The sequence below is a fragment of the Klebsiella sp. Shm-1 genome (genome assembly GCF_040804525.1).
Classification (GTDB): Bacteria; Pseudomonadota; Gammaproteobacteria; order Enterobacterales; family Enterobacteriaceae; genus Klebsiella; species Klebsiella pneumoniae.
Genome location: NZ_CP161823.1, coordinates 965,153 through 1,022,823, shown reverse-complemented (window position 1 = coordinate 1,022,823; position 57,671 = coordinate 965,153). Strand labels below are relative to the sequence as shown.

At 59.1% G+C, this 57,671-nt stretch carries 48 protein-coding genes (2 of these 48 running past the window's edge); 16 read left to right on the top strand and 32 right to left on the bottom strand.

Annotated features, from left to right (window positions below; translation table 11 throughout):
• On the top strand, positions 1-228 hold the end of the coding sequence (locus AB1E37_RS05040) for an aminopeptidase (RefSeq protein ID WP_004174643.1). Its footprint begins 819 nt before the window's first position; the window shows 228 of its 1,047 coding nt (coding positions 820-1,047); its start codon lies beyond the left edge, outside the window; the stop codon is at positions 226-228.
• 72 nt (positions 229-300) lie between these two features.
• Here AB1E37_RS05040 and cysH read toward each other — a convergent pair whose 3' ends face one another.
• The 3 genes from cysH to cysJ all read right to left on the bottom strand — a co-directional run bounded on the left by cysH (position 301) and on the right by cysJ (position 4,645).
• Positions 301-1,035: a phosphoadenosine phosphosulfate reductase gene (gene cysH / locus AB1E37_RS05035; protein WP_002915177.1), complete on the bottom strand. Its 735-nt coding sequence runs from the start codon at positions 1,033-1,035 to the stop codon at positions 301-303.
• A 98-nt stretch (positions 1,036-1,133) separates the two neighbouring features.
• Positions 1,134-2,846, bottom strand: a complete 1,713-nt coding sequence (gene cysI / locus AB1E37_RS05030) for an assimilatory sulfite reductase (NADPH) hemoprotein subunit (RefSeq protein WP_004142787.1) — start codon at positions 2,844-2,846, stop codon at positions 1,134-1,136.
• Complete coding sequence (cysJ, locus tag AB1E37_RS05025) at positions 2,846-4,645, bottom strand: NADPH-dependent assimilatory sulfite reductase flavoprotein subunit (protein WP_004174642.1); 1,800 nt, start codon at positions 4,643-4,645, stop codon at positions 2,846-2,848. Before cysJ ends, cysI begins: the two co-directional genes overlap by 1 nt.
• 316 nt (positions 4,646-4,961) lie before the next feature.
• On the opposite strand from cysJ, the gene queD reads away from it, so the two are divergent.
• Entirely contained in the window at positions 4,962-5,327 is a 366-nt protein-coding gene (gene queD, locus AB1E37_RS05020; RefSeq protein ID WP_004174641.1) for a 6-carboxytetrahydropterin synthase QueD, read from the top strand.
• A gap of 40 nt (positions 5,328-5,367) precedes the next feature.
• Here queD and queE read toward each other — a convergent pair whose 3' ends face one another.
• Entirely contained in the window at positions 5,368-6,039 is a 672-nt protein-coding gene (gene queE, locus AB1E37_RS05015) for a 7-carboxy-7-deazaguanine synthase QueE (RefSeq protein ID WP_002915210.1), read from the bottom strand.
• Between the two features lie 474 nt (positions 6,040-6,513).
• Between queE and AB1E37_RS05010 the strand changes: the two genes are divergently transcribed.
• Positions 6,514-7,623 carry an SDR family oxidoreductase gene (locus tag AB1E37_RS05010; RefSeq protein WP_004174640.1) on the top strand — a complete coding sequence of 370 codons (1,110 nt, stop codon included), beginning with the start codon at positions 6,514-6,516 and terminating at the stop codon, positions 7,621-7,623.
• A gap of 63 nt (positions 7,624-7,686) precedes the next feature.
• Here AB1E37_RS05010 and eno read toward each other — a convergent pair whose 3' ends face one another.
• The 5 genes from eno to rlmD all read right to left on the bottom strand — a co-directional run bounded on the left by eno (position 7,687) and on the right by rlmD (position 15,551).
• Positions 7,687-8,985, bottom strand: a complete 1,299-nt coding sequence (gene eno / locus AB1E37_RS05005) for a phosphopyruvate hydratase (protein WP_002915213.1) — start codon at positions 8,983-8,985, stop codon at positions 7,687-7,689.
• 81 nt (positions 8,986-9,066) lie between these two features.
• Complete coding sequence (gene pyrG / locus AB1E37_RS05000; RefSeq protein WP_004142808.1) at positions 9,067-10,704, bottom strand: glutamine hydrolyzing CTP synthase; 1,638 nt, start codon at positions 10,702-10,704, stop codon at positions 9,067-9,069.
• Between the two features lie 280 nt (positions 10,705-10,984).
• Positions 10,985-11,776 (bottom strand): nucleoside triphosphate pyrophosphohydrolase, encoded by a 792-nt coding sequence (mazG, locus tag AB1E37_RS04995; protein ID WP_002915215.1) that lies wholly within the window; start codon positions 11,774-11,776, stop codon positions 10,985-10,987.
• 111 nt (positions 11,777-11,887) lie between these two features.
• Complete coding sequence (gene relA, locus AB1E37_RS04990) at positions 11,888-14,125, bottom strand: GTP diphosphokinase (RefSeq protein ID WP_002915217.1); 2,238 nt, start codon at positions 14,123-14,125, stop codon at positions 11,888-11,890.
• Positions 14,126-14,246: 121 nt separating this feature from the next.
• Entirely contained in the window at positions 14,247-15,551 is a 1,305-nt protein-coding gene (rlmD, locus tag AB1E37_RS04985) for a 23S rRNA (uracil(1939)-C(5))-methyltransferase RlmD (protein WP_032448062.1), read from the bottom strand.
• Positions 15,552-15,664: 113 nt separating this feature from the next.
• Between rlmD and barA the strand changes: the two genes are divergently transcribed.
• A complete protein-coding gene (gene barA / locus AB1E37_RS04980) occupies positions 15,665-18,415 on the top strand; it encodes a two-component sensor histidine kinase BarA (protein WP_004151066.1) in 2,751 nt (916 codons plus the stop codon).
• A gap of 157 nt (positions 18,416-18,572) precedes the next feature.
• On the opposite strand, the gene AB1E37_RS04975 is transcribed toward barA, so the two are convergent.
• The 8 genes from AB1E37_RS04975 to syd all read right to left on the bottom strand — a co-directional run bounded on the left by AB1E37_RS04975 (position 18,573) and on the right by syd (position 27,058).
• The gene (locus AB1E37_RS04975) at positions 18,573-19,712 is read right to left on the bottom strand and encodes a glycerate kinase (RefSeq protein ID WP_002915222.1); all 1,140 of its coding nucleotides are present in this window, start codon (positions 19,710-19,712) and stop codon (positions 18,573-18,575) included.
• Positions 19,713-19,784: 72 nt separating this feature from the next.
• Complete coding sequence (gene gudD / locus AB1E37_RS04970) at positions 19,785-21,125, bottom strand: glucarate dehydratase (RefSeq protein WP_002915223.1); 1,341 nt, start codon at positions 21,123-21,125, stop codon at positions 19,785-19,787.
• Positions 21,126-21,142: 17 nt separating this feature from the next.
• Positions 21,143-22,483: an enolase C-terminal domain-like protein gene (locus tag AB1E37_RS04965; RefSeq protein ID WP_004185436.1), complete on the bottom strand. Its 1,341-nt coding sequence runs from the start codon at positions 22,481-22,483 to the stop codon at positions 21,143-21,145.
• Between the two features lie 2 nt (positions 22,484-22,485).
• Positions 22,486-23,838 (bottom strand): MFS transporter, encoded by a 1,353-nt coding sequence (locus tag AB1E37_RS04960; RefSeq protein WP_002915225.1) that lies wholly within the window; start codon positions 23,836-23,838, stop codon positions 22,486-22,488.
• A gap of 471 nt (positions 23,839-24,309) precedes the next feature.
• On the bottom strand, positions 24,310-24,753 hold the full coding sequence (locus AB1E37_RS04955; protein WP_002915235.1) for a flavodoxin: 444 nt from the start codon (positions 24,751-24,753) through the stop codon (positions 24,310-24,312).
• A 4-nt stretch (positions 24,754-24,757) separates the two neighbouring features.
• A complete protein-coding gene (gene truC / locus AB1E37_RS04950) occupies positions 24,758-25,552 on the bottom strand; it encodes a tRNA pseudouridine(65) synthase TruC (protein WP_002915236.1) in 795 nt (264 codons plus the stop codon).
• Positions 25,552-25,881, bottom strand: a complete 330-nt coding sequence (locus AB1E37_RS04945; protein ID WP_002915249.1) for a YqcC family protein — start codon at positions 25,879-25,881, stop codon at positions 25,552-25,554. The genes truC and AB1E37_RS04945 overlap by 1 nt, the downstream gene beginning before the upstream one ends.
• Before the next feature lie 631 nt (positions 25,882-26,512).
• Positions 26,513-27,058, bottom strand: a complete 546-nt coding sequence (gene syd / locus AB1E37_RS04940; RefSeq protein WP_002915253.1) for a SecY-interacting protein — start codon at positions 27,056-27,058, stop codon at positions 26,513-26,515.
• Between the two features lie 68 nt (positions 27,059-27,126).
• On the opposite strand from syd, the gene queF reads away from it, so the two are divergent.
• The 5 genes from queF to AB1E37_RS04915 all read left to right on the top strand — a co-directional run bounded on the left by queF (position 27,127) and on the right by AB1E37_RS04915 (position 33,763).
• Positions 27,127-27,972, top strand: a complete 846-nt coding sequence (queF, locus tag AB1E37_RS04935; protein WP_004900225.1) for an NADPH-dependent 7-cyano-7-deazaguanine reductase QueF — start codon at positions 27,127-27,129, stop codon at positions 27,970-27,972.
• Between the two features lie 111 nt (positions 27,973-28,083).
• Entirely contained in the window at positions 28,084-29,451 is a 1,368-nt protein-coding gene (gene ppnN, locus AB1E37_RS04930; RefSeq protein ID WP_002915258.1) for a nucleotide 5'-monophosphate nucleosidase PpnN, read from the top strand.
• Positions 29,452-29,960: 509 nt separating this feature from the next.
• On the top strand, positions 29,961-31,250 hold the full coding sequence (locus AB1E37_RS04925; protein ID WP_004151070.1) for an HAAAP family serine/threonine permease: 1,290 nt from the start codon (positions 29,961-29,963) through the stop codon (positions 31,248-31,250).
• Between the two features lie 65 nt (positions 31,251-31,315).
• Entirely contained in the window at positions 31,316-32,683 is a 1,368-nt protein-coding gene (locus AB1E37_RS04920; protein ID WP_002915259.1) for an L-serine ammonia-lyase, read from the top strand.
• Positions 32,684-32,821: 138 nt separating this feature from the next.
• Entirely contained in the window at positions 32,822-33,763 is a 942-nt protein-coding gene (locus AB1E37_RS04915; RefSeq protein ID WP_032415458.1) for an aliphatic sulfonate ABC transporter substrate-binding protein, read from the top strand.
• Positions 33,764-33,808: 45 nt separating this feature from the next.
• On the opposite strand, the gene AB1E37_RS04910 is transcribed toward AB1E37_RS04915, so the two are convergent.
• The 9 genes from AB1E37_RS04910 to AB1E37_RS04870 all read right to left on the bottom strand — a co-directional run bounded on the left by AB1E37_RS04910 (position 33,809) and on the right by AB1E37_RS04870 (position 43,537).
• A complete protein-coding gene (locus AB1E37_RS04910) occupies positions 33,809-35,032 on the bottom strand; it encodes an acyl-CoA dehydrogenase family protein (protein ID WP_032415460.1) in 1,224 nt (407 codons plus the stop codon).
• Between the two features lie 10 nt (positions 35,033-35,042).
• Positions 35,043-36,464, bottom strand: coding sequence for an MFS transporter (locus tag AB1E37_RS04905; RefSeq protein ID WP_004151071.1), 1,422 nt, complete (start codon positions 36,462-36,464; stop codon positions 35,043-35,045).
• Positions 36,465-36,657: 193 nt separating this feature from the next.
• A complete protein-coding gene (locus AB1E37_RS04900) occupies positions 36,658-37,536 on the bottom strand; it encodes a MetQ/NlpA family ABC transporter substrate-binding protein (protein ID WP_002915265.1) in 879 nt (292 codons plus the stop codon).
• Positions 37,533-38,231: a methionine ABC transporter permease gene (locus AB1E37_RS04895; RefSeq protein WP_002915267.1), complete on the bottom strand. Its 699-nt coding sequence runs from the start codon at positions 38,229-38,231 to the stop codon at positions 37,533-37,535. Before AB1E37_RS04895 ends, AB1E37_RS04900 begins: the two co-directional genes overlap by 4 nt.
• Positions 38,228-39,250 carry a methionine ABC transporter ATP-binding protein gene (locus AB1E37_RS04890; RefSeq protein ID WP_032448063.1) on the bottom strand — a complete coding sequence of 341 codons (1,023 nt, stop codon included), beginning with the start codon at positions 39,248-39,250 and terminating at the stop codon, positions 38,228-38,230. Before AB1E37_RS04890 ends, AB1E37_RS04895 begins: the two co-directional genes overlap by 4 nt.
• Positions 39,247-40,653, bottom strand: coding sequence for an LLM class flavin-dependent oxidoreductase (locus AB1E37_RS04885; protein WP_002915313.1), 1,407 nt, complete (start codon positions 40,651-40,653; stop codon positions 39,247-39,249). The genes AB1E37_RS04890 and AB1E37_RS04885 overlap by 4 nt, the downstream gene beginning before the upstream one ends.
• Positions 40,654-40,726: 73 nt before the next feature.
• Positions 40,727-42,124, bottom strand: coding sequence for an FAD/NAD(P)-binding protein (locus AB1E37_RS04880; protein WP_032448064.1), 1,398 nt, complete (start codon positions 42,122-42,124; stop codon positions 40,727-40,729).
• Between the two features lie 46 nt (positions 42,125-42,170).
• A complete protein-coding gene (gene ssuD / locus AB1E37_RS04875) occupies positions 42,171-43,343 on the bottom strand; it encodes an FMNH2-dependent alkanesulfonate monooxygenase (RefSeq protein WP_002915347.1) in 1,173 nt (390 codons plus the stop codon).
• 77 nt (positions 43,344-43,420) lie between these two features.
• Positions 43,421-43,537 carry a hypothetical protein gene (locus AB1E37_RS04870; protein ID WP_004219275.1) on the bottom strand — a complete coding sequence of 39 codons (117 nt, stop codon included), beginning with the start codon at positions 43,535-43,537 and terminating at the stop codon, positions 43,421-43,423.
• Positions 43,538-43,614: 77 nt separating this feature from the next.
• Here AB1E37_RS04870 and AB1E37_RS04865 point away from each other — a divergent pair, with 77 nt between their 5' ends.
• Together AB1E37_RS04865 and xni are read left to right on the top strand one after the other, a co-directional pair.
• Entirely contained in the window at positions 43,615-45,558 is a 1,944-nt protein-coding gene (locus AB1E37_RS04865) for a sigma-54-dependent Fis family transcriptional regulator (protein WP_004174618.1), read from the top strand.
• A 96-nt stretch (positions 45,559-45,654) separates the two neighbouring features.
• The gene (gene xni, locus AB1E37_RS04860; protein WP_004142871.1) at positions 45,655-46,410 is read left to right on the top strand and encodes a flap endonuclease Xni; all 756 of its coding nucleotides are present in this window, start codon (positions 45,655-45,657) and stop codon (positions 46,408-46,410) included.
• 58 nt (positions 46,411-46,468) lie between these two features.
• Here the strand turns inward: xni and fucO are convergent, their stop codons facing one another.
• Positions 46,469-47,617, bottom strand: coding sequence for a lactaldehyde reductase (gene fucO / locus AB1E37_RS04855; RefSeq protein ID WP_004149581.1), 1,149 nt, complete (start codon positions 47,615-47,617; stop codon positions 46,469-46,471).
• 27 nt (positions 47,618-47,644) lie between these two features.
• Positions 47,645-48,292 carry an L-fuculose-phosphate aldolase gene (fucA, locus tag AB1E37_RS04850; protein ID WP_002915470.1) on the bottom strand — a complete coding sequence of 216 codons (648 nt, stop codon included), beginning with the start codon at positions 48,290-48,292 and terminating at the stop codon, positions 47,645-47,647.
• A 566-nt stretch (positions 48,293-48,858) separates the two neighbouring features.
• Between fucA and fucP the strand changes: the two genes are divergently transcribed.
• The 5 genes from fucP (at position 48,859) to fucR (ending at position 54,696) form a co-directional block, all read left to right on the top strand.
• A complete protein-coding gene (gene fucP, locus AB1E37_RS04845; RefSeq protein ID WP_032448065.1) occupies positions 48,859-50,169 on the top strand; it encodes an L-fucose:H+ symporter permease in 1,311 nt (436 codons plus the stop codon).
• Positions 50,170-50,201: 32 nt separating this feature from the next.
• Positions 50,202-51,977, top strand: a complete 1,776-nt coding sequence (gene fucI, locus AB1E37_RS04840; RefSeq protein ID WP_002915510.1) for an L-fucose isomerase — start codon at positions 50,202-50,204, stop codon at positions 51,975-51,977.
• Between the two features lie 107 nt (positions 51,978-52,084).
• Positions 52,085-53,503 (top strand): L-fuculokinase, encoded by a 1,419-nt coding sequence (gene fucK / locus AB1E37_RS04835; protein WP_032417562.1) that lies wholly within the window; start codon positions 52,085-52,087, stop codon positions 53,501-53,503.
• A gap of 1 nt (position 53,504) precedes the next feature.
• Positions 53,505-53,927 carry an L-fucose mutarotase gene (gene fucU / locus AB1E37_RS04830; RefSeq protein WP_002915538.1) on the top strand — a complete coding sequence of 141 codons (423 nt, stop codon included), beginning with the start codon at positions 53,505-53,507 and terminating at the stop codon, positions 53,925-53,927.
• A 58-nt stretch (positions 53,928-53,985) separates the two neighbouring features.
• Positions 53,986-54,696, top strand: coding sequence for an L-fucose operon activator (fucR, locus tag AB1E37_RS04825; protein ID WP_004142883.1), 711 nt, complete (start codon positions 53,986-53,988; stop codon positions 54,694-54,696).
• A 48-nt stretch (positions 54,697-54,744) separates the two neighbouring features.
• Here fucR and rlmM read toward each other — a convergent pair whose 3' ends face one another.
• The 4 genes from rlmM to AB1E37_RS04805 all read right to left on the bottom strand — a co-directional run.
• A complete protein-coding gene (gene rlmM / locus AB1E37_RS04820) occupies positions 54,745-55,845 on the bottom strand; it encodes a 23S rRNA (cytidine(2498)-2'-O)-methyltransferase RlmM (RefSeq protein ID WP_002915541.1) in 1,101 nt (366 codons plus the stop codon).
• A complete protein-coding gene (locus AB1E37_RS04815) occupies positions 55,838-56,233 on the bottom strand; it encodes a DUF423 domain-containing protein (RefSeq protein ID WP_002915543.1) in 396 nt (131 codons plus the stop codon). Before AB1E37_RS04815 ends, rlmM begins: the two co-directional genes overlap by 8 nt.
• A gap of 19 nt (positions 56,234-56,252) precedes the next feature.
• Positions 56,253-57,170, bottom strand: coding sequence for a glycine cleavage system transcriptional regulator GcvA (gene gcvA / locus AB1E37_RS04810; protein WP_002915545.1), 918 nt, complete (start codon positions 57,168-57,170; stop codon positions 56,253-56,255).
• Positions 57,171-57,521: 351 nt separating this feature from the next.
• A protein-coding gene (locus tag AB1E37_RS04805; RefSeq protein ID WP_002915549.1) for a YgdI/YgdR family lipoprotein crosses the window boundary here: on the bottom strand, positions 57,522-57,671 show its 3' portion. 75 nt of this gene lie beyond the right edge of the window; only the last 150 of its 225 coding nucleotides appear in the window; its start codon lies beyond the right edge, outside the window; its stop codon occupies positions 57,522-57,524.

Below are 57,671 nucleotides of genomic sequence, written 5' to 3'. Positions count from 1 at the left end.
CTGTCGGTCGAGGCGACTAACTGGTCACTCGGCAAAAAAGATGGCTATCAGCAGCGGAGCAAATCGGCCAGTTTCCCGCAGGGAACCAGTTGGCATGACGTCCAGCTGGATAATCAGCAGTATATCGACCACGCGCTGCCCGGGCGCATCGAACACCGCGGACGCGAGGTAGTGAAAGTCATGCTGCCGCTGGTGAAAGAGCTGGCGAAGGTGGAGAAGAAAAGCTAATACGCACAAAAGAACGCGCGGTATCGCCCGCGTGTTCTTTTTGAATTATCACTCAGAGGAAGAGCTAACAGCTTAACCCTCGTGCAATCCGCACTCGCGTTTAAGCCCGAAGAACCGGGTCTCTTCTTCTGCCATGCCCGGCTCCCATTTGCGGGTGGTGTGGGTATCGCCTACCGAGAGATAGCCCTGATCCCACAGCGGGTGGTACTTCAGCCCGTGCTTTTGCAGGTACTGATACACCGTGCGGTTATCCCAGTCGATAATCGGTAGCACCTTGAACACCCCGCGCTGGACCGCCAGCACCGGAAGCGTAGCCCGGCTGCCCGACTGCTCGCGGCGCAGACCGGCAAACCACGTCTGCGCATTGAGCTCTTTCAGCGCCCGGTTCATCGGCTCAACCTTGTTGATCTCATTGTATTTCTCAATGCCCTCAACGCCCTGCTCCCACAGCTTGCCGTAGCGCGCCTCCTGCCAGGCTGCGCTTTCAGCCGCGCGGTAGACCTTCAGGTTCAGCTTGAGCTTGTCCGTCAGCTCGTCAATAAACTGATAGGTTTCCGGGAACAGGTAGCCGGTATCGGTGAGGATCACCGGAATATCCGGGCGGATCTGATTCACCAGATGCAAACTGACCGCCGCCTGAATGCCAAAGCTCGACGACAGCACATAGTTTCCCGGCAGATTTTCCAGCGCCCACGCCACACGCCCTTCGGCGTCAAGCTTTTCCAGTTGGGCGTTGGTTTCCGCGAGTGCCAGAATGCGTTCCACTTTCGGCAATGCATTAAGCGCGTTTAGATCGAGTACGGACATATGAACCTCGTTTGCCTGTTTTGCCGGACGACACTGCGTTCGTCCGGCCTACGGGTTTCGCTGGCCCGGATCGCTACGCGCCACCGGGCACCAGGATGTTATTCCCAGAAATCGCGGGCTGGGTCGAGCACCGGGCGAATGATGCCCGCACGCACCGTAAAATCGCCGAAGCCTTCACCCGCTTCGCGCTCTTTCGCCCAGCGCCCTACCAGTTCGTCTAGCGAGTCGAGAATTTCCGACTCGGTAATATTCTCACGGTACATCCGCGGGATGCGGGTGCCGTTGCGGTTACCGCCGATGTGCAGGTTATAGCGGCCCGGCGCTTTGCCCACCAGTCCCACTTCCGCCAGCATCGCGCGGCCGCAGCCGTTCGGGCAGCCGGTGACGCGGGTGACGATATGCTCATCGCTCACGCCGTGCTTGCTCATCACTCCTTCCACCTTGTCGATAAACGACGGCAGGAAACGCTCGGCTTCCGCCATCGCCAGCGGACAGGTCGGGAAGGAGACGCAGGCCATCGAGTTTTCGCGCTGCGGGGTGACGGCATTCATCAGGCCATGATCCCGCGCGAGCTTCTCGATCCGCGCCTTCTGATCTTCCGGTACGCTGGCGACAATCAGGTTCTGGTTAGCGGTGATGCGGAATTCGCCTTGATGGACCTTAGCAATCTCCAGCAGGCCAGTCTTCAGCGGACGACCCGGATAATCGAGAATGCGGCCGTTTTCAATAAACAGCGTCAGGTGCCACTTATCATCAATCCCCTTCACCCAGCCGATGCGATCGCCGCGGCCGGTAAATTCGTACGGGCGGATCGGCTCAAACTTAATGCCTGCCCGGCGCTCCACTTCCGCTTTGAAGGTTTCGACACCGACGCGCTCAAGGGTGTACTTGGTTTTCGCATTCTTACGGTCGGTACGGTTGCCCCAGTCGCGCTGGGTGGTCACAACCGCTTCCGCCACCGCCAGAGTATGCTCCAGCGGCAGATAACCGAATTCGCTCGCCGTGCGGGCGTAGGTTTTTTTGTTACCATGTTCGATAGAGAGACCGCCGCCCACCAGCAGGTTAAAGCCCACCAGCTTGCCGTTTTCGGCGATCGCCACGAAGTTCATGTCGTTGGCGTGCAGATCGATATCGTTCTGCGGCGGGATCACCACCGTGGTTTTAAACTTACGCGGCAGATAGGTCTGGCCGAGGATCGGCTCTTCGTCGGTAGTGGCGACCTTTTTCTGATCCAGCCAGATCTCGGCATAAGCGCGGGTACGCGGCAGCAGATGCTCAGAGATCTTTTTCGCCCACTCGTAGGCCTCAGCGTGCAGCTGCGACTCGTAGGGGTTGGAGGTGCACAGCACGTTACGGTTCATATCGTTGGCGGTGGCCAGCGCGTCCAGCCCCACCGAGTGCAGCATCTGATGCACCGGCTTGACGTTCTTTTTCAGAATGCCGTGGAACTGAAAGGTCTGCCGGTTGGTCAGGCGAATACTGCCGTAAATGGTGTTCTCAGCGGCAAACTTATCGATCGCCTTCCACTGGGTGGTGGTGATCACCCCGCCCGGCAGACGGCAGCGGAGCAGCATCGCATGACGCGGCTCCAGCTTCTGGGCGGCGCGCTCCGCGCGGATATCGCGATCGTCCTGCTGGTACATGCCGTGGAAACGGATCAGCAGGAAGTTATCGCCTTTAAAACCGCCGGTCAGACCGTCGTTTAAATCTTCCGCAATGGTGCCGCGCAGGTAATTGCTCTCAAGCTTCATGCGCTCGGCATCGCTCAGTTTACCTTCGACCACTAAAGGCCCCGGATGTTTTTCGCTCATTAGTAGACATCTCGCTGATAACGGCGCTCAACGCGCAGCTCACTTAAAAATTCGTCCGCCGCTTCGGCGTCCATCGCGCCGTATTCGGCAATCACTTCCAGTAAGGTGTTTTCCACGTCCTTCGCCATACGATTGGCGTCGCCGCAGACATAAATGTGGGCGCCGTCATTGATCCAGCGCCACAGCTCGGCCCCCTGCTCGCGCAGTTTGTCCTGCACATAGATTTTTTGTTGTTGATCGCGGGACCAGGCCAGATCGATACGGGTCAGCAGACCTTCCTTCACATAGCTCTGCCACTCCACCTGATAGAGGAAATCTTCGGTGAAGTGCGGGTTGCCGAAGAACAACCAGTTCTTGCCTTGCGCTCCGTCCGCAGCGCGCTGCTGCATAAAGGCGCGGAACGGCGCAATACCGGTGCCCGGGCCAATCATGATCACCGGGGTCTCCGGGTTGGCTGGCAGACGGAAGTTGTCGTTGTGTTCGATAAAGACACGGACTTCGCCATCCTCTTCCACGCGGTCGGCGAGGAAGCTGGAGGCGCCGCCAGCCCGGGCGCGGCCTTCAATTTCATAGCGCACCACGCCCACGGTGACATGCACCTCGCTCTCCACTTCCGCCTGTGAGGAAGCAATAGAATACAGGCGCGGCGTCAGCGGACGCAGCAGACCGATTAACGCCTCAGCGTCCAGCTGCGCCGGAGAGAAACGGACCATATCGACGATCGGCGTCGCGGCGGCATACTGCTGCAACTGAGCTTTGTCGCCCACCAGCGGCAGCAGCGATTCGCTGCGCGTCAGGGTGGCGTAGTTTTCAACGATAGTCGCGGTGTTAACCGTCAGCTCAAAATGCCACTGCAGGGCTTCCGACAGCGGCAGAGTTTTACCCTCAACGGTCACCGGCTCGTCGCCTTTCAGCCACAGCAGCTCCACCAGCTCTTTCACCAGCTGAGGATCGTTCTGGTACCAGACGCCCAGGGCGTCGCCCGGCTGATAGCGCAGACCGGAATCACCGAGGTCTATTTCGATATGGCGCACATCTTTTTCTGAATTGCGGCCGGTGATTTTCTGATTGACCGACAGGGTCGCCGTCAGGGGCGCTTCTTTGGTATATGGGCTGGTGTGAATATCGTTCACCGCGCCGCTGGTGGCCAGCTGAGCGGGCGCAGCGACCGGCGCACGGGCCTTCAGCGCCTCAACCACGCGCGCGCGCCATTCAGCGGCCGCGGCCTGATATTCAACGTCGGCATCAACGCGATCGAGCAGACGTTCCGCGCCGAGCTCGGCCAGCTTGTTGTCGAAATCTTTGCCGGACTGACAGAAAAATTCATAAGAGGTATCGCCGAGACCAAAGACGGCGAACGCCGTCCCGTCCAGCTTCGGCGCTTTCTTAGAGAACAGGAACTTATGCAATGCGACCGCTTCTTCCGGCGGCTCTCCTTCCCCCTGGGTGGACGTTACAACCACCAGCAGTTTTTCCGCAGCAATTTGTTTGAATTTATAATCGCCTGCATTCACCAGCTTCACGTTCAGCTTCGCCGCCAGCAGATCGTCACGCAGCGCTTCGGCGACGCGGCGGGCGTTGCCGGTTTGCGAGGCGGAAATCAGCGTGATCGTCGGTACCTCGGCGGCCGGGGCGGGGGCGGCTACCGCCGTGCCGGACTGCTGATTCAGCACGCCCCAGAAATAGCCAGATACCCAGGCGAGCTGAGTGGGCGTGAAGTCAGTGGTGGCCGCCTGAAGGCGCGCCAGTTGCTCCGGGTTGAGCGGCAGCAAATTGGAAGGTGGGGCCTGTGTCGTCATGCGTCGTTTGTTCCAGTAAGCAAAGCTGTTATTCGCACCCTGTCAGCGCGACAAAAACAGAAGAGAATAGAAGGTTAACGGCGGGCATAGTAACAATTAAAGAAGGGATGGAAATAATAAATAACCAAATGGACTAACCTGTTTTAGTTGTAGTTATTAACAACAAAATCGATTAAATAAGCAATTGAAATATAAGAGATTAAATCAAATAAAGCAGATAGACATGTCCATTTTCTGTTCACGGCCGTTTTAGTTAATGCGAAAAAATGTACTTTCCGGTACCCTACGCCGGTTTTTTTCGTCCTGTTGAGAGTCAATGATGTCCACCACGCTGTTTAAAGATTTCACCTTCGAAGCCGCCCACCACCTGCCGCACGTCCCGGAAGGACACAAATGCGGTCGCCTGCATGGCCACTCCTTTATGGTGCGTCTGGAGATCACCGGTGAAGTCGATCCCCATACCGGGTGGATCATGGATTTTGCCGAGCTGAAGGCCGCCTTTAAGCCGACATACGATCGCCTCGACCACTATTATCTGAACGATATTCCTGGTCTGGAAAACCCCACCAGCGAAGTGCTGGCCAAATGGATCTGGGATGAGATGAAACCGCGGGTGCCGCTGCTTAGCGCCGTGATGGTCAAAGAGACCTGCACCGCCGGCTGCGTCTATCGCGGCGAGTAAGCGATAAAAAGCCCGGTCAGTACGCTGCCGGGCTTTTTTATCAGGCAATATTCAGATACTTGTGCGTCTGCATGGACAGGCGCCAGTTGCGGGCGATGCAGGTGTCGATACACAGGCGCGTCGCATCTTCTTTCTGACTGATCGGCTGCAGGGCGATGATCCGCGGTTTGTCATCGCTCAGCGTTTCCAGCAGTTCGTCCAGCGCTTCTATGTCGCGGACGCGCCCTACCGGATGCTTGATCTCATCCGCACGCTGCAGGGCCTGAGACAGCACGTCATAGCCACCGCGCATATTGACCTTCGGGGAAACCGTCACCCAGGTATTGGGGCTGCAGCGTACTTCATGGGTGCCGCTGGTTTCAATCTGACAGCTAAAGCCGTTTTGTTCCAGAAGCGAGGTTAACGGCGTTAAATCATGAATGCAGGGCTCACCGCCGGTAATGACCACGTGGCGGGCTGTCCACCCCTGCCGCCCAATAATCGCCAGCAGATCCTCGCTGCTTGCCGGGCCCCACTTGTCGCTCTCTTTGGTTTTCGCCAGGATGCTGAACAACGACACTTCCCGATCGGCCAGCTTGTCCCAGGTATGCTTGGTGTCACACCACGCGCATCCTACCGGGCATCCCTGCAGACGAATAAAGATGGCAGGCACGCCGGTGAAGTAACCCTCGCCTTGCAGGGTCTGGAACATCTCGTTAATCGGGTACTGCATAGTCATCTCTGTTTAGGGTGATAAACGTTCATTATCGCAGATTTCGCTGCCCAGGTCTTGTCCTGTGCTGCGATCGCTTTTTTACCCCTCCGTCAATATCCGTGTCGGGAATAATATTATTGATTAAAAAGGCAATCTTTTCTTTTGGCTTAGTTTATTAGCATGATAAGAATTAAAATAAATAGCATTCTGACGCGCGGGGGGAAATATGTAACAAAAAATGTTATTCCTGTCATTCAGGATAAAATAAAAGGTCCAAGAACCAAAATAAAAAACCTTAAAATACAGCAATGTACAAACTGATACATGAAAGAGTGAATTATCTGGCCGATCTGCGAGTCCAATTCTATCCCCCGGTAATAATAACCTTAAACTGGTCTTAATAAAGCCCTGATCGGACCCCTTTTTTATTTAATTGTCGTTTACTTTTGCCCGCCTAGAATCCCGCAGACCAACCATAATGAGATAGCGTTTATGACCACATTATTAATTACCGGCGTTACGGGGTTTCTGGGCGGTGCCGCGTTAGAGAAAATACTCCATCAGGAAACCCGGTTAGATCTGCTGCTGCTGGTACGTGCTGATAGCCCCGAGGCTGGCCTCGAACGGGTCAAAGAGAACATGCGTAAGTTCAACATCGCCGAGGAGAAGCTGGCGATGTTGCGCCAGCAGCATATCCTGCTGGGCGATCTCGCCTCTCCGGAGCATTTTCTTAACGATCCGCGCCTTGAGCAGGTCACCCATGTCCTCAACTGCGCCGCTGTCGCCTCATTTGGCAGCAACCCGCTTATCTGGAAGGTTAACGTTGAGGGCACGCTGCGCCTGGCGCAACGGATGGCGCAGGTGACGGGTCTGCAGCGCTTTCTGCACGTCGGTACGGCGATGTCATGTTCGCCTGAACCGGATTCACTGGTCGCCGAAAGCGCGGAGTTTCGGGAACGCGCTGAGCACCTGGTGGAATATACCCACTCGAAGTCGACCATCGAGCAGCTGATGCAGCAGCAGTGCCCTACGCTACCGCTGGTAATTGCCCGCCCCTCTATCGTGGTGGGTCATACCCATCACGGCTGCCGGCCTTCCAGCAGTATTTTCTGGGTGTTCAGCATGGGGCTGATGCTGCAGAAATTCATGTGCTCCATGGAGGACCGAATTGACGTTATCCCGGTGGACTACTGCGCCGACGCCCTGCTAATGCTGCTTAACCAGCCTCTGGCTCACGGCGAGGTGGTGCATATCTCTGCTGGCGAAGAGAACAGCGTGAAGTTTGCCGAAATCGACCGGGCGATGGCTCAGGCCCTGGAGCAGGCGCCGGTGGGGGATAAGTACGCCCAGGTGAGCTATGAAACGCTGGTCAAAATGAGACGCGAACTGAAAGGGATATTTGGGCCATGCAATGAGCGGCTGATGCTGAAAGCCATGCGCTTATACGGCGCATTCGCCACACTGAACGTGCGCTTTAGTAACGACAAGCTGCTGAGCATGGGGATGCCAAAACCGCCGCGCTTTACCGATTACATCGACCGCTGCGTGGAAACCACCCGCGGGTTGTCGATCCCTCAGCAAATGGCCGTCGACTTTAAATAATGGCCGCAGGCGTAAAAAAAATGCCAGCCCGAAGGCTGGCATGATTATTTCACAAGGACAGGATTAAGCCTGACCTTTGATCTCTTTACGACCGTTGAACGGCGCTTGCTCACCCAGCGCTTCTTCGATACGAATCAGCTGGTTGTATTTAGCAACGCGGTCAGAACGGCTCATAGAACCGGTTTTGATCTGGCCTGCAGCGGTACCAACAGCCAGGTCGGCAATGGTAGCGTCTTCAGTTTCGCCAGAACGGTGAGAGATAACAGCGGTGTAGCCAGCGTCTTTCGCCATCTTGATAGCAGCCAGAGTTTCGGTCAGAGAACCGATCTGGTTGAACTTGATCAGGATGGAGTTAGCGATGCCTTTTTCGATGCCTTCTTTCAGGATCTTGGTGTTGGTTACGAACAGGTCGTCACCAACCAGCTGGATTTTGTCGCCCAGTACTTTGGTCTGGTAAGCGAAACCTTCCCAGTCAGATTCGTCCAGACCATCTTCGATGGAGACGATCGGGTACTGTTTGGTCAGCTCTTCCAGGAAGTGAGTGAACTCTTCAGAGGTGAACGCTTTGTTGCCTTCGCCAGCCAGAACGTATTTACCGTCTTTGTAGAATTCAGACGCCGCGCAGTCCATCGCCAGGGTGATGTCTTTGCCCAGCTCGTAGCCTGCAGCTTTAACCGCTTCAGCGATAACAGCCAGCGCTTCGGCGTTGGAACCCAGGTTCGGCGCGTAGCCGCCTTCGTCACCAACGGCAGTGTTCATGCCTTTGGACTTCAGCACTTTCGCCAGGTGATGGAACACTTCAGAACCCATGCGTACTGCTTCTTTCAGGGTCGGCGCGCCAACCGGCTGAATCATGAATTCCTGGATGTCGACGTTGTTGTCAGCGTGCTCACCGCCGTTGATGATGTTCATCATCGGAACCGGCATGGAGTATTTGCCCGGAGTGCCGTTCAGTTCAGCGATGTGCGCGTACAGCGGCAGGCCTTTGGACGCAGCAGCTGCTTTGGCGTTCGCCAGAGAAACGGCCAGGATAGCGTTCGCACCGAAGTTAGATTTGTTTTCAGTACCGTCCAGGTCGATCATGATCTTGTCGATGCCAGCCTGATCTTTAGCATCTTTGCCCAGGATTGCCTGAGCGATCGGGCCGTTTACCGCAGCAACAGCTTTGGTTACGCCTTTACCCAGGAAACGGGATTTGTCGCCATCGCGCAGTTCCAGCGCTTCGCGGGAACCAGTAGAAGCACCTGACGGAGCAGCTGCCATACCGACGAAACCACCTTCCAGGTGTACTTCGGCTTCAACAGTCGGGTTACCACGGGAGTCGATGATTTCACGACCGATGACTTTAACGATTTTGGACATTAGGTTTTCCTCAGTACAAGTTAAACTAAAACTCCAGACAAACAATGCACCCGGATGGGTGCATTGCCGTTCAAACTCTTTTTACTTCGCCTGGCGTTTCTGGTACTCGCTCGCGGCTTTCACAAAGCCGGCAAACAGCGGGTGTCCATCACGCGGCGTCGAAGTAAACTCCGGGTGGAACTGGCAGGCCACAAACCACGGATGGTTCGGCACTTCGATGATCTCGACCAACTGATCATCCCCGGAACGGCCCGCAACGCGCAGACCGGCAGCTTCAATCGGTTTCAACAACATGTTGTTGACTTCGTAGCGGTGACGATGACGCTCGGTGATGGTCGGCTCGCCGTAAAGCTGGCGTACCAGAGAATCATCACTCAGCTGGCACTGCTGCGCGCCCAGGCGCATGGTGCCGCCCAGATCGCTCTTCTCAGAGCGGACTTCAACGTTGCCATCTTCGTCACGCCATTCGGTAATCAGGGCCACGACCGGGTATTTACAGTCTGGCACAAATTCCGTCGAGTTGGCGTTTTCCATACCCGCTACGTTACGCGCGAACTCAATCAGCGCAACCTGCATACCCAGGCAGATGCCCAGATAAGGAATATTGTTTTCACGCGCATAGCGCGCGGTGGCGATCTTGCCTTCAACGCCGCGGTAGCCGAAGCCGCCCGGGATCAGGATAGCGTCTAAATCCTTGAGGATTTCGACGCCGCGCGTTTCCACATCCTGCGAATCGATCAGCTTGATGTTGACGGTAACGCGATTTTTCAGACCGCCGTGTTTCAGCGCTTCAATCACCGACTTGTAGGCATCCGGCAGTTCAATGTACTTACCGACCATACCGATGGTGACTTCGCCTGCCGGATTAGCTTCTTCATAGATTACCTGTTCCCATTCGGCCAGGTTTGCTTCCGGACAAGTTAAGCTGAATCGTTTACAAATATAATCGTCCAGCCCCTGAGATTTCAACAGGCCCGGAATTTTATAAATGGAATCGACGTCTTTCAGAGAAATCACAGCCTTTTCCGGAACGTTACAGAACAAAGCAATTTTGGCTCGTTCGTTGGCCGGAACCGCGCGATCGGAGCGGCAGATCAGAATATCAGGCTGAATACCGATGGAGAGCAGCTCTTTCACGGAGTGCTGGGTCGGCTTGGTTTTGACTTCGCCCGCGGCGGCCATGTACGGCACCAGAGTCAGGTGCATGAACAGGGTATGCTCGCGGCCGATCTCTACCGCCATCTGACGAATCGCTTCGAGGAACGGCAGGGATTCGATATCGCCTACGGTACCGCCGATTTCCACCAGCACGACGTCATGGCCTTCGCCGCCCGCCAGTACGCGCTCTTTAATAGCGTTGGTGATGTGCGGGATAACCTGAACGGTCGCGCCCAGGTAGTCGCCACGGCGCTCTTTGCGCAGCACGTCGGAGTAGATACGGCCGGTGGTGAAGTTATTGCGGCGCGTCATCTTGGTGCGGATAAAACGCTCATAGTGGCCCAGGTCCAGATCGGTTTCTGCGCCGTCTTCAGTAACGAACACTTCCCCATGCTGGATTGGGCTCATGGTGCCCGGATCGACGTTGATATACGGATCCAGTTTCATGATGGTCACGTTGAGACCACGGGCTTCAAGAATGGCTGCCAGGGAGGCTGCGGCAATGCCTTTACCCAGAGAGGATACGACCCCGCCGGTCACAAAAATATAGTTCGTTGTCATGCTGAACCTGAGAAGTTAGGGTAAAACGATGGAATAACCAGGACGGGAAAGTAGTATACCCGAACATGCGTGACGCCACAAACTTTCATTCTTCCCCTCCCCTTCGTTCTTCAAGTTGCACCTGTGTTGCGACTCGAACAACTCGAAGAGGCAGGCTACATGGTGTTTCAACGACATAACGGAAAGAGAAAATAGACGCTTTTGGCGAAATGTTTTTGACGTAAATCAAGCGCTTGTTATTTATAAAATCACACAAATCGCGCTTGATCACGAAAATCCGTTAGAGATCAGTTTCCTGGCGTTTTACTTCCTGCCACACTTCTTCCATGGTATCGAGGTCGACGCCGGTCATTTCCAGGCCGCGGGCGGCGACAATACGCTCGACCTCGCGGAAGCGACGCTCAAATTTGAGGTTTGCTTTCTGCAGCGCCACCTCGGCTTTGACGCCCAAATGACGGGATAAGTTCACCGTGGCAAACAGCAGATCGCCCACTTCCTCTTCCAGTTTTGCTTCATCCACCACCGCCTGCTGCGCTTCATGCATCACTTCATCAATTTCTTCATGCACTTTGTCGAGCACCGGGCCCAGCGAGGTCCAGTCGAAACCCACTGCCGAGCAGCGGCGCTGGATTTTATGCGCGCGCATTAGCGCCGGCAGGCTATGGGGAATATCGTCCAGTGCCGAATGCTGGGCTTTTTCCGCCCGCTCCGCGCTTTTGATTTGCTCCCAGCGAGCCAGGACTTCCGTGCTATTGCCCGCCGATGCCTCGCCGAAGATATGCGGGTGGCGACGCTCCAGCTTGTCGCTGATGGCGGCGCAGATATCGTCAAAGTTAAAGCGTCCCTCTTCCTGCGCCATTTGCGCATAGAACACCACCTGGAACAGCAGATCGCCCAGTTCACCGCGCAGATCGTCAAAATCTTCCCGCTGGATAGCATCGAGGACCTCGTAGGTCTCCTCAAGGGTGTAAGGGGCGATAGTGGCAAAGGTCTGCTCTTTATCCCATGGGCAGCCGTTTTCCGGGTCGCGCAGGCGGCGCATGATGCCGAGCAAGCGGTCAATTTGAGTCATGTGACAATCCTGGAAATTTAAAAAATAGTCGGCCGGATAAGGCGTTTAGACCTTATCCGACGTTGCGAAATTGCCGGATGGCGGCTTCGCCTTATCCGGCCTGCAGATGAATTAACCGCCGTGCAGACGGCGCGCGTCGATCACATCCGGCACCTGGTTGAGCTTACCGAGCACCCGGCCCAGCACCTGCAGGTTGTAAATCTCGATGGTCATATCGATGGTTGCCAGCTGCTGACGGGTATCGCTGCGGCTGGCGACGCCCAGCACGTTCACCTTCTCATTGGCGAGGATGGTAGTGATATCGCGCAGTAAACCGCTGCGATCGTTCGCCTCCACCCTGACCACCAGCGAGTAGCCCGCCGAGTAGCTTTCGCCCCATACCGCATCGACGATGCGCTCCGGAGCATGCGACTGCAGTTCAGCCAGCTGATCGCAGTCCGCGCGATGCACGGAGATCCCGCGCCCCTGGGTGATAAAGCCGACGATCTCGTCGCCCGGGATTGGCTGGCAGCAGCGGGCAATATGGTGCATCAGGTTGCCTACCCCTTCCACCACTACCCGGCCATTGTCCTTGGTGCGATTTTGCGGCGTGTAGGTTTTCTGCTGCAGTTGCTTCAGCGCGGCCGCATCCTGCTCGGCGGCGCTAGGTTTATTGAACTGCGCCTGCAGGAAGTTGACCATCTGGTTGAGACGGATATCGCCACCGCCGATGGCGGCCAGCAGTTCATCGAGCTCGTTGAAGTTATAGCGCGGCAGCAGGTGCTTTTCCGCATCCTTCAGGCTGATGCCCAAATGCTCCAGCTCGTCGTCGAGGATCTGCCGACCGGCGAGAATGTTCTTGTCGCGATCCTGCTTACGGAACCAGGCGTGGATCTTCGAGCGTCCGCGGCTGGTGGTCACATAGCCGAGGTTAGGGTTCAGCCAGTCACGGCTCGGGTTCGGCTGCTTCTGGGTAATAATTTCGATCTGATCGCCCATCTGCAGCTGGTAGGTGAATGGCACGATGCGGCCGCCAATTTTGGCGCCGATGCAGCGATGGCCGACATCGCTGTGAATATGATAGGCAAAGTCGAGCGGCGTCGACCCCGCAGGCAGGTCCACCACGTCGCCTTTCGGCGTAAAGACATACACCCGGTCGTCGAAGACCTGGCTGCGCACTTCGTCGAGCATCTCGCCGGAGTCGGCCATCTCTTCCTGCCAGGCAATCAGCTTACGCAGCCAGGCGATACGGTCTTCATAGCCGCGGCCGCCGCTGGTACCAGCTCCCGCACCCTCTTTGTACTTCCAGTGTGCGGCCACGCCCAGCTCGGCGTCTTCATGCATCTGCCGGGTGCGGATCTGAATTTCCACCGTCTTGCCGCTCGGCCCCAGCACCACGGTATGGATAGACTGGTAACCGTTGGGTTTCGGGTTGGCCACGTAGTCGTCGAATTCATCCGGCAGATGGCGGTAGTGAGTATGGACGATCCCCAGCGCGGCATAGCAATCCTGCAAACGCTCAGCCACAATACGCACCGCGCGAACGTCAAACAGCTCGTCGAAAGCGAGGTGTTTTTTCTGCATTTTGCGCCAGATACTGTAGATATGCTTCGGCCGGCCATAGACTTCCGCCTTGACGCCTTCGGCTTTCATCTCTGAGCGCAGGTGGCCGACAAACTCTTCGATGTAATGCTCGCGGTCGATACGGCGCTCGTGGAGCAGTTTGGCAATGCGCTTGTATTCCGCCGGGTGCAGATAGCGGAAGCAGTAATCTTCCAGCTCCCACTTCAGCTGGCCGATACCTAAGCGGTTCGCCAGGGGAGCATAGATATTGGTGCACTCTTTCGCCGCAAGAACGCGCTCATCTTCCGGCGCGTCCTTGACCTCGCGCAGATGCGCGATACGCTCAGCAAGTTTGATGACCACGCAGCGGAAATCGTCAACCATCGCCAGCAGCATACGGCGAATGTTATCCACCTGCTCGGAAGAGACCGAGTCGGTATGGGTAGCCTTCAGCTGGCGGATAGCGGCCATGTCCCGCACCCCGTGAATCAGGGTCACGACCGATTTACCTACGCTCTCCTGCATCACCTCTTCGCTGACAACTTCGCCGTCGGCCAGCGGGAACAGCAGCGCCGCGCGCAGCGTATCGATGTCCATACTTAGGGTGGAGAGGATCTCCACCATTTCGACGCCCCGCCACAGCAGCAGGTCCGCCTGCGGGTGTCCTTGCGTTTTTTCGCGACAATAATCCCAGGTTTCGGCTAAGCGCTCACACGACTGCTGGCTGGAAATTCCCAGACTCGCGATCCATTTCTTCGGGTCAAATTCACCAGCTTTATTAAGATGTGCACTTCTTACCGCAACCATTGTCCTCTCCTTAAGGGACCGGCCTGCCGAAGTCGGCAAGCCTCAACTTTCTACATGTCATCCTGCAGGTCGCGTCAGCATTCATGGCCAGGGTGGCTCTTCTGCGACGTTGTGAATGACCTTATGTAAGCCTGCGCTCAAACAACACCATTGATTCCAGATGGCCGGTATGCGGGAACATATCCAGCATCGCCAGGCGTTGAATCTGATATCCAGCCTGCAACAGGGTTTCGCTGTCTCGCGCCAGCGTCGCCGGGTTGCAGGAAACATACACCACCCGCCGCGGTGCCAGTTTTATTATATGCGGCATCACGCCCGGCGCGCCGGCGCGGGCCGGGTCCAGCAGCACTTTATCAAAGCCGTGCTTCGCCCAGGCCTGACGGGTGACGTCTTCTTCCAGATTTTCATGGAAGAAAGTGACATTTGATAAACCATTGCGGGCGGCGTTTTCCCGCCCCTTCTCCACCAGCGCCGGCACCCCTTCCACGCCCACCACATGGGCGGCGCGTGTCGCCAGCGGCAGGGTAAAGTTGCCCATCCCGCAGAACAGATCCAGCACCCGGTCCTCTGGCCGCAGATCCAGCCACTCCAGTGCGGTACGCACCATCTGCTGATTTACGCCGTCGTTGACCTGGATAAAATCCCGCGGGCTGAACACTAAGCGTAGTCCGTCTGAGGTATACCATGGCGCTTCGCCATGAATATGCTCCAGTATCTCGCTTTGTGGCGCGAGGTACAGGGAAAGACCGTAAGTTTGCGAAAAGCGTTCCAGTTTTTCCTTGTCTGTCGCCGGCAGGGCTGCGGTATGGCGCAGCACCATCAGCGGACCGTTGTCCGCCTGCACCAGCTCGACGTGGCCGAGATGGCGTAATGCGCTCAGCGCGCTTAAGCACTCGCGCACAGCGGGCAGCAATGCCTCAAGTTGGGGCACCAAAACAGGGCACTGCACCACATCGACGATCGCTTTGGCGTTGGCCTGGCGAAAACCCATCTGCAATTGTTGGGTCTTCGGCTGATAATTCAAGCTCAAGCGTGCGCGACGGCGGTAGCCCCACGGCGCGCCGGCGATGACGTCATCTACCTCGCGCTTCATCAGTCGCCCCAGCGCGGCGCGTTTACTTTGCTGCTGAAGCGGAACGCTGGCATGTTGTTGTTGGCATCCGCCGCAGACGCCAAAATGGGGGCAGCGCGGCGCCTGGCGCTGCGGGCTGTCGGTCAGTCGGCGTTTCACCTCGGCGCGGGCGTACTGTTTTTTATCTTCCACCAGCACCACCTCGGCCTGCTCGTGGGGCAGCACGCCGCTCACGAACAGCGCCTTCCCCTGGTGGCGGGCAACACCCTGACCAAAGGGATCGAGGTCGTTGACTGTAACGGTTATGATCTGGCGCGTCGTCACACGCCGTTTTGCAGAGTAGAATTGCGCCATCGTAGAGAGTTGTCTCAATCAAATAAAACGAGCTCGTTCAGAGCGGCAGCGCCGCGAGGCGCAGCGACGCTGCACAGAACGATGATGTCTATATTCTCCCATAATGGAACCGCATGACCAACTACAGCCTGCGTGCTCGCATGATGATTCTGATTCTGGCGCCAACCGTCCTGATAGGACTGTTGCTCAGTATTTTCTTTGTCGCTCATCGTTATAACGACCTGCAACGCCAGCTGGAGGACGCTGGCGCCAGTATTATCGAACCGCTGGCGGTCTCCAGCGAATATGGCATGAACTTGCAAAACCGCGAATCCATCGGCCAGCTGATCAGCGTTCTGCATCGTCGCCACTCGGAGATCGTGCGGGCCATCTCGGTGTACGATTCGCATAACCGCTTATTTGTCACCTCCAATTACCAGCTCAATCCCAGCGAACTGCAGATCCCGAAAGGCGAGGCATTCCCCCGTCACCTCAGCGTCATCCGCGATGGCGACATGATGATCCTGCGCACGCCTATTGTCTCGGAAAGCTATTCTCCGGATGAATCACCCGAATCTGACGCTAAAATGCCGGGCAATATGCTGGGCTACGTCGCCCTGGAGCTGGATCTAAAATCGGTTCGCCTCCAGCAGTACAAAGAGATTTTTATCTCCAGCGTAATGATGCTGTTCTGTATCGGCATCGCGTTAATCTTCGGCTGGAGGCTGATGCGCGACGTCACCGGGCCAATCCGCAATATGGTTAACACTGTCGACCGCATCCGCCGCGGACAGCTGGACAGCCGGGTCGAAGGCTTTATGCTCGGCGAACTGGATATGCTGAAAAATGGCATTAACTCGATGGCCATGTCGCTGGCGGCATACCACGAAGAGATGCAACACAACGTCGACCAGGCGACCTCCGATCTACGGGAAACGCTTGAGCAGATGGAGATCCAGAACGTCGAGCTGGACCTGGCGAAAAAGCGCGCCCAGGAGGCGGCGCGCATTAAGTCTGAGTTCCTGGCCAATATGTCTCACGAGCTGCGCACCCCGCTCAATGGGGTGATCGGCTTTACCCGCCTGACGCTGAAAACCGATCTCAACGCTACGCAGCGCGACCACCTGACCACCATCGAACGTTCGGCCAACAATCTGCTGGCGATCATCAATGACGTGCTCGACTTTTCCAAGCTGGAAGCCGGGAAGCTGATCCTGGAGAGTATTCCGTTCCTGCTGCGCACTTCGCTTGATGAAGTGGTCACCCTGCTGGCGCATTCCGCGCACGATAAAGGGCTGGAGCTGACGCTGAATATTAAGAACAATGTACCGGACAACGTTATCGGCGACCCGCTGCGTCTGCAGCAGATTGTGACCAACCTCGTGGGCAACGCCATCAAATTTACCGAGCACGGCAATATCGACGTACTGGTGGAGCAGCGGGCCATCAGTAATTCCCGGGTACAGATCGAAATTCAGATCCACGATACCGGCATCGGCATCCCCGAGCGCGACCAGTCCCGGCTATTCCAGGCCTTCCGTCAGGCCGATGCCAGTATTTCACGCCGCCACGGCGGCACCGGGCTCGGGCTGGTGATCACTCAGCGTCTGGTCAAAGAGATGGGCGGGGATATTTCGTTCCACAGCCAGCCGAACCGCGGCTCCACCTTCTGGTTCCATATCAGCCTCGATCTCAACCCGAACGCCATTCCGGATACGCTGAACACCGACGGGCTTGTCGGCAAACGTCTGGCCTATGTGGAAGCCAACGCGACGGCGGCGCAGTGTACCCTGGAGATGCTGGCCGCTACGCCGCTGGAGGTTATCTACAGCCCTACCTTCTCCTCGCTGGCGGAAGCGCAGTATGACATTCTGCTGGTCGGTATCCCGGTTTCAATGCGCGATTTGTCGCCGCATCGGGAAAAATTAGCCAAAGCCTGCGCGATGTCCGATAACGTACTGCTGGCCCTGCCGTGCCATGCCCAGGTCAGCGCCGAAGCCCTGAAGCGCGACGGCGTTGCCGCCTGCCTGTTAAAGCCGCTCACCACCACCCGTCTGCTACCGGCGCTGGTGGCTACCAGCCACGCGCTTGCCTCCGCGCCGCTGATGCAGATCGACAGTCATAAGTTGCCAATGACGGTAATGGCCGTCGACGACAACCCGGCTAACCTGAAGCTGATTGGCGCCCTGCTGGATGATCTTGTGCAGCAGGTGATCCTCTGCGACAGCGGCCAGCAGGCGGTGGACAAGGCCAAGCAGCTGCAGATGGATCTGATCCTGATGGATATTCAGATGCCGGATATGGACGGCATCCGCGCCTGTGAGCTTATCCATCACCTGTCCCATCATCAGCAAACCCCGGTTATTGCGGTCACCGCGCACGCCCTGGAGGGGCAGCGTGAGAAATTACTGAGCGCCGGCATGAACGACTATCTGGCGAAGCCAATCGAAGAAGAGAAACTGCACGCACTGCTGTTGCGCTATCAGCCCGGCCTGCACAGCGTCGTTCCGGCGTCGCTACCGCCCGCAGAGCCGATCGTCGATCATAATCAAACGCTCGACTGGCAGCTGGCGCTGCGCCAGGCGGCCATGAAGCCGGACCTGGCGCGGGAGATGCTGCAAATGCTGATCGCCTTTATGCCGGAGGTGCGTAACAAAGTTGAGGAGCAGCTGGTGGGCGAGCAGCCGGAAGGGCTGGTGGATCTGATCCATAAACTGCACGGCAGCTGCAGCTATAGCGGCGTGCCGCGGCTGAAAAAGCTGTGCCATACCCTGGAAAGTCAGCTGCGGGCAGGCACCGCCGCCGAGGATCTGGAGCCGGAGCTGCTTGAGCTGTTAGATGAGATGGATAATGTGGCCCGCGAAGCGTGCCGGATGGGGGTGTAAACCCCGGATAGCGGCGCTACGCGCCTCATCCGGGCTACGTCCTACGGTCCGGTATTCGGTTGGTAGCCCCGGTAAGCGTAAGCGCCACCGGGGATGGTTCCCGGATCGCGGTGCTACGCACCTTATCCGGGCTACAAATACCACTGCGCCAGCCGGGTTACCGCCTGTCGCCCATCTGCAAAACCGCGGCTACGTTACGCGCCGTCATTCGCAAGTTGGCGGCGGCATTGGCCAACGCTTCATCAAGGGTACAGATGGTATACAACACGCTGAATACCGCATCCAGCCCGTGCTGATGCACGACGCCAACATCGGCGGTAAGACTGCCGGCAATCCCGATCACCGGGACGTTAAAACGCTTCGCCACCCTCGCCACCCCCACCGGCACTTTGCCGTGGATCGTCTGGCTATCGATACGCCCTTCGCCGGTGATCACTAAATCGGCATCCGCCACCCGCTCAGCCAGCTGTAGCGCATCGGTGACAATCTCAATGCCCGGACGCAACTGAGCACCACAGAACGCATACAGCGCCGCACCCATGCCGCCCGCCGCGCCGCCGCCCTCAAGGCTCAGCACGTCGATATCTAAATCGCGGGCGATAATCCGGGCATAGTGCCGCAGGCCGCTATCGAGCCGGTCGATCATCTGCGCCGTCGCCCCTTTTTGCGGGCCGAACACCGCGCTGGCGCCCTGCGGGCCGGTCAACGGGTTGGTGACGTCGCAGGCAACGTCAATCCGGCAATCTGCCAGCCGCGAATCGAGTTCGCTGAGATCGATTCGCGCCAGCGTCTCCAGCGCGCCGCCCCCGGAGGCAATTTGCTGGCCCTCGGCGGTCAGCAGTTTCGCCCCCAGCGCCTGCGCCATCCCGGCGCCGCCGTCATTGGTCGCACTGCCGCCAATACCAATAATGATCTGTCTTACCCCGGCGTCCAGCGCATGGCGGATAAGCTCCCCGGTACCCCAGGAAGTGGTCAGCAGCGGGTTACGCTGCGCCGGCGGGACGCTCTCCAGGCCGCTGGCCGCCGCCATTTCGATAAAGGCGCACTGGCGATCGCCGGACAGCCCGTAAAATGCCTCAACCGGCTCGCCCAGCGGCCCGGTGACCGTCAGCGGAACCAGAAGCCCGCCGGTCGCCGCCACCATGGCTTCCACCGTCCCTTCCCCACCATCGGCAACCGGCAGCTTGACGTACTCGGCGTCAGGATAAATCTCGCGAAAGCCTTGCTCTATCGCACTGGCCACTTCCAGCGCGCTCAGGCTCTCCTTCCAGGAATCCGGTGCGATCACTATTTTCATCTGCTGTCCTTACTCTGAGCCAACCCCTGGCGCTGTCGCGCAATGCCGGCCCCCGCAGAGGCCGGCGGACTTTTAGCGCACCATGCATGGACGCTTGTTGTCAAAGGTCCAGCCCGGGATCAGATACTGCATCGCCATCGCATCGTCGCGGGCGCCAAGACCATGTTTCTTATATAGCTCATTTGCCTGCATCACGCGGTCCATATCCAGCTCAACCCCCAGGCCCGGGGTACTCGGTACCTGCACCATGCCGCCTTTGATTTCAAAAGGTTGTTTGGTCAGACGCTGGTTGCCCTCCTGCCAGATCCAGTGGGTATCGATAGCGGTGATCTTGCCCGGCGCCGCTGCCGCGACGTGGGTGAACATCGCCAGCGACACGTCGAAGTGATTATTAGAGTGCGAACCCCAGGTCAGACCGAACTCATGGCACATCTGCGCTACGCGCACCGACCCCTGCATGGTCCAGAAGTGCGGGTCCGCCAGCGGGATATCCACCGATTGTAGCGACAGCGTATGGCCCATCTGCCGCCAGTCGGTGGCGATCATATTGGTGGCGGTCGGCAGGCCCGTCGCGCGGCGGAACTCGGCCATCACTTCTCGGCCGGAGAAGCCCTGTTCGGCGCCGCACGGATCTTCCGCATAGGCCAGCACGCCCTTCAGCTGTTTACCAATCTGAATGGCCTCCTCAAGCAGCCAGGCGCCATTCGGGTCGAGAGTGACGCGAGCATTCGGGAAGCGCTTCGCCAGGGCGCTGATCGCTTCGGCTTCTTCAAAACCGGCCAGCACGCCGCCCTTCAGCTTAAAGTCGTTGAAACCATATTTTTCATACGCCGCTTCCGCCAGGCGGACCACCGCATCCGGCGTCATCGCCTCTTCATGGCGCAGGCGATACCACTCGCACTGCTCATCCGGCTGGCTCTGATAGGCCAGCGGCGTCGCATGGCGATTACCGACAAAGAACAGATAGCCCAGCATTTCGACTTCGCTGCGCTGCTGGCCATCGCCTAGCAGCGAGGCGACGTTGACCCCAAGGTGCTGGCCCAGCAGATCCAGCAGTGCCGCTTCGATGCCGGTCACCACGTGAATGGTGGTGCGCAGGTCAAAGGTCTGCAGGCCGCGGCCCCCGGCGTCGCGGTCGGCAAACTGATTGCGCACCGCGCCCAGCACGTTTTTATACTCGCCCAGCGTTTTGCCCACCACCAGCGGAATGGCATCCTCCAGGGTCTGGCGAATTTTTTCACCGCCCGGGATTTCACCGACGCCGGTATGGCCGGCGTTATCTTTGATAATTACGATATTGCGGGTGAAGTACGGGGCGTGCGCGCCGCTCAGGTTCATCAGCATGCTGTCATGGCCGGCAACCGGGATCACCTGCATGGTGGTGACAACGGGCGTTGAAGAGAAAGTCGTCATAGCATCATCCTTTTTAATTAGTGGCGGCCGAAAACGGGACGTTTGCGGTCGAATGTCCAGCCGGGGATCAGGTACTGCATCGGGCCCGCGTCGTTGCGCGCGCCGCCCGGCAGCGCTTTATAGGCCTCATGGGCTCTGCGCACCTGCTCCCAGTCAAGTTCCACGCCGAGTCCCGGCGCGTCTGGCACGGCAATGCTGCCGTTAATAATCTGCAGCGGATTTTTGGTCAGGCGCGCGTCGCCCTCCTGCCAGATCCAGTGGGTATCGATGGCGGTGGGGTTGCCCGGCGCGGCTGCGCCGACGTGGGTAAACATCGCCAGGGAAATATCAAAGTGGTTGTTGGAATGGCAGCCCCAGGTGAGCCCCCAGTCGTCGCACAGCTGCGCCACCCGCACCGCGCCGGAGAGCGTCCAGAAGTGCGGGTCCGCCAGCGGGATATCGACGGCGTTGAGCATCACCGCATGGCCCATTTCGCGCCAGTTAGTGGCTATCATATTGGTGGCGACCGGCAGCCCGGTGGCGCGGCGGAACTCGGCCATCACCTCCCGGCCGGAGAAACCCTGCTCGGCGCCGCACGGATCTTCGGCGTAGGTCAGAACATCCTGCAGCCCTTTACACAGCGCGATGGCCTCATCCAGCAGCCAGGCGCCGTTAGGGTCGACGGTGATGCGCGCATCCGGGAAACGCTTTTTCAGCGCCCGCGCGGTGTCAATCTCCTGCTCGCCGGGCAGCACGCCGCCTTTGAGCTTAAAGTCTTTGAAACCGTAGCGATCCTGGGCGGCTTCCGCCAGACGCACTACCGCCTCGCTGCTCAACGCCTGCTGGTGGCGCAGGCGGTACCATTCGTGATCGCCCGGCGTATGGTCCAGATAGCCAAGGTCGGTTTTCTGCCGATCGCCGATATAGAACAGGTAGCCCAGCACGGTGACGGCATCACGCTGCTTACCCGGGCCCAGCAGCTCGCAGACCGGCACATTAAGCACCTGGCCGAGCAGGTCCAGCAGCGCCGCTTCCAGCGCCGCCACCGCGTTAACCTTCAGTTCGAAGGTCCACGCCCCTTTGCCGAAGGTGTCGAAATCCGCCGCCTGATTGCCTTTGTGCACCTGCTGCACCACGCGATTGAGTCGGGCGACCTCCTGGCCCACCACCTGCGGGATCGCCGCCAGCAGCGTCTGGTAGATGACCTCTCCGCCGGGCGCTTCGCCGACGCCGGTATGGCCGGCGTTATCGGTTAACACCACGATATTGCGGGTAAACCAGGCGTTATGCGCTCCGCCGATGTTCAGCAGCATGCTGTCGTGCCCGGCCACCGGAATGACCTTCATCTCTGTGATAATCGGGCTGGATTGAGTAGTCATGATTAACGTCCCGCTACAGGTTTCAGTTCGATACGTTTGATATCGCCCACCAGCACCAGATAGCTCAGCACCGCCACCAGGGCATGGATACCGACGTAGATCAGCGCGCCGTTGAACGAGCCGGTGGTGCCGACGATATAGCCGATGGCGATCGGGGTGACGATGCCGGAGATATTGCCGAACATATTGAACAGACCGCCGGAGAGACCGCTAATCTCTTTCGGCGCGGTATCCGCCATCACCGCCCAGCCGAGGGCGCCGATCCCTTTGCCGAAGAAGGCCATTGCCATAAAGCCGATCACCATCCACTCCACGTTGACATAGTTACACATCAGCATGGTCATGGAGAGCAGCATCCCCAGCACAATCGGCGTTTTGCGCGCAATGTTCAGCGAGCCGGTGCGGCGCATTAACCAGTCGGAGATCACCCCGCCCAGCACCCCGCCGACAAAGCCGCACACCGCCGGAATCGAGGCGACAAAGCCGGCTTTGAGGATCGACATGCCGCGCGCCTGCACCAGATAAACCGGGAACCAGGTGATAAAGAAGTAGGTTAAGGCGTTGATGCAGTACTGACCGATATAGATGCCGATCATCATCCGCGAGCCGATCAGTTGCTTGATCTGCCCCATTTTGACGCTAAACGGCACTTTCTGCGCGCTGCTCTTCTGATCCATGTTGATCAGCGCCCCGCCTTCGGCGATATAGTCCAGCTCTTTCTGGTTCACGCCCGGGTGGTTGTTCGGATCGTGGATCACTTTCAGCCACACAAAGCTGATCACAATCCCCAGCCCGCCCATAAAGAAGAACACATGCGACCAACCCACTTCATGCGTCAGCCAGCCCATGATCGGCGCGAAAATAACGGTGGCAAAGTACTGGGCGGAGTTAAAAATCGATACCGCTGTCCCCCTCTCCTGCGCCGGGAACCAGGCGGCGACGATCCGGCTGTTGCCGGGGAATGACGGCGACTCGGCAAGGCCGACGAGGAAGCGCAGGGTAAACAGCGCAACGATAATGCCAAAGCCGCTGAAGATATCGACGAAGCCCTGCAGCAGGGTAAACATCGACCAGATGAAGATCGACCAGAAATAGACGCGCTTCGAGCCGAAGCGGTCGAGCAGCCAGCCGCCCGGGATCTGGCCGATGACATAAGCCCATGAGAAGGCGGAGAACACATACCCCATCCCCACCGGATCAAGGCCGATATCCCTGGCCATTTCCGAACCGGCGATCGACAGCGTCGCCCGGTCGCCATAGTTAAAAGAGGTGACGATAAACAGCATCACCACTATCCAGTAGCGGGCGTTGGTGCGCTTTTCAGCCGCCGTCGCCGCCTGACTTAATGAACTCATTGTTGTACTCCTGAATCATAGCGTTTAGCTACGTTCATTCTGAACAGCACAACCTGTAGGGTAATCAGAATGACGTGGTCGTGTTTTGATAGTTGTCGTTATATCTGGCACTGCATTTATCACTGGCTGGAGCAGTATATGAAGAGGCACACCGCGGCTCACCGTGCATCCACACAGCTTTTACGCCGCTATTGCAGGTGGTTTGTGGCGAATGCCTGAAAGAATGGGGGGAAGTTCACGGAAATGAAAAGCCAGCGCCGCTGGCGCCGCATAGCGCAGCAAAAAGGGCCGGAGTGTGAAATACCTCACTTGACCCGGTGAAACTGGCTGGCTTAAGCCATGATATTGCTAAGGATATTGTGGCGTTTGCCTAAAGGCGTGGCGCCTGGAAAGCGCTACTATTTTGACGTCCGCGTATCTGGCCGCGACGTATTGAAAGAGCGCCCTCTGCGTAGGGAGAGGGCAGCGCTTTTATGCGAGCAGGGTGGCCCACTGTTCAACCCACGGATTGGAGACGCTCTCCGGCTCCGGGTCTTCGCTGGCGTCAATCTTCAGCATCTCGCCGATGCGCTTCGCGCCCTGCTCCTGCAGCAGCTGATCGAACTTCAGGCCGCCGCCGCAAAAGTTGGCATAGGTGCTGTCGCCGAGCGCGATAATGCCGTACCGCAGGTGAGGCTGATACATATCTTTGATGCCCTCATACAGCGGGACGATGCTGTCCGGCAGATCGCCCTGCCCGGTGGTGGAGGTGACCACCAGCACATACTTACCCGTGTAGGATTCCCAGTCGTTGACCTGCGGATCCTCATACACGGTAGCCTTGTGTCCCAGTCCGCTGAGGATCGCTTCCGCTTCTTCCGCGACCAGCAGCGAGTTGCCGTACATGGTGCCGACAAAAATTCCGACTTCCGCCATGCTATTATCTCCCTGGATTGACCTTATTCTCTTCATCCTGACCGCTGTCGTCGGCAAACTCAACCCTTTCATTTAGCGGGAGAAGCCCGCGCCAGCCAAACTGCGACAGCGCGCGCATCCAGACGTCGTCAAAACCGGCGCGCAGGGTCAGCGGCTCGCCGGTAAAAGGATGGGTTAACGACAGCTCGCTGGCGTGCAGCATCAAGCGGTGACAGCCGAAATGTTCCGCGGCGCTGCGGTTTTGCCGCAGATCGCCGTGCTTGCTGTCGCCGAGGATCGGATGACGGAGGTGGGCCAGATGACGGCGCAGCTGGTGCTTGCGGCCGGTTTTCGGCTCCAGTTCCACCAGCCCATAGCGCGAGGTGGGATAGCGCCCAGTCGCCACTGGCATCTCCACTGTCGCCAGACCGCGGTAGTGGGTTACCGCTGGCTGCGGCCCTTTATCTTCGCGGGCGAACTTATCGGCGATTCTATCCAGCTCCTCCACCAGCGGGTAATCCAGCAGCGCCTCTTCCATCAGCCAGCCGCGGACGATCGCATGGTAGCGCTTCCGGATCTGGTGCTGCTCGAACTGTTGCGCCAGCAGCCGGCCCGCCTCGCTCGACAATCCCATCAGCAGCACGCCGGAGGTGGGCCGGTCGAGACGATGAGCGGTAAAAACGTGCTGACCAATCTGGTCGCGCACGGTCTGCATCACCACCACTTTCTCGTCGCGATCGAGCCAGCTGCGATGCACCAGCCAGCCCGAGGGTTTGTTGACCGCCACCAGCCAGTCGTCCTGGTAGATAATCTCCAGCATCAGGCCTGCTCACCGGCAAACAGCGCGTCTAACAGCAGAAGTTCCGCCAGCATGGATTCGCGGACCGGGTGGGCCTGATCCAGAGCCATTTCGTAATAAGGCGCAACGGCAAAATTTTGCGGCAGCGGCTGGCCGCTCTCCAGCAGCTGGTGCATACGCGGGATCAGGACCCACTGCAGCCACTCCAGCGGCTCCAGGGTATCCAGGCAAAACGGCTTATCGCTGGCGAAGGCGCTGCTGTCCGGCGCCGTCTCCTGCCAGTGCTCCGTTTCGCGCAGCAGGGCTTCAATGGCGCGCAGGCGATCGCGCACGCTATCGTGAAGAGTCATGGGGAAACCTCGATGAGTTAAAAACCGGGCGCAGGATAGCAAATCCGCAGGAGAAATAAAAAAAGGGAGCACTGTATAAACAGTGCTCCCGGTTCGTTTTGCAGCAGTCCCGCTACATTGGTGCTCCCTGCTCGTCCTTGAAAACTTTTCCTGAGGTCTCCTGACCATGTTCATCCATAAACACGTGCATCCTGCTTTCACACCACCCCGATGCGAAATGACTTATCCATAAGTTTGTCCCGATCTTCCTGATCCACCGTTCATCCTGAGCGGCTCTCGTTCTCCATCCTGGAGGTGTCCATTACGCGATCCTGCGTTATCCTTGCTTCATCCTGAAGCCTGTCCCTGCAACGCCGTCCTGGCGGGTCCTGCAGAAGCGCCATCATCCTGATGTTCGCTTCATTTCGCGACGTCCTGTCGACAGACATAGGATCACTGATTCTGCCCCTTCTTACAACCCTTCTTGAGACAATCTCTTAAGATTAGTCCCCACTCAAAAGGACGAAAAAATTAAGATCTGATTTAATACCAACAACTTATATAAAAAAGTATGGATTAAATTTACCTTAAATGATGACGATCTCTTACAGGTTTTGTAAGAGATCTCTCACAAACGATCTGGCAGACTGGATTACAGAACTGGCTCAAGGTGGTTGAGGAAACCCGCAAGTGAGGGAGAAAGCGTAATGCGTTTGGCGGTGCCGAGGGTCTCTTTGACTACCTCGCCGCTGAGATTACAGACGGAAATCACATCCAGTTCACTCTCGAGGGTGGCGATAAACAGCGTCGGCGACAGCTTCAACCGCTTCTGCACCACCAGGTGCCCGATTAAATTTTCCTGCACCCGCTGGAAATCCTCTTCACTCCAGGTCTGCAGCAGCGTCAAGGTTTCGCCGGCAAACCGGCCGGACATATCGCCGGCAAACTGAGTGGTATAATAAGAATGAAGCGGCTGTTGTACCACAATGTCGAGGGCGCGTTCAACCGCGCTGATATTTTGCGCCAGCGAAAACGGCTGTGGCTGCCAGAAAACGGCCTCGCCCTGGGTGTCGACAACGCAAGGCGACGGGACGCCGTAAAGCTCTTCACTGCGCGGCAGGCTGTGGCGCTGCTGCTGCCAGACGGCGCAATATCGTTGGGTAAAAGCGCGTAGCGCTTCTGCTGTCTGATGGTCCACCGGTTTCTCTCTTCACGTTAGACAGGATACACTGGAGCAATAGTGTACCCGCTTTACTATGGTGAAACATGTCTTCTTACGATAATCATCAGGCGCTGGCCGGCCTGACGCTCGGTAAATCAACCGATTACCGCGATACCTATGACGCCTCGCTGCTGCAGGGCGTGCCGCGCAGTTTAAACCGCGACCCGCTGGGCCTGCATGCCGATAATCTGCCGTTTCACGGCGCCGATATCTGGACGCTGTACGAACTCTCCTGGCTGAACGGCAAAGGTCTGCCGCAGGTAGCTGTCGGCCACGTCGAGCTGCCCGATACCAGCCTCAATCTGGTGGAGTCGAAAAGCTTTAAGCTCTATCTCAACAGCTTTAACCAGACCCGTTTCGCCAGCTGGCAGGACGTTGCAGAGACGCTGACTCGCGATCTCAGCGCCTGCGCGCAGGGGAAGGTGAAGGTATCGCTCTACCGCCTGGATGAACTGGAAGGCCAGCCGATTGCCCGCCTGCACGGCACCTGCATCGACGATCAGGATATCGAGATCGATAACTATCAGTTCAGCGCCGATTACCTGCAGGGCGCCGCCAGCGGCAAATTCGTGGAGGAGACGCTGGTCAGCCACCTGCTGAAGTCTAATTGCCTTATCACTCATCAGCCGGACTGGGGCTCGGTGCAGATCCAGTATCGGGGGGCGAAAATCGACCGCGAGCAGCTCCTGCGCTATCTGGTTTCGTTCCGCCACCATAACGAATTCCATGAGCAGTGCGTCGAACGTATCTTTAACGATATTCTCCGTTTCTGCCAGCCGGAATCGCTTTCCGTTTACGCCCGCTATACGCGACGCGGCGGTCTGGATATCAACCCCTGGCGCAGCAATGGCGACTTTTCCCCGGCCACCGGCCGCCTCGCCCGTCAATAATAAACAATTTCACAATTTGCGTGCGTTTAGGCGCGCGCAAGGTTGTGGAAACGCCGTTCGCAGGGCTATTGTAATCACAGGAAGACCATATGCGTCCTGTAAGGAGTTCACTTGATTACACATGTTAGCCCGCTTGGTTCAATGGATATGCTGTCGCAGCTGGAAGTGGATATGCTTAAGCGCACCGCCAGCAGCGACCTGTACCAACTCTTTCGCAACTGCTCGCTTGCTGTGCTCAATTCGGGGAGCCTGACCGATAACAGCAAGGAGCTCCTGTCCCGTTTCGAAAATTTCGAGATTAACGTGCTGCGGCGCGAACGCGGCGTGAAGCTGGAACTGATCAACCCGCCGGAAGACGCCTTCGTTGACGGGCGGATTATCCGCTCCCTGCAGGCCAACCTGTTCGCCGTGCTGCGCGATATCCTGTTCGTTTACGGCCAGATCCACAATACCGTTCGCTTCCCGAACCTCGATCTCGAAAGTTCGGTTCATATCACTAACCTGGTGTTCTCGATCCTGCGCAACGCCCGCGCGCTGCACGTCGGCGAGGCGCCGAACATGATCGTCTGCTGGGGCGGCCACTCCATCAACGAAAACGAATATCTCTACGCCCGCCGCGTCGGTACGCAGCTGGGCCTGCGGGAACTGAATATCTGCACCGGCTGCGGGCCTGGCGCAATGGAGGCGCCGATGAAAGGCGCCGCCGTCGGCCATGCGCAGCAGCGCTACAAAGACAGCCGCTTTATCGGCATGACCGAACCATCCATTATCGCTGCGGAACCACCGAACCCGCTGGTCAATGAACTGATCATCATGCCGGATATCGAAAAGCGTCTGGAGGCCTTCGTACGTATCGCCCACGGGATCATTATTTTCCCGGGCGGCGTCGGCACTGCCGAAGAGCTGCTCTACCTGCTGGGTATTCTGATGCACCCCGACAACAAAGCGCAGGTGCTGCCGCTGATCCTCACCGGGCCGAAGGAGAGCGCCGACTACTTCCGCGTACTGGACGAGTTTATCACCCATACCCTGGGCGAATCGGCCCGTCGCCACTACCGGATCATCATTGACGACCCCGCGGAAGTGGCGCGGCAGATGAAAAAAGCGATGCCGCTGGTGAAAGAGAGCCGTCGCGAGACCGATGACGCCTATAGCTTTAACTGGTCGATTCGCATCTCGCCGGACCTGCAGATGCCGTTTGATCCGACCCACGAGAACATGGCCAACCTCAAACTCTCCCCGGATCAGCCGGTGGAAGTGCTGGCCGCCGACCTGCGTCGCGCCTTCTCCGGGATTGTCGCGGGGAACGTCAAAGAGGTGGGCATCCAGGCCATTGAGCAGTACGGTCCTTACAAACTGCACGGCGATCCGGAGATGATGCGCCGTATGGACGATCTGCTGCAGGGCTTCGTCGCCCAGCACCGCATGAAGCTTCCGGGCGGCACCGCCTATATTCCTTGCTACGAAATCATCGCCTGATTTCCCCCTCTCCCGCCGGGGCATCGCCTGACGCCTGCCCCCGGCGGGCTCTCTTCCTCTGACTTCCAGAACGCGCTAAAAACCTTTCTGTTACTAATCAATCACCTGAATTATTTCTACATAGCCAAACGTTTGCGTTGGTAAAAACTGCGACAATTATCACTACAAAAAATGGTTTTAAGCGCAAAAACGTCGACTAGTTCTCTTTTTTACAGTAAATCCCTCGTTATTACGCCGCTCCGCTTTTATCTCATATGCTGCAAATGGTAGCCTTCGCGCCACAAATCGCTGGCTGATCACCAGAAACAGGCTGTTGGACTAAAAATACGCACATTGAAAGTGGATTATTGCATTTGAGATCGCGATCACTGATGCATAAACCATATAAATGTATCTTTCCGGCCCAATTATTACGGAGAAAATTTCTAAAAAAACCGTAATTAAACGAATTTCATGTTACGCAATTGTATTTATTCATTAGATTTTGTTGATTCCTCCAGGAGATACAGATGGAAACCACTCAAACCAGCACCATCGTTTCGGGCGAAACCCGCAGCGGATGGCGTAAAACCGACACCATGTGGATGCTGGGCCTGTACGGCACGGCGATTGGCGCAGGCGTCTTGTTCCTGCCGATCAACGCCGGCGTTGGCGGCATGATCCCCCTGATCATCATGGCGATTCTGGCCTTCCCGATGACTTTCTTCGCCCACCGCGGCATGACCCGCTTCGTGCTCTCCGGGAAAAACCCGGGCGAAGACATCACCGAAGTAGTGGAAGAACACTTCGGCGTAGGCGCAGGTAAGCTGATTACCCTGCTTTATTTCTTCGCTATCTACCCGATCCTGCTGGTTTACAGCGTGGCGATCACTAACACCGTCGAAACCTTCATGGCGCATCAGCTGCACATGACGCCGCCGCCGCGCGCCATTCTGTCGCTGATCCTGATCGTCGGCATGATGACCATTGTGCGTTTCGGCGAGCAGATGATTGTGAAAGCGATGAGCGTGCTGGTGTTCCCATTCGTTATCGCGCTGATGGTGCTGGCTCTGTATCTGATCCCGCAGTGGAACGGCGCGGCGCTGGAGACGCTCTCCCTGAGCGGCGCTTCCGTTACCGGCAACGGCCTGCTGATGACCCTGTGGCTGGCGATCCCGGTGATGGTCTTTTCCTTCAACCACTCGCCGATCATCTCTTCCTTCGCGGTAGCCAAACGTGAAGAGTACGGCGAAGGCGCTGAGAAGAAATGCTCCAGTATCCTCGCTCGCGCCCACATCATGATGGTGCTGACCGTGATGTTCTTCGTCTTCAGCTGCGTTCTGAGCCTCTCTCCGGCAGACCTGGCGGCGGCGAAAGAGCAGAACATCTCGATTCTGTCTTACCTGGCGAACCACTTTAACGCGCCAATCATTGCCTGGATGGCGCCGATCATCGCGATGATCGCCATCACCAAATCCTTCCTTGGCCACTATCTGGGCGCTCGCGAAGGCTTTAACGGCATGGTGATTAAATCCCTGCGCAGTAAAGGCAAATCGATTGAAATCAACAAACTGAACAAGCTGACCGCGCTGTTCATGCTGATCACCACCTGGATTGTGGCAACCCTGAACCCGAGCATCCTCGGTATGATCGAGACCCTTGGCGGCCCGATTATCGCGATGATCCTGTTCCTGATGCCGATGTACGCGATTCAGAAAGTCCCGGCGATGCGTAAATACAGCGGCCATATCAGCAACGTCTTCGTGGTGATTATGGGCCTGATTGCCATCTCCGCGATCTTCTACTCTCTGTTCAGCTAATTCATTCAACGCCTCCCCCCGCGCCGCTTTACGGCGGCGCGCTTTCCGACAGCACGGGAATACATATGATCAGCGTATTCGATATCTTTAAAATCGGCATTGGCCCTTCCAGCTCCCATACCGTTGGACCGATGAAAGCGGGCAAACAATTCACTGACGACCTGATCGCGCGCGGCCTGCTGGCCGAGGTGAGCAAAGTCGTCGTCGACGTCTACGGCTCCCTCTCCCTGACCGGTAAAGGCCACCATACCGATATCGCGATTATCATGGGACTCGCCGGCAACCTGCCGGACACCGTCGACATCGACGCCATTCCGGGCTTTATTCAGGACGTTAATACCCATGGCCGCCTGATGCTGGCCAACGGTCAGCACGAAGTGGACTTCCCGGTGGATCAGTGCATGAATTTCCATGCCGACAACCTGTCGCTGCATGAGAACGGCATGCGTATCACCGCCCTGGCCGGCGACAAGGTGCTCTACAGCCAGACGTATTACTCTATCGGCGGCGGCTTTATCGTTGATGAGGAGCACTTCGGCCAGACTACCGAGGCGCCGGTTGCCGTTCCTTACCCTTACAAAAACGCCGCCGACCTGCAGCGTCACTGCCGTGAAACCGGGCTGTCGCTCTCCGGCCTGATGATGCAGAACGAACTGGCGCTGCACAGCAAAGAAGCCCTTGAGCAACACTTCGCCGCGGTGTGGGAAGTGATGAGCGCCGGTATCGAGCGCGGCATCACCACCGAAGGCGTCCTGCCGGGCAAACTGCGCGTCCCGCGCCGCGCCGCCGCGCTGCGCCGTATGCTGGTGAGCCAGGACACCACCAACAGCGATCCGATGGCGGTGGTCGACTGGATCAATATGTTCGCCCTGGCGGTGAACGAAGAGAACGCCGCCGGCGGCCGGGTGGTGACCGCGCCAACCAACGGCGCCTGCGGTATCGTGCCGGCGGTGCTGGCCTACTACGACAAGTTTATCCGCAAGGTGAACAGCAACTCCCTGGCCCGCTATATGCTGGTCGCCAGCGCGATTGGTTCGCTGTATAAGATGAACGCCTCCATCTCCGGCGCCGAAGTCGGCTGCCAGGGTGAAGTGGGGGTCGCCTGCTCGATGGCGGCGGCCGGTCTGGCGGAACTGCTGGGCGGCAGCCCGGGTCAGGTGTGCATCGCGGCAGAGATCGCTATGGAGCATAACCTCGGCCTGACCTGCGACCCGGTCGCCGGCCAGGTGCAGGTGCCGTGCATCGAACGCAACGCTATCGCTGCCGTGAAAGCGGTCAACGCCGCGCGAATGGCGCTGCGCCGGACCAGCGAGCCGCGCGTGTGTCTCGATAAAGTGATCGAGACCATGTACGAAACCGGCAAAGACATGAACGCCAAGTACCGGGAAACCTCCCGCGGTGGTCTGGCGATGAAGATTGTTGCCTGCGATTAACCTGCTGGCCCGCCACGCGTCGGCGTGTCGGGCCATCGTCCTGCATAACTCTTTTTGTTATATCAATAAAATTTTAGTTATTTAATGGTTATAAGCGCTGTTTGTTACCTTACGCAAAACCGCTAAGGAGAACAAACAATGTCCAACCGATTCCGCCCCGCCTGGCTGCTGGTCCTCGCCGCCCTCTCTACCTCCGCGCTGGCCAAAGCGCCGGAAACCGTCAACATCGGCTATCAAAAGGCGAATATCTTCGCGCTGCTGAAGTACCGCGGCACGCTGGATGAGAGCCTGAAAAAACAGGGCATTGCCGTACGCTGGGTCGAATTCCCCGCCGGGCCGCAAATGCTGGAGGGGCTGAACGTCGGTAGTATCGATCTGGCCGCGACCGGCGATGCGCCTCCGGCCTTTGCCCAGGCGGCGCAAGCCGATCTGGTCTACCTTGCCCACTCCCCCGCTAACCCGAAAACGGAAGCGATTGTGGTGCCTGAACAGTCGGCAATCCACAGCGTGGCCGACCTGAAGGGCAAGCGCGTGGGCTTGAACAAGGGGTCTGACGTCAACTACCTGCTGGTTGCCGCACTGGAAAAAGCGGGCCTCAGCTATAAAGACATCACCCCGGTCTATCTGCCACCGGCGGACGCCCGCGCCGCTTTCCAGCGCGGGGCGATTGATGCGTGGGTGATCTGGGATCTGTTCCTCGCAGAAGTGGAAACCAACGCGAAAGCCCGACAGATCCGCAATGCCGAGGGGCTGGTGCCGCACTACACCTTCTATCTCGCCAGCCGCAAGTTTGCAGATACCTACCCGGAGACAGCAAAGCAGGTGGTGGATGAGCTGGGTAAACTCAGCGCGTGGGCGAACAGCCATCAGGACGAGGCCGCCGGGCTGCTGTCGACCTCAACTGGACTGGATAAAGCCATCTGGCTGAAGACCCTGGCCCGCCTGCCCTACGGTGCCGAACGCATGACCCCGGCGGTGTATAACGAACAGCAGGCGCTGGCGGATACCTTTACGCGCATCGGCCTGCTGCCGGTGAAAGTCGACGTGCGCAGCGCCACCTGGTCGCTGGATAAACCTTGATTTTCCTGACGACGGGAAGCACTGCGCCTCCCGTCGCCGACAGGCTTACCCCGCCGTTTTCTCACCATTGCCTATCTGCCAGATAAAGGTGGGCGCTTCACCGTTCACCAGCCAGTTACCGATATTACGTGCCTTATAAATCACCGGATTATGCGAGGCAACCGTCCGCGCATTGCGCCAGTGGCGATCCAGCGCAAGGCGAGTTCGCGTATCCGACGCCCCGAGGGCATTAAACAGCTCCGTCGCCGCCCGCGGGATCCAGTCGCTGGCGATCACCTGCGCCTGCGCCGCTTCCACTTCCGCCAGCTGGTTACGCCGGGCAATCAATGCTTCGTCGTCGCTGACGTGCGCCACATAGGCCTGCTGCAGCGATTCCGCGGCCTGCAGGACCGCGGCCCGGGTCGCCCATGCCCAGCTGCTGATCTGCCCAACGACCTGCAGAACCTGGGCGTCATCGCGCGGCACGGCGGCGTTGCCGTGGCTGTACATCCGGGAGCGATGTTTGACGCCCTGCGCGGCATCCCGCTCAACCGCCAGGCCAATGCCCGCGAGGGTCGTCAGCAGCACATGCTGGTAGAAGGCGGTCTGATAGCGAAAGCGCTGGGCAAAATCATAGACATGTTCGGTTTCCACCCGAGCGCCGGTAAAGCGGGTGGTCCCGCTGCCGGTCAACCGCTGGCCAAAGCCATCCCAGTCATCTTCCCGCACCACGCCGGTCTGCTGGGTGCTGACCAGGGCTATCACATCGCTGGCGGTATCACTGCGCCGGGCAAACACATCGATCCAGTCGGCGTACAGCGCGCCGGTGCTGTAAAACTTCTCGCCGTCGAGTCGCCAGCCGCCCTCTGCCGGCGTCACTCTGGTGTTCACCTCTCCCAGCTTAACCGCGCCGATCTCCGTCCAGCCGCTGCCCACCAGCTCACCGTCGAGGAAGCGACGAAACCAGCGGTCGCGCCCGGCGGAATCCGGCTGATTCAGCTGATCTTCCACAAAGGCAAAGTGCGCGCGCAGGGCCTGCGGCAGGTTAGAGTCCGCTTGCGCCAGCTCGATCAGCAGCGCGCTGAGCTGCGGCAGCGAAGCGCCCCAGCCGCCCTTCTCGCGCGGGATACGCAGCGTGCCGAAGCCCGCTTCTTTCAGCCAGCGGATCGGCTCATCGGGCAGAATGCGCTGCTGTTCGCGCTCCGCAGCGCCCTGGGCGATACGGGTGAATATCGGGCGGAAGGCGGCCGCCAGCGCGTCATAATCGGTGCCAGTAGAGAGCAGGGTCATTGTCAGTTCCTTATTCATGAAGTGCGTCGATATCTTCTCGCGTCGGTTCATGACGGACCGCCAGCAGGAAGAAAATGGGAATAATGGCGGCAAGCGAGACCACCCAGAACATCTGCGTGCCGAGGGAGGCCTGCAGCAGCGGCAGAATAAACAACGCCAGCGCGCTGCCGATCCCGGAGAGTGCCCGGCTGAAACCGACCCCGGTGGCGCGAATGGCAGTAGGATAGGAGAGCGCCGGGTAGATCATCAGCTGTGCCCCCGGGCCAAACCCTTCGGCGAACAGCCACAGCCCCAGCATCGCGATAGCCAGCACGATACCTGCCGTCGCGTGCGGTTGCCCCACCAGCGCCAGCACAATCAGCGCCACAAACTGCAGGGCGAAGCCGGCTATCGCCACATGACGCGAAGGATATTTCCACGCCAGATGCATACCGAGCAGCCCACCGGTAAAAGCAAACAGGGCGTTCAGCCCCAGCGATGCCGAAATAGTTTCGAAGACGCCAGCCCCGAGGAACTGGGCAAGAATTGACGGCAGGAAAAAGGCAATCGCCGTGTACTCGAAGGAGATACAGATATTCATCACCCCGGCGACGATAGTCCGCTCGCGGTAGGGTTTTTCGAACAGCACGCGGAAGCTCACTTTCGGCGCTGGCGCGGGCTTCGCCGCCGGGACCTCATGGGCATGGATCCCCCAGGAGTCGCGTAAAATACGCACTGCAGAGGTCAGATCGCCCTGGTTCGCCGCCCACAGCGGGGATTCATTCATAAATCGACTGCGGACGGCAATAATCAGCAGTGCCGGCACGGCGCCGAACAGCAGGGAGGCGCGCCACAGCCAGTCAAGATGCTCCTGCGGCAGCAGGAAATAGAGGCCGAAGATAATGAGAAAGCAGACGGTTGAGGCGGCGTACCACATCGGGCACCACGCCGCGAGGCGAGCCGCTTTGTTGCCTTTGCCGGCAAAGCGGGAAAACTCGGCCAGATAGGACATCGCTACCGGCAGGTCGATGCCAACGCCGATGCCCATCAGGAAGCGGGCGCCAATCAACACCCAGACGTTCGGCGCCAGCCCGGCGGCGATAGCCGAAATCACGAAAAAGAACATATCGGCCATAAAAACCGAATAGCGACCATATTTATCGGTCAGCCAGCCGCCGATAATATTGCCGACGATAGTCCCGACCATAATGGACGAAGTCACCAGGCCGGTCAGCAGCGGTGAGAGCTGAAATTCACGTACAACGTCATCAATACCGTAGGAGAGCGTGGTTAAGTCATATGCGTCGAGAAAAACGCCCCCCAGCGCGAGGAAGACAATCATCCGCGCATATTTCGCTTGTTCCTTGCCGGAATTAATTAGCCGCGCCACATCCCCGACGCTACTGACCGGTACCGAAGCGATACCGGGATTATCCACTGGTAATGTACTCATTTTTTCACCTTATTATTTTGTGCAGGTCATCAGCTGTTATAGACCGCGCGCGACGAGAATCAAAACAACAAATCATTCTATAAAAATCAATATAATCAATAAGTTAATAAATACCACCAGCACAAAAAGGACGCGCTTTCACGCATCCTCAAGGGAAATAAATAACAACGAAAATAGACGTCGTGCAGGACGCTTATTCCGCGGACACTGGAACTAATACGTCTTTTACCAGCGGGTCATCGGTGGTTTTTAACCACGTCTGGATCCGCGGATCAGAAAAAGCCTGTTTTAATTTGACGATATTTTCCTGCGATAAATACGGTGTACCAATCACTAATTGCGAAGCAAAGGTGCGCGGCGCCGGCGGGAATAATATGCCTTTCTCACGCGGCACTTTCCCGGCGTCAAATTGCGAGACATAGCCGATGGCGGCATCCACCGAATTTAACGCCCGCGGCATGGTCAGCAGATCCAGCTCTTTAAAGACAAACTGATGCGGGTTACCGACAATATTTTTCAGCTTCGCCGTGCGCGGCTCCACCGCCGGGTCGAGCGAGATCAACCCAATGCGCTGGAGCAGCCACAGGGCCTGCCCCTGATTGGCGCCATCGTCAGGCACGACAATGGTCGCGCCGTTGGGCAACGCCTGTACCGACGAGTAGCGGTCGGAATAGATGCCAAACGCCCACTGGAACACCGGCACCGTGGTCGACAGCGCAAAGCCGTTAGCGTCCACCACCTGTTTAAGCCACCACTGATGCTGATAGATCGTCCCGGCATACTGACCTTCCGCTACCGCGCGGTCAGCCTGGACCGGATCCTGCACTCCCACCGCCTCCAGTTTCAGACCGTAATCGGGCGCAATATGCTGATTAATATACTCAATGATCCGCTGCTCGCCGGCCATCGCCGGCTCGTAGTGAATTTTTAACGTGCTGCCGAAGACCACCTGCTGGCTTTGGGTATGTCCCCGCCACCACCAGAAGGCGATGGCGAGCAGGATAATCACCGCCAGCGCCGCCAGCCAGGGCCAGCGCCGCGCTTTACGTAACTCAAATTGCTCTGTTGTCATACAAGGTTCCCCTGCGTGTGGCGTAAACGGTTGACCAGACGGTCACCCAAAAATTGAATCAACTGGATCGTGGCGATCAGGGCAACGATCGTCGCGATCATGATGTGGTTGTCGAAGCGCTGATAGCCGTACACCACGGCCAGGTAGCCGATGCCGCCGGCGCCGATGGTCCCGGCGATAGCCGAATACTCGATCATCGAGACCAGGTTTAGCGTCACCGCCGCCACCAGCGCGGGCATGGCTTCACTGAGCTGCGCGCTGGCAATGATTTGCCAGCGCGACCCGCCGCAGACGACCCCCACCGCGGTGACCTCCGCCGGCAACTCGCGCAGCGCGTTCTCCACCAGACGGCCAAAGAACGGGACGCCGGCGGCGATCATCGGCACTACCGCGGCGGGGATGCCAATCGTGGTGCCGGTCAGCCAGTAAGTGAACGGGATAATGGCGGCCATCAGCACCAGAAACGGCAGCGAACGTCCCATATTGACCACCCAGTTCAGCAGCCGGTACAGCAGTGCGTGCGGAAATAAGCCCCGCGGCGAGGCGTTAAACAACACCACCCCCACCAGCCCCCCCAGCGTGACAACAAACAGCATCACAATGGCCACCATCAGCCAGGTTTCGCCATAGGCGGGGAGCAGCAGCGAAGGGATTTCGCCCCAGGGGGTATCCTGACTGATGACTGTCGGTTTCATACCGCCTCCCTGAGCAACGGCGCGCTGTCGAGGATCTCCGCCGTTATGCCGAGCTGCGCCAGCAGGCCCTGCAGTCGCGCGGGCGACAGGCGTTCGCCCTGAAAGCGCACTCCGGCCTGCAGGCGACCGGCCAGCCGACCATTAATCACCTCGACGTGACCGCCAAGGAGATCGATCTGCAGCGCCCACTGCTGGCTCAGGCGGCTGATCCAGTCGGTGGCCACCGGCACATCCCAGCGGTAGCTCAGACGCAGCAGCAGATCGCTGTGGGTAGCTGCCGCCGGCGTCAGCGGCAACAGCTGCTGGCCGAGCAGAGAATCGGGACGCGCCAGCAGATCTTCGATCCGCCCGTACTGGACGATCGTCCCGTCGCGGATCTCCGCCACCGCATCCGCCGCCGTGCGCACCGCGTCCATTTCATGGGTAATCAGGACGATCGCCAGCTGGTACTCATCACGCAGCCGCTTGAGCAGAGCCAGCACCGAGGCCGTGGCCTGAGGATCGAGGCCGGAGGTGGCTTCATCCGCCAGCAGAACGGACGGGCGCAGCGCCAGCGCGCGGGCAATGCCGATCCGCTGGCGCTGGCCGCCTGAGAGCTGGGCCGGCCAGGCATCCGCTTTGTGGCTCAGGCCGACGCTCTCCAGCAGCTCGCCAACCCGCGCCTTGATATCGCGCTCCACCACACCAAGCCACGCCAGCGGCAGGGCGACATTCTCCCAGGCGGTCCTGCGGCTCAACAGCGCCGAAGACTGGAAAACGGTGCCAATCGCCCGCCGTTCCCGGCGCAGCGCCTCGCCGGACAGCGCCGACAGATCCTTGCCATTGATACGAATGCTGCCGCTGTCCGGTTGCTCCAGCAGGCTGATGCAGCGCGCCAGGGTTGATTTACCGGCGCCGCTCGGCCCCACCACCGCGGTGATGGAGCGCTCAGGCACCTGCAGCGACAGCCCTTTCAGCACCGCGCTGAGCCGGCCATCCGCCGTGCGGTAACTTTTATACAGGTCATCAATAGCGATCATGTCACCTTCTCCTCTACCGATGCCGCCGTGCGCGCATCGCGGCGGTAGCTGGCGCCCGGGTGAGGCGCGGCCAGACGCGGGCCGCCGCCGAACAGTTTTTCGCGCAGGGTCCCCTCGCGGTACTCTTGCTTAAAGACGCCGCGCTTTTGCAGCTCAGGCACCAGCAGCTCGACGACATCGCGGAAGGTTTCGTGAGTGACGGCATAGGCGAGGTTAAAGCCATCGACGTCCGTCTCTTCGACCCAGGACTGCAGCTCGTCCGCCACGGTTTGCGCGCTGCCAACCACCAGCGGACCGAAGCCGCCGATCCCCGCCCAATCGGCCAGGGCCTGCACCGTCCACTGGCGGTTCGGATCAGCGGTCGAAAAGGCCTCCACCGCCGACTGAATGGCGTTGGTGTGCAGATACTTCAGCACCTGATCCGGCTGATACTGGCCGAAATCGATCCCCGTCCAGCCGGAGAGCAGCGCCAGCGCGCCTTCATAGCTGACGTACTGCTTATATTCCTGCCACTTCGCCTGTGCCTCGCGGTCGGTGTCGCCGACAATCACCGTCTGCAGGTTGAAGATCAGGATGCTGTGCGGATCGCGCCCCGCCTCAGCTGCCCGGCGGCGAATATCCGCCACCGTCTTCTTCAGCAGCACCTTCGACGGCGCTGCGACGAAGACGCATTCGGCATGGCCGGCGGCGAACTGTTTGCCGCGGCTGGACGCCCCCGCCTGATACAGCACCGGCGTGCGCTGCGGGGATGGCTCGCAGAGGTGGATCCCCGGCACGGAAAAGAACTGTCCCTGATGGTTAATGGGATGGATTTTCCGCGGATCGCTGAAGATCTTCCGCTCTCTGTCGCGCAGCACCGCCCCGTCCTCCCAGCTTCCCTCCAGCAGTTTGTAGATCACCTGCAAATACTCATCGGCATAGTCATAGCGGGTGTCATGGTCGGTCTGGGTCTGCTGGCCGATATTGCGCGCCCCGCTCTCCAGATAGGAGGTGACGATATTCCAGCCCACCCGCCCTTTGGTCAGATGATCGAGCGTCGACAGACGACGAGCGAAGGGGTAAGGATGCTCAAACGACAGCGAGGCGGTCAGGCCGAAGCCCAGATGCTCCGTCACCAGCGCCATTGGGGTGATCAGAGCCAGCGGATCGTTGACCGGAACCTGCGTCGCCTGGCGGATCGCCGCATCGCCGCTGCCGTTCAGCACGTCATAGATCCCCAGCACGTCGGCGATAAACAGCCCGTCGAACTTGCCGCGCTCCAGCAGCCGCGCCAGATCCACCCAGTACTCCAGATCTTTATACTGCCAGGAGCGATCCCGGGGATGCGCCCACAGGCCCGGCGACTGATGGCCGACGCAGTTCATATCGAAAGCGTTAAGACGAATTTCACGTTGTGATGACATAGCAATCTCCATAGCGCGGCCCGTCGCCGGGGCGCACGCGGCAAAATGAATCAGGGAAAAGAAAGAGAGGTATTCAGTACGCAGGACATCGGGAGTCCTGCGGGATCCCGAGCGTGAGTAACGCTTGCGCCGCCACGTCAGCGGCATGGTCGGCTACCTGCGGCAGGCCCATCAGTTCGCCAAAACGCCCGCGGGCGGCCGGACCGGCCACCAGCACCGGCAGCGCCTCAACGTGCGGCTCAGCCACTGCCCGGGAACGGCTGTCCACCTCCAGGCCCATGCCGAGGGCATCGGCGCGAATCAGGCCGCGGCGGGCGAGGTCCTGTAAAAATGGCTGGCTGTCGGTCAGGGCGCGGTGTGCGGGTCCGGTGGTCAGGATCAGGTGATCGACGCTCAGCGTCTGCACGCCGCCGCCGCGCCGCGCCAGCGTCAGACACAGCGTTTCGCCTTCACCGCTTATCGACAGTAGCCTGGCCGCCTGCACCTGCAGACTGCCCGTGCGCTGGCGCGCCTCCAGCACCTCGGCGACCTGCGGCGCCACGCGGTAGCGGTGGACATCCCAGTAATGGCGCAGATGGCGCAGAAAACGCTGGCGATCGGCGACGCTGAGCGCCTGCCAGATCCGTTGCCCCTGCTGACGAACCGCATCCAGCACCACCTGCCAGCTCAGGCCCTGCTGCGCCGCATACGCGACGTCGAGGCGGATCTGGCGCAGGCGCTGGCGCAGGCTGCCCTGCTGATAGTCGCCAGGCCAGGTTGCCCCTGCGCCGCTAAGGTTGCCGCGCGACAGCAGGCCATGGCGCGAAAAGGCGACGATACTGCCGCGGTGGCCCAGCCGGTCCAGCGTCGCGACCGTATCGGCCATGGTTAATCCGGTGCCCATCACCGCCACCCGGGCGTGCGGGGCGATGGCATCGAGCGCGCCTGGCTGCCACGGGTTGGCAATCAGCGCCGGATGATGACGCCAGGCTTCGGCCTGTGCCGGCAGCGAAGGCGGTGGATGACTGATCGCCAGCACCAGCAGATCGGCCTTAAGCTGCAGGCCGCCGTCGGTGGTCACCGTCCCCTGATGAAAAGCGAGCGCCCGATCGCGCAGGTGGCGAAGCCGTCCGCCGCTGGACGCGGCGGCGTCGGCAAAACGCTGCGCCACATAGCGACCAAACTGACCGCGCTGAGGGTAGACGGAACCGTCCGGGCGCAGCGCCTGCACATCGACGGCAAAGGCAGGCTGATGGCGGTACCAATGATCGAAGGCGCCCTCTTCGTCGCCGGCCAGCTGCATGCGAGCGGCCGGAACGTTAATCCGGTGCGTCGGCTCCGCAGTGGAGTAGGCCACCCCGGCCCCGGGGGACTGGCGCGGCTCCAGCAGCGTCACGCGCACCCCGTTCGGCGCCAGGCGCAGCAGCTCAATCGCCACCGCCGCGCCGCTAAAGCCGCCGCCGATAATCACGATATGCGGTTCTGCACTCATCGCTGCCCTCCTCCGGTATGCTGTCTCATGGTCGCGCTCCGGGCCATCAGCTGGCGCTGACCTGGCGAACCGGGCGCTTATCGCCGCCGATGGTTTCGCCAAACGGACCGGTGTTCACGCTACGCGCCTTCGACGAGGCCCCGTTTTCCAGCGGCAACAGAGGCATCACCAGCTCAGCAAAGCGGTGCGCTTCTTCCAGATGTGGGTAGCCGGAGAAGATAAAGTTGCTGATGCCGAGCGCCTGATATTCGCGGATGCGTTCCGCTACCTGCTGCGGATTACCTACCAGCGCGGTACCCGCGCCGCCGCGCACCAGTCCGACGCCGGCCCACAGATTGGGCGCAATGCGCAGATTATCGCGCGATCCCTGATGCAGGGCGCTCATCCGCGCCTGGCCGGCCGAGTCCATGCGGGCGAAGATCTTTTGCGCCTGGGCAATGGTATCGTCGTCAAGATGGGCGATCAGCCGGTCGGCGGCGGCCCATGCCTCTTCTTCCGTTTCGCGCACAATGACGTGCAGACGAATGCCGTACTGCAGGGTGCGTCCGCGGGCCGCGGCGCGCTCGCGCACCACCGCCAGCTTCTCCGCCACCAGTTCCGGGGGTTCGCCCCACGTCAGATAGCTGTCGATCTGCTCGGCCGCCACATCAATAGCCGCATCAGAAGAGCCGCCGAAATAGAGCGGCGGGCCATTCTCCTGCACCGGCGGGAACAACACCTCAGCGCCTTCCACGTGAATATGCTCGCCGTGATAATCCACTTTTTCCCCGCGTAGCAGGCGGGTGTAAACATCAAGAAATTCGCGGGTCACCTGATAGCGCTCGCTGTGGCTGAGGAAGATACCGTCGCCTTTGTTTTCCACCGGGTCGCCGCCGGTAACGACGTTGATCAGCAGCCGACCTTCCGATAAACGGTCGAGGGTGGCCGCCATCCGCGCCGCCAGGGTTGGCGGCTGCAGGCCCGGCCTGACCGCCACCAGATAGCGCAGACGGCGGGTCAACGGCGCCAGCGCCGAGGCCACCAGCCACGAATCTTCACAGCTTTTACCGGTGGGGATCAGCACGCCGTAGTAGCCCAGGCTGTCGGCTGCCAGCGCCACCTGCTGCAGATAAGGTAAATCGACCGGGCGTCCACCCTCGGTGGTACCCAGATAACGGCCATCGCCATGGGTAGGTAAGAACCAGAAGACATTGATCTTGTCGGGAGCTTGCTGCGTCATTATCTATTTCCTATATAACCATATCCGATATTTATCGAAGAGATGTTTTAATTTGGTTATATGGGTGTTAGCGATAATCATGCCAATGGTGAATAAAAAATTAATCTTTTAAAATCAATGCACTGAAAACGGCTTCGCCGCGCCGCGCTGTTGCAAATCGCGCAGCCGCCGCGCATCCGCTGGCGCATTTGCAACAGCCGCGGGCCTTCCCCCTCTGGTTTCTGCGGCCGCCGCAGGATAAGTTCAGAGCGTCAACGATCGGAGGCCCGCTATGCTGAACCCAGAATCCCCTTCCACCGCTCCCGCGCTGATCGACCCGGCGTCGAAGGCCTTCCAGAGCCTGCTGGACAAACTCGCGCCAACGGAGGCGACCGTGCTGATCGTGGGCGAAACCGGCACCGGCAAGGAGGTGGTGGCCCGCTATCTCCATCATCACAGCGCCCGTCGCCAGCAGCCGTTTCTGGCCGTTAACTGCGGCGCGCTGACCGAGAGCCTCGCCGAAGCTGAACTGTTCGGCCATGAGAAAGGCGCCTTCACCGGCGCGCAGCAGGGACAGCCCGGCTGGTTTGAAGCCGCGGAAGGGGGGACGCTGCTGCTGGACGAGATCGGCGAATTAAGCCTGCCGCTGCAGGTCAAGCTGCTGCGAGTGCTGCAGGAGCGTGAAATTACCCGCGTCGGCTCACGCAAAGCGATTAAAGTGAATGTCCGGGTGATTGCCGCCACCCACGTTGACCTGGCCCAGGCGATCCGCGAGCGCCGCTTTCGCGAGGATCTCTACTATCGACTGAATATCGCGGTGGTGCCGCTGCCGCCGCTGCGCCAGCGTCGGCAGGATATCCCGCTGCTGGCGCACCACTTTTTATCACTCTACGCCCGGCGCCTCGGGCGGCCAACCCTGCGTCTGGCGCCGGAATCACTGGCCCGGCTGATGGATTATTCGTGGCCGGGCAATATTCGCGAGCTGGAAAACACCCTGCACAACGCGGTGCTGCTCAGTAAAGAAGAGGAGATCAGTCCTGCCCAGCTGCGCCTGGCGACGCTCAACGACGCCCCGGGGCCGGCGAGCGATCATGAACTGGACGACTTTATTCGCCACCAGCTGGCGCTTCCCGGCGAGCCGCTGTGGCAGCGAGTGACCAGCGCCCTGATTCGCCACGCCATGGCACATTGCGACGATAACCAGAGCCAGGCGGCCGCGCTGTTGGGGATCAGCCGGCATACCTTGCGCACCCAGCTCGCTAACCTCGGGCTGATCAAAAGCCGCCGCCGCCCGCCTGCGCCGCCGCGGGCGTTCGCCAACGCAGCCGGGGCCGATCGCGAACTGCGCATTGGCTACCAGCGCTTCGGCAGCCTCGGGATCTTGAAAGCCCGTCAGAGCCTGGAAACCGCCTTCGCCAGCCTCGGCGTCAACGTGCTGTGGAGTGAGTTTCCTGCCGGACCGCAGCTCCTCCACGCCCTCGCCTGCAACGAGATCGACTTCGGCACCACCGGAGAAGCGCCGCCGGTGTTTGCCCAGGCCAGCAATAGCGAACTGATGTACGTGGCGTGGGAGCCGCCGGCGCCGCGCAGCGTGGCGATGGTCGTCCCGCAGGGGAGCGACATTCGCCAGCTCAGCGATCTGCGCGGTAAACGCATCGCCCTCAATAAAGGGTCGAATGTCCACTGGCTGCTGCTGCAGATCCTCGAGGACGCCGGCCTGGGTCTGAACGATGTGCGGGTGGTCTATACCCCGCCGAAATATCCGCTGACCGCCAGCGACTATCTGGCGGTTGACGCCTGGATGATGTGGGATCCGCTGCTCAGCGACGCCGAACACACCGGCGAGCTGCGGGTGGTCGCCAGCGGCGAAGGCCGGGTCAACAACCATCAGTTTTATCTTTCGCGACGGGACTACCTCGCTCAGCATGGCGATATCATGCGCCGCCTGCTGACGGAGCTGACCCACACCGGGCAGTTTATCGACTCGCATCGCGGCGAAGCGGCCCGCTTACTCTCGGCAGAGCTGGGGATCGACGCCCGGTCGCTGAGCATGGCCCTCGCCCGCCGCAGCCATCGCCCGCGGCCGATGGATCTGTCGGTGATCCGCGCCCAGCAGACCATCGCCGATCGCTTTTACGCCCTCGGGCTTATCGCCAAACCGGTCCCGGTGCGCGAAGCGGTGTGGTACGGCGAACCCGCGCCGGACGTCATCAGACCGCTGATGGCGGTCAGTTAGCGAAATTTGCGCGTTATCTTCCTGATTGTTCAGGCGCAGATAGCCTCGATCTGATGGCGATGTTACCCTAAAGACGCTGAGAATAAGGGGGTATCTGTGGCTGTTCATCTGTTAATCGTCGACGCGTTAAATCTAATCCGCCGCATCCACGCGGTGCAGGGTTCACCCTGCGTCGATACCTGCCTGCATGCCCTGGAGCAGCTGATTGTCCACAGTCAGCCCACCCACGCAGTGGCGGTGTTCGATGATGAGGATCGCGCCCACGGCTGGCGCCACCAGCGCCTGCCGGAGTACAAAGCCGGCCGCGCGCCGATGCCGGAGACGCTGGTCGCCGAGATGCCGGCGCTGCGGGCCGCCTTCGAACAGCGGGGGATCCGCTGCTGGGCCTCGCCGGGCAGCGAAGCGGACGATCTCGCCGCCACCCTGGCGGTGAAGGTGGCCCAGGCGGGCCATCAGGCCACCATCGTCTCCACCGACAAAGGCTACTGCCAGCTGCTGTCGCCCACCATCCGCATCCGCGACTACTTTCAGAAGCGCTGGCTGGACGCCCCCTTCATCGCCAGCGAGTTCGGCGTCACCCCGGAGCAGCTGGCGGATTACTGGGGGCTAGCGGGGATCAGCAGCTCGAAGGTGCCGGGCGTGGCGGGCATTGGACCCAAAAGCGCCGCCCAGCTGCTGAACGAGTTTCAGGACCTGGAGGGGCTGTACGCCCGTCTGGCCGAGGTCCCGGAGAAGTGGCGCAAAAAGCTGGCCGCGCATCAGGAGATGGCCTTCACCTGCCGGGAGGTGGCCCGCCTGCAGACCGACCTCCAGCTGGACGGCAATCTGCAGCAGCTGCGGCTGACGCGCTGACCATCGTTAAGAGGTGCGCCGGTGCAGGGTAACGGCCTGCTTTACCCGGGCCAGGCAATCACCAGGCCGCCTGATATAACCCGACGATATCCGCCAGGCTCGCCTCGCGCGGGTTGCCGCCGGTACACACATCCGCCAGCGCCGCCTGGGCCAGCGCCGGAATATCCTCTTTCCTGACGCCCACCTCGCGCAGATGGCCGGGAATACCGACATCGCGGTTAAGCTGGCAGACCGCCTCTACTGCCGCCTCGCGCGCGGCGGTCAGGCTTAACGCTTCCACCCTGACGCCCATAGCCCGGGCGATGTCGCGATATTTTTCCCCGGTCGCCTCAGCATTAAAGCGCATCACGTGCGGCAGCAGGATGGCATTCGCCACGCCGTGCGGCGTGTTGTAAAAAGCGCCGAGCGGATGCGCCATACCGTGCACCAGGCCAAGCCCAACGTTGGAAAATCCCATCCCCGCCACATACTGGCCGAGCGCCATAGCTTCCCCCGCGCCGGCGTCGCCGGCAACCGAGCCGCGCAGCGCGCCGGCGATGATCTCGATGGCCTTGAGGTGCAGAGCATCGGTCAAAGCCCAGGCGCCGCGAGTGAGGTACCCTTCGATAGCATGCGTCAGGGCGTCTACGCCGGTAGCCGCCTTCAGCGCCGGCGGCATAGCGTCCATCATATCGGCATCGATAAAGGCCACCTGCGGAATATCGTGCGGGTCGACACAGACGAATTTGCGCCGCTGTTCTTCATCAGTGATGACATAGTTAATCGTCACCTCCGCCGCGGTACCCGCGGTGGTCGGCACCGCGAAGATCGGCACGCTGGGCTGACGGGTGGGCGACAGCCCCTCGAGGCTACGGACATCGGCGAATTCCGGGTTACGCTGAATAATACCGATCGCCTTACAGGTATCCTGCGGCGAACCGCCGCCGATGGCGATCAGGTAATCCGCCCCGCTGCGTTGAAAGGCCTGCAGCCCCTGCTGGACCACGGCGATGGTCGGGTTAGGGATCACGTCGCTGAACATATCCCATGCCAGCCCGGCGGCATCCAGTTTGTCGGTGACTTTCGCCGCCACGCCGCAGCGGGCGAGAGTGCTGTCGGTGACGATCAATGCTTTACGATAACCGCGCCGCACCGCTTCATCGGTTAATGCGTTTATCGCCCCCCGGCCAAACCATGCCGTTTCATTGAGGATCATTCTGTTTGCCATCGTGGCTCTCCTGTTAGCGTTGCGGCATCACTCTTCAATGCGTAATCCGTAGGTTTTGAACTTCTCCAGCACGATGGCGATCGCCTCGTCATCCAGCACCGGGACCGGGTCGGTAATCGCCAGCGTACTGAGGTAGAGCTGGGCCAGGACCTCCACTTCATGCGCCAGCCAGAGCGCTTTCTCCAGGCTGGCCTCGCAGGCGATCAGGCCGTGATGCTGCAGCAGCGTGGCTTTGCGGTGCTTCAGCGCCACCGCGACATGCTCAGACAGTTCGCGGGTGCCGAAGGTGGCATAGGGCGCGCAGGGGATCGAATTCCCGCCGGCCGCGGCGATCATATAGTGGATGGCCGGGATGGGCCGGTTGAGGATCGACACCGCCGTACAATGGACAGCGTGATTGTGGACCACCGCCTGGGCATCGGGTCGCGTCTGGTAGGCCGCCTGATGAAAACGCCATTCGCTGGAGGGCAGTTTTCCCTGCTCATGCTGGCCGTCGGCATCAATAAAGACGATCTTGTCTTCCGTCAGCTTTTCATATGGGATACCGGTAGGGGTGATCAGCATTCCTCCCTGATAGCGCACGCTGACATTGCCGGCGGTCCCCTGATTTAACCCCAGGCGGGTCATTTCCAGGCAGGTATCGATAATCTGCCGGGCCAGTCTGTTTCTTTCCATTGCGTTCCTCTTTTGGTGACTCATCATCCATCAACGGCAGGGCAACAGAAATATCGTCGGCTACCGTGGGATAGGGTGAATAATGGTCTTCATCATCAACCTGAATATTCAAAGGGGAATTTTCATGATTATTTTTTGTGAGCCGCGTCAATTATTCCGCCATGAATAAAGCAACCATGCCCATTACGAGAGAGATTAAAATGCCCGTTCTTAATAATATTTCATCAAGCGGGCATTTTATTTCTTTGTAACAATTGCCCGTTTTCCACAATATATATTCATTCGGTCATTAGCGTTGTGGTTTTGTGAATTTATTTTCTCAAACGGTCAGCGTTTTTGAAAAATTAAAGTGACAATAATCACATAAAATGGTCCACAGCGCGTTAAGTGTGACCATCATCATATTAACAGGCGGTTTTTATTTGAAAATGAAGTCATGAGTTCCGCCGTGACTTTCATTTCACTCACCGGCGCGTCACCTGAGCTCACTTAATTTTGCGGTCTGCTGCAGCACCAGACTGCGCCCTGAATGCTGTTGTAAATGCTTCTGAACTGATGAGGACGCTATGGGAAACACAACGATACCAACGCAAAGTTACCGCGCCATGGAGAGCGGGCAGAGTAAGAGCTACATTATTCCTTTCGCTCTGCTGTGCTCCCTCTTTTTTCTGTGGGCCGTGGCTAATAATCTGAATGATATTTTATTACCGCAATTTCAACAGGCCTTTACCCTGACTAACTTCCAGGCCGGATTAATTCAATCGGCCTTTTACTTTGGCTATTTTATTATTCCCATCCCCGCCGGGATGTTGATGAAAAAATTCAGCTACAAAGCCGGCATCCTTACGGGTCTGTTTTTATATGCCTGCGGCGCCGCGCTGTTCTGGCCTGCCGCCGAAGTGATGAACTACACTTTATTCCTGATTGGATTATTTATTATCGCTGCCGGGCTTGGCTGTCTGGAAACCGCGGCCAACCCGTTTGTCACCGTCCTCGGTCCGGAAAGCGGCGGTCACTTCCGCCTTAATCTGGCCCAGACCTTTAACTCATTCGGCGCCATTATTGCCGTGGTATTTGGCCAGAGTCTTATTTTGTCTAACGTCCCGCATCAGCCGCAGGAGGTGCTGGATAAAATGACGCCGGAACAGCTCAGCGCCTGGAAGCACAGTCTGGTCCTGTCGGTACAAACCCCCTATATGATTATCGTGGCCATTGTCCTGCTGGTCGCCCTGCTGATCGTCTGCACCCGCTTCCCCTCCCTGCAAAGCGATGACCACAGCGACAGCGCGCAGAGCACTTTTTTCGCCTCGCTGACGCGCCTGATGCGCATCCGCCACTGGCGCTGGGCGGTACTGGCCCAGTTCTGCTACGTCGGCGCGCAAACCGCCTGCTGGAGCTACCTGATTCGCTACGCTATCGAAGAGATCCCGGGCATGACGGCCGGTTTCGCCGCCAACTACCTGACCGCCACCATGGTCTGCTTCTTTATCGGCCGTTTTACCGGCACCTGGCTTATCCGCCGCTTCGCGCCGCACAACGTGCTCGCTATCTATGCGTTTATCGCCATGCTGCTCTGTTTGCTCTCCGCCTTCAGCGGCGGCCACGTCGGTCTGCTGGCCCTGACCCTGTGCAGCGCCTTTATGTCCATTCAGTACCCGACCATCTTCTCGCTGGGGATTAAGCATCTGGGCCAGAACACCAAATATGGCTCGTCATTTATCGTCATGACCATTATCGGCGGCGGGATCGTTACCCCGGTGATGGGCTTTGTCAGCGACGCCGCCGGCAATATCCCGACCGCCGAACTGGTCCCGGCGCTGTGCTTCGCCATCATCTTTATTTTTGCCCGTTTCCGTTCACAAGCGGCGACGAACTAAACCTGTTATCCGCATAACCTGAGGGATCTGTAATGAAAAAAATCAGCTTACCGAAGATCGGTATTCGTCCGGTAATCGATGGTCGTCGCATGGGGGTCCGCGAGTCGCTGGAAGCGCAAACCATGAACATGGCGAAAGCCACCGCCGCGCTTATCAGCGAGAAACTGCGCCACGCCTGCGGCGCCCGGGTGGAGTGCGTGATTGCCGATACCTGCATCGCCGGCATGGCCGAGTCGGCCGCCTGTGAAGAGAAATTCAGCAGCCAGAACGTTGGCGTCACCATCACCGTCACCCCCTGCTGGTGCTACGGCAGCGAAACCATCGACATGGATCCGCTGCGCCCGAAGGCCATCTGGGGCTTTAACGGCACCGAGCGTCCGGGGGCGGTCTATCTGGCCGCGGCGCTGGCGGCCCATAGCCAGAAAGGGATCCCGGCGTTCTCCATCTACGGACATGACGTGCAGGATGCCGATGACACGTCGATCCCAGCGGATGTCGAAGAAAAGCTGTTGCGCTTCGCTCGCGCCGGCCTGGCTGTCGCCAGTATGAAAGGGAAAAGCTATCTGTCGCTGGGCGGCGTCTCAATGGGCATCGCCGGATCTATCGTCGACCACAACTTTTTTGAATCCTGGCTCGGCATGAAGGTTCAGGCTGTCGACATGACGGAGCTGCGCCGGCGAATCGATCAAAAAATCTATGATGAAACCGAGCTGGAGATGGCGCTGGCGTGGGCGGATAAACACTTCCGCTACGGCGAAGATCAGAACGCTGAGCAGTATAAGCGCAATGAAACGCAGAGCCGCGCGGTGCTGAAAGAGAGCCTGCTGATGGCGATGTGCATCCGCGACATGATGCAGGGTAACCCGAAGCTCGCAGAAAAAGGACTGGTGGAGGAGTCGCTGGGCTACAACGCCATCGCCGCCGGTTTCCAGGGTCAGCGCCACTGGACCGATCAATACCCCAATGGCGATACCGCCGAAGCGCTGCTCAACAGCTCTTTTGACTGGAACGGGGTGCGCGAACCGTTTGTCGTCGCTACCGAAAACGACAGCCTCAACGGCGTGGCCATGCTGATGGGCCATCAGCTCACCGGCACCGCCCAGGTGTTTGCCGACGTACGCACCTACTGGTCGCCGGATGCCGTTGAACGGGTCACCGGGCAGCCGCTCACCGGGCGGGCGGAGCACGGCATCATTCACCTGATTAACTCCGGCTCTGCGGCGCTGGACGGCTCCTGCCAGCAGCGCGACGCGCAGGGCAATCCGACGATGAAACCCCACTGGGAGATTGAGCAGAGCGAGGCGGATGCCTGCCTCGCGGCGACCGAATGGTGCCCGGCGATCCACGAATACTTCCGCGGCGGCGGCTTCTCTTCCCGCTTCCTGACCGAAGGCGGCGTGCCGTTCACCATGACCCGGGTGAACATCATCAAAGGTCTGGGGCCGGTGCTGCAAATTGCCGAAGGCTGGAGCGTAGCGCTGCCCAAAGCGATGCACGACCAGCTCGACGCCCGCACCAACTCCACCTGGCCCACCACCTGGTTTGCCCCACGCCTGACCGGCAAGGGCCCGTTCAGCGATGTGTACTCGGTGATGGCCAACTGGGGCGCCAACCACGGCGTGCTGACCATCGGCCACGTTGGCGCAGATTTCATTACCCTCGCCGCCATGCTGCGCATTCCGGTCTGCATGCACAACGTGGAAGAGGCGAAAATCTATCGCCCTTCCGCCTGGGCCGCGCACGGCATGGATATCGAGGGCCAGGACTACCGCGCCTGCCAGAACTACGGGCCGCTGTATAAGCGTTAACAGGTTGGTTTCGCCCGGAGGCGCAGGCTTACCTGGCCTACAGACGCGCGCGGTCTGTAGGCCGGATAAGCGCTGCGCCATCCGGCAATGTTGTTTCGGGAGTCACTATGAAGCAAGACGTTATCCTGGTCCTCGACTGCGGCGCCACGAACGTGCGGGCGATGGCCGTGGATCGACAAGGGAAAATTATCGCACGCGCCGCAACGGCGAACGCCAGCGACATCGCGGCGGAAAAAAGCGACTGGCACCAGTGGTCGCTGGAGGCCATTATGCAGCGCTTTGCCGACTGCTGTCGGCAGATCCATGACCAGCTGGCCTCCTGCACGGTGCGCGGCATCACCGTCACGACCTTTGGCGTCGATGGCGCGTTGGTGGATGAGCAGGGCGCCCTGCTGTATCCGATCATCAGCTGGAAATGCCCGCGCACCGCGGCGGTGATGGAGAATATCAGCCAGTATATGCCCGCGCGCCAGCTGCAGCAGATAGCCGGCGTCGGCGCGTTTGCGTTCAATACCCTGTATAAGCTGGTGTGGCTGAAAGAGAACCACCCGCAGCTGCTGGCGCAGGCCCATGCCTGGCTGTTTATTTCATCGCTGATCAACCATCGGCTGACCGGGGAGTTCACCACCGACCTCACCATGGCGGGCACCAGCCAGATGCTCGATCTCCGGCAGCGCGATTTCAGCGCGCCGATCCTGCAGGCGACCGGCCTGCCGCGCCGCCTGTTCCCGCGGCTGGTTGAAGCAGGCCAGCCGATCGGCGCCCTGCTGCCGGAGGCCGCTGCGCTGCTGGGCCTCCCCGTCGGGATCCCGGTTATCTCGGCCGGGCATGACACCCAGTTCGCTCTGTTTGGCGCCGGCGCCGGGCAGGATGAGCCGGTGCTCTCCTCCGGGACCTGGGAGATCCTGATGGTACGCAGCGCGCAGGTCGACACCTCGCTGCTCTGTGACTACAGCGGCTCCACCTGCGAGCTGGACAGCCAGCCGGGCCGCTATAACCCGGGGATGCAGTGGCTGGCCTCCGGCGTGCTCGAGTGGGTGCGCAAACTGCTGTGGAGCGCTGACACCCCATGGCAGACGCTGATTGACGAAGCGCAGGCGATCCCGCCCGGCGCCCAGGGCGTCAGGATGCAGTGCGACCTGCTCGCCAGCCAGCACGCCGGCTGGCAGGGCGTCACGCTCAACACCACCCGCGGCCATTTTTACCGCGCCGCGCTGGAGGGGTTAAGCGATCAGCTGGCGCAGCATCTGCAAACCCTGGAAAAAATCGGCGGCTTCAGGGCGAAAGAGCTGCTGCTGGTGGGCGGCGGCAGCCGCAACGCGCTATGGAACCAGATCAAGGCCAACCGACTCGGGATACCGATCAAAGTCCTCGACGATGCCGAAACCACCGTGGCCGGCGCGGCGATGTTTGGCTGGTATGGCGTGGGCGAGTTCTCTTCGCCAGAACAGGCCAGAGCGCAGGTCGCGTACCGCTACCGCTATTTCTGGCCGCAAACTGAACCTGAACTGATAGAGGAAGCCTGAGATGCTCAAAACCATTTCCCCGCTGATATCGCCGGAACTGCTGAAAGTGCTGGCCGAAATGGGCCATGGGGATGAAATCATTTTTTCCGATGCCCATTTCCCGGCGCACAGCATGGGGCCGCAGGTGATCCGCGCCGATGGCCTGCGAGTCAGCGATCTGCTGCAGGCGATTATCCCGCTGTTCGAATTAGACAGCTATGCGCCGCCGGTGGTGATGATGGCCGCCGTCGAAGGCGATGCGCTCGACCCGACGGTGGAACAGCGCTATCGGCAGGCGCTATCGGCGCAGGCCCCCTGCCCGGATATCGTGCGGATTGACCGCTTTGCCTTCTACGACCGGGCGCAAAAAGCCTTTGCGATCGTTATCACAGGAGAGTGCGCTAAGTACGGAAATATCCTTTTAAAAAAAGGAGTCACGCCGTAATCTCATGCCGGAGCGTCTGCCTGATGCAGACGCTCAATCAATGATGGGATGAGAATAAATGAAAGCAGCCCGCCAGCAGGCGATCGTCGATCTCCTGATCACCCACAGCAGCCTGACCACCGAAACGTTGTCAAAACAGCTCAACGTCAGCAGGGAAACTATTCGCCGCGATCTGAGCGAGCTGCAGGCGCAGGGCAAAGTGCTGCGTAACCACGGCCGGGCCAAAGTGATCCACCAGCGCAGCCAGGACAGCGGCGATCCTTTCCACATGCGCCTGAAAAGCCATTACGCGCATAAAGCCGACATCGCCCGCGAAGCGCTGGCCTGGATTGACGAAGGGATGGTGATCGCCCTCGATGCCAGCTCCACCTGCTGGTATCTCGCCCGCCAGCTGCCGGACCGCCCGCTGCACGTCTTTACCAACAGCCAGCCCATCTGCCAGGAGCTGGCCAAACGCGACCAGATCACGCTCACCTGCTCCGGCGGCACTCTGCAGCGGAAATATGGCTGCTACGTGAACCCGGCGCTGATTTCCCAGCTGAAATCGCTGGAGATCGATCTGTTTATTTTTTCCTGCGAAGGCATCGACCCGCAGGGCGCGCTGTGGGACTCCAATGCGTTCAATGCCGACTTCAAATCGATCCTGCTTAAGCGGGCGGCGCAGTCGCTACTGCTGATCGACAAAAGCAAGTTCAACCGCTCCGGCGAGGCGAGGATTGGTCATCTGGATGACGTGACGCATATTGTGTCGGATGCGCCGCAGCCTTAAGGGGAAGGCCGGAGGACGCGCACGCGTCTCCGGCCTGAGGGGGAAGGATTAACGCTCGTCGCGACGTCCGCCGACGGCGGCCCACAGGCGGCGCACGTGAACGGTCACCTCTTCACGATCGTGATACAGCTGACGCGCCTGGATCTGGGCGTTAACGCCGTGCTCGTCCAGCTGGGCCTGAATATAGGCCAGATTCTGCGACACCTCTTCATAGCGCTTTTTCATCGGCAGCTTGAGGTTGAAGATGGTCTCCCGGCACCAGCCGTTGACCAGCCACTGCGCCATCAGCGCCGCCACCTTCGCCGGTTTCTCCACCATATCGCAGACCATCCACGAGATGTTGTTGCGGTTCGGACGATAGCGGAAACCGTCTTCGCGCAGCCAGGTCACCTGGCCGGTATCCATCAGGCTCTGGGCCATCGGGCCGTTATCGACCGAAGAGACCCACATGTTGCGCTTCACCAGCTGATAGGTCCAGCCGCCCGGGCAGGCGCCGAGATCGACGGCATACATGCCGTTCGCCAGACGCTCGTCCCACTCGTCCGCCGGAATAAAGACGTGGAACGCCTCTTCCAGCTTGAGGGTGGAACGGCTCGGGGCGTCGGACGGAAACTTCAGCCGCGGAATGCCCATATAGAACGGTGAGTTGTTGTTGCTGTATGAGTAGCCGGTATAGCAGCAGCCGGGTGCGATAAAGAACACATGCACCACCGGTCGCTTTGGCGTTTCATAGTTGGTCAGCACGCCCGCCTCGCGCAGCGCCGCGCGTAACGGCACCGTAAACTTGCGGCAGAACTTCATCAGCTCTTTGCTTTCGTTGGTATCCGCCACTTCCACACGCAGCTCGCCACCCTTCTCCACCACGCCCTGCAGCATGCCGACGATCGGGGTAATGCGATCCTCCGGCGGCAGGTCGCGCAGCAGTTCGCCGACCACAAACATCTGACGGGCGAAAATTAGCGAGCTGAACGGCAGATCGCGCACCAGCTTCTCGCCGTCGTCCTGCTGATAACCTTCAAAAATTACATAGCCAGAGTCTTCTTTGACCCGGGCAAAACCAAACACCTCAAGGCGGGCTGCCTTATCGGTAATTTCTGCTGCGCACTCTTTCTCAAACCCAGGGCGACAATAGAGGACAACCTTATTCATGAACAACGCCCTTACGTTTCAGACGAATTGCACCAATTAACATTAAAACCCAACCGGCGAGGAAGCTTACGCCGCCCACCGGGGTCACGAACGCCCACAGACGTAAATGAGAGAGCGCCAGACAATAGAGGCTGCCGCTGAACAGCACGGTCCCTAACGCCAGAAATACGCTGCTCCAGTAGAACCAGATACTGATCCGACGCTGCATCGCCACCGCCAGACCAAAAATCGCCAGGGTATGGAAGGCCTGGTACTCCAGGCCGGTATGGATCCAGGCCATCTCCGCCGCGCCGAGCGATTGACTTAAGACATGCGCGCCAAAGGCGCCCAGAGCCACAAAGATAAAGCCGCTAATCGCGGCGAATATCAGCATAAAACGGCTGGTCATGTTGTTACCCTACAAGTAATTATTGTTCATAACGAAAGCGGAATTTTTCTTGTTCACTTGCCGCTTTCGCCAGGATCCACTGCCGGAAAGCGGCTATTTTACCCAGTTCTGCCTGACTGTCATGGCAAACAAGGTAAAACGCATTCTTACTGACCAGAACATCATTAAACGGACACACCAGACGACCGGCTTCAATTTCGGACTGCGCCATGACGTTGTTGGCCAGCGCCACGCCCTGCCCGTGAATGGCCGCCTGCAGCACCATCGCGCTATGGCTGAAAATCGGCCCCTGCTGCACATTAATATGGCTTAGACCAAGCTGGCGGGTATAAGTTTGCCAGTCGCGGCGGGACGCATCGTGAAGCAGGGTATGTTGCGCCAGATCGGCAGGCGTTTTCAATGCTTTGTCGCCGGTGAGCAAGAGCGGGGAACAGACCGGCAGCAGATACTCGGCGTACAATTTTTCCACACGCAGGCCCGGCCAGTTGCCGCGGCCGTAAAAAATCGCCACATCGACATCGTCCGCCAGCTTATCCTCCTGACGGTCCACCGCCTGGATCCTGACGTCGATTCCCGGATAAGCTGAGTTAAAGCTTGTTAGTCTTGGCACCAGCCACTGAATGGCGAAACTTGGCAATAAACTGACCGTTAATGCCCCTTTGGCGCTGCGCGCCTGCAGTTTACGCGTCGCTTCCGTCAGTTGCGAAAAAATCTCTTTAATATCCTGAAAATAGCTCTGCCCTTCTTCCGTTAACAGCAGCGAACGATTGCGCCGACGGAACAGCTTAAGGCCCAGAAAATCCTCGAGAGACTTGATTTGATGGCTGACTGCGGCCTGCGTCACAAAAAGCTCATCGGCTGCCCGAGTGAAGCTGAGATGACGTGCGGCTGCATCAAAAACACGTAATGCATTCAGAGGTGGTAATCGCTTCGACATGGTTATTCTGGCTTAGATGTTAACTCAATTTAACAAATAGGAAACAATGATTAACCTATTAGTTTTTTTTATCTGAGCCATTATAAATTGTCCGTTGAGGTTCTACCAGCAAATACCTATAGTGGCGGCACTTCCTGAGCCGGAACGAGAAGCTTTTTTTGGAATGCGTGTTCCATCAAGCTTTTGGCTTACGGTTGTGATGTTGTGTTGTTGTGTTTGCAATTGGTCTGTTTTTGCAGACCCTGGTAGCAAAGCTACCCCTTTTCACTTCCTGTACATTTACCCTGTCTGTCCATAGTGATTTAATGTAGCACCGCAACGCGCGGTGCTTTTTTTTGCCTTTTTACTGCCTTACTCGTCCAGTTCACCCAGTTGTTTCACGTCAGAGCGATTGATCTGCTGTTTGTTGCCCCACGCGTCTTTATACGAGATCATGCCAGTGTCATTATCGGTTTGCGGTTTCCCGTCGGTAACGATGGTCCGCCCATCGTTGGTATGCAT

Bases quoted from the DNA above. Each gene is read 5' to 3' on its own strand.
- AB1E37_RS04965 (WP_004185436.1), bottom strand. From the start codon at position 22,483: ATGACTACTCAATCCAGCCCGATTATCACAGAGATGAAGGTCATTCCG.
- queD (WP_004174641.1), top strand. From the start codon at position 4,962: ATGATGTCCACCACGCTGTTTAAAGATTTCACCTTCGAAGCCGCCCAC.
- pyrG (WP_004142808.1), bottom strand. From the start codon at position 10,704: ATGACAACGAACTATATTTTTGTGACCGGCGGGGTCGTATCCTCTCTG.
- rlmD (WP_032448062.1), bottom strand. From the start codon at position 15,551: ATGGCGCAATTCTACTCTGCAAAACGGCGTGTGACGACGCGCCAGATC.
- eno (WP_002915213.1), bottom strand. From the start codon at position 8,985: ATGTCCAAAATCGTTAAAGTCATCGGTCGTGAAATCATCGACTCCCGT.
- cysH (WP_002915177.1), bottom strand. From the start codon at position 1,035: ATGTCCGTACTCGATCTAAACGCGCTTAATGCATTGCCGAAAGTGGAA.
- fucR (WP_004142883.1), top strand. From the start codon at position 53,986: ATGAAAGCAGCCCGCCAGCAGGCGATCGTCGATCTCCTGATCACCCAC.
- queE (WP_002915210.1), bottom strand. From the start codon at position 6,039: ATGCAGTACCCGATTAACGAGATGTTCCAGACCCTGCAAGGCGAGGGT.
- fucO (WP_004149581.1), bottom strand. From the start codon at position 47,617: ATGGCAAACAGAATGATCCTCAATGAAACGGCATGGTTTGGCCGGGGG.
- mazG (WP_002915215.1), bottom strand. From the start codon at position 11,776: ATGACTCAAATTGACCGCTTGCTCGGCATCATGCGCCGCCTGCGCGAC.
- AB1E37_RS04905 (WP_004151071.1), bottom strand. From the start codon at position 36,464: ATGAGTACATTACCAGTGGATAATCCCGGTATCGCTTCGGTACCGGTC.
- ssuD (WP_002915347.1), bottom strand. From the start codon at position 43,343: ATGACGCAGCAAGCTCCCGACAAGATCAATGTCTTCTGGTTCTTACCT.
- AB1E37_RS04925 (WP_004151070.1), top strand. From the start codon at position 29,961: ATGGAAACCACTCAAACCAGCACCATCGTTTCGGGCGAAACCCGCAGC.
- cysI (WP_004142787.1), bottom strand. From the start codon at position 2,846: ATGAGCGAAAAACATCCGGGGCCTTTAGTGGTCGAAGGTAAACTGAGC.
- queF (WP_004900225.1), top strand. From the start codon at position 27,127: ATGTCTTCTTACGATAATCATCAGGCGCTGGCCGGCCTGACGCTCGGT.
- AB1E37_RS04960 (WP_002915225.1), bottom strand. From the start codon at position 23,838: ATGAGTTCATTAAGTCAGGCGGCGACGGCGGCTGAAAAGCGCACCAAC.
- AB1E37_RS04915 (WP_032415458.1), top strand. From the start codon at position 32,822: ATGTCCAACCGATTCCGCCCCGCCTGGCTGCTGGTCCTCGCCGCCCTC.
- AB1E37_RS04815 (WP_002915543.1), bottom strand. From the start codon at position 56,233: ATGACCAGCCGTTTTATGCTGATATTCGCCGCGATTAGCGGCTTTATC.
- gudD (WP_002915223.1), bottom strand. From the start codon at position 21,125: ATGACGACTTTCTCTTCAACGCCCGTTGTCACCACCATGCAGGTGATC.
- AB1E37_RS04910 (WP_032415460.1), bottom strand. From the start codon at position 35,032: ATGACCCTGCTCTCTACTGGCACCGATTATGACGCGCTGGCGGCCGCC.
- fucK (WP_032417562.1), top strand. From the start codon at position 52,085: ATGAAGCAAGACGTTATCCTGGTCCTCGACTGCGGCGCCACGAACGTG.
- rlmM (WP_002915541.1), bottom strand. From the start codon at position 55,845: ATGAATAAGGTTGTCCTCTATTGTCGCCCTGGGTTTGAGAAAGAGTGC.
- AB1E37_RS04880 (WP_032448064.1), bottom strand. From the start codon at position 42,124: ATGAGTGCAGAACCGCATATCGTGATTATCGGCGGCGGCTTTAGCGGC.
- AB1E37_RS04900 (WP_002915265.1), bottom strand. From the start codon at position 37,536: ATGACAACAGAGCAATTTGAGTTACGTAAAGCGCGGCGCTGGCCCTGG.
- relA (WP_002915217.1), bottom strand. From the start codon at position 14,125: ATGGTTGCGGTAAGAAGTGCACATCTTAATAAAGCTGGTGAATTTGAC.
- AB1E37_RS04895 (WP_002915267.1), bottom strand. From the start codon at position 38,231: ATGAAACCGACAGTCATCAGTCAGGATACCCCCTGGGGCGAAATCCCT.
- AB1E37_RS04975 (WP_002915222.1), bottom strand. From the start codon at position 19,712: ATGAAAATAGTGATCGCACCGGATTCCTGGAAGGAGAGCCTGAGCGCG.
- AB1E37_RS05010 (WP_004174640.1), top strand. From the start codon at position 6,514: ATGACCACATTATTAATTACCGGCGTTACGGGGTTTCTGGGCGGTGCC.
- AB1E37_RS04945 (WP_002915249.1), bottom strand. From the start codon at position 25,881: ATGACTCTTCACGATAGCGTGCGCGATCGCCTGCGCGCCATTGAAGCC.
- barA (WP_004151066.1), top strand. From the start codon at position 15,665: ATGACCAACTACAGCCTGCGTGCTCGCATGATGATTCTGATTCTGGCG.
- AB1E37_RS04885 (WP_002915313.1), bottom strand. From the start codon at position 40,653: ATGTCATCACAACGTGAAATTCGTCTTAACGCTTTCGATATGAACTGC.
- truC (WP_002915236.1), bottom strand. From the start codon at position 25,552: ATGCTGGAGATTATCTACCAGGACGACTGGCTGGTGGCGGTCAACAAA.
- fucP (WP_032448065.1), top strand. From the start codon at position 48,859: ATGGGAAACACAACGATACCAACGCAAAGTTACCGCGCCATGGAGAGC.
- fucU (WP_002915538.1), top strand. From the start codon at position 53,505: ATGCTCAAAACCATTTCCCCGCTGATATCGCCGGAACTGCTGAAAGTG.
- AB1E37_RS04955 (WP_002915235.1), bottom strand. From the start codon at position 24,753: ATGGCGGAAGTCGGAATTTTTGTCGGCACCATGTACGGCAACTCGCTG.
- gcvA (WP_002915545.1), bottom strand. From the start codon at position 57,170: ATGTCGAAGCGATTACCACCTCTGAATGCATTACGTGTTTTTGATGCA.
- AB1E37_RS04865 (WP_004174618.1), top strand. From the start codon at position 43,615: ATGCTGAACCCAGAATCCCCTTCCACCGCTCCCGCGCTGATCGACCCG.
- AB1E37_RS04890 (WP_032448063.1), bottom strand. From the start codon at position 39,250: ATGATCGCTATTGATGACCTGTATAAAAGTTACCGCACGGCGGATGGC.
- fucA (WP_002915470.1), bottom strand. From the start codon at position 48,292: ATGGAAAGAAACAGACTGGCCCGGCAGATTATCGATACCTGCCTGGAA.
- fucI (WP_002915510.1), top strand. From the start codon at position 50,202: ATGAAAAAAATCAGCTTACCGAAGATCGGTATTCGTCCGGTAATCGAT.
- cysJ (WP_004174642.1), bottom strand. From the start codon at position 4,645: ATGACGACACAGGCCCCACCTTCCAATTTGCTGCCGCTCAACCCGGAG.
- AB1E37_RS04920 (WP_002915259.1), top strand. From the start codon at position 31,316: ATGATCAGCGTATTCGATATCTTTAAAATCGGCATTGGCCCTTCCAGC.